Source organism: uncultured Cloacibacillus sp. (genome assembly GCF_963926575.1).
In the GTDB taxonomy this organism is placed as follows: Bacteria; Synergistota; Synergistia; order Synergistales; family Synergistaceae; genus Caccocola; species Caccocola faecigallinarum.
On the sequence record NZ_CAWUXW010000003.1, the window covers coordinates 1 to 57671 of the forward strand.

55 protein-coding genes and 2 pseudogenes (1 of these 57 running past the window's edge) are annotated in these 57671 nt (G+C 60.7%); 49 read left to right on the top strand and 8 right to left on the bottom strand.

Annotated features, from left to right (window positions below; all coding sequences use genetic code 11):
- Positions 1–164: 164 nt before the first annotated feature.
- The 14 genes from ABGT66_RS05020 (at position 165) to ABGT66_RS05085 (ending at position 11457) form a co-directional block, all read left to right on the top strand.
- Positions 165–1367 (top strand): acetate kinase, encoded by a 1203-nt coding sequence (locus tag ABGT66_RS05020; RefSeq protein WP_303148860.1) that lies wholly within the window; start codon positions 165–167, stop codon positions 1365–1367.
- Positions 1368–1370: 3 nt separating this feature from the next.
- Positions 1371–1949, top strand: coding sequence for a DUF177 domain-containing protein (locus ABGT66_RS05025; protein WP_346688833.1), 579 nt, complete (start codon positions 1371–1373; stop codon positions 1947–1949).
- 87 nt (positions 1950–2036) lie between these two features.
- Positions 2037–2237, top strand: coding sequence for a 50S ribosomal protein L32 (gene rpmF, locus ABGT66_RS05030; RefSeq protein WP_087362859.1), 201 nt, complete (start codon positions 2037–2039; stop codon positions 2235–2237).
- A 206-nt stretch (positions 2238–2443) separates the two neighbouring features.
- On the top strand, positions 2444–3034 hold the full coding sequence (gene fapR, locus ABGT66_RS05035) for a transcription factor FapR (protein WP_346688835.1): 591 nt from the start codon (positions 2444–2446) through the stop codon (positions 3032–3034).
- Entirely contained in the window at positions 3028–4041 is a 1014-nt protein-coding gene (gene plsX, locus ABGT66_RS05040; protein WP_346688837.1) for a phosphate acyltransferase PlsX, read from the top strand. The genes fapR and plsX overlap by 7 nt, the downstream gene beginning before the upstream one ends.
- Positions 4034–4996, top strand: a complete 963-nt coding sequence (locus ABGT66_RS05045) for a beta-ketoacyl-ACP synthase III (RefSeq protein WP_346688838.1) — start codon at positions 4034–4036, stop codon at positions 4994–4996. Before plsX ends, ABGT66_RS05045 begins: the two co-directional genes overlap by 8 nt.
- Positions 4997–5011: 15 nt before the next feature.
- Complete coding sequence (fabK, locus tag ABGT66_RS05050; RefSeq protein ID WP_294195141.1) at positions 5012–5959, top strand: enoyl-[acyl-carrier-protein] reductase FabK; 948 nt, start codon at positions 5012–5014, stop codon at positions 5957–5959.
- Positions 5956–6912, top strand: coding sequence for an ACP S-malonyltransferase (gene fabD, locus ABGT66_RS05055; RefSeq protein ID WP_346689266.1), 957 nt, complete (start codon positions 5956–5958; stop codon positions 6910–6912). The genes fabK and fabD overlap by 4 nt, the downstream gene beginning before the upstream one ends.
- Positions 6902–7645, top strand: coding sequence for a 3-oxoacyl-[acyl-carrier-protein] reductase (gene fabG / locus ABGT66_RS05060; protein ID WP_303148870.1), 744 nt, complete (start codon positions 6902–6904; stop codon positions 7643–7645). Before fabD ends, fabG begins: the two co-directional genes overlap by 11 nt.
- 71 nt (positions 7646–7716) lie before the next feature.
- Complete coding sequence (gene acpP / locus ABGT66_RS05065; protein WP_294195148.1) at positions 7717–7968, top strand: acyl carrier protein; 252 nt, start codon at positions 7717–7719, stop codon at positions 7966–7968.
- A 61-nt stretch (positions 7969–8029) separates the two neighbouring features.
- Positions 8030–9280: a beta-ketoacyl-ACP synthase II gene (gene fabF / locus ABGT66_RS05070; protein ID WP_346689268.1), complete on the top strand. Its 1251-nt coding sequence runs from the start codon at positions 8030–8032 to the stop codon at positions 9278–9280.
- A gap of 7 nt (positions 9281–9287) precedes the next feature.
- Positions 9288–9977 (top strand): ribonuclease III, encoded by a 690-nt coding sequence (rnc, locus tag ABGT66_RS05075; RefSeq protein ID WP_346689270.1) that lies wholly within the window; start codon positions 9288–9290, stop codon positions 9975–9977.
- Between the two features lie 55 nt (positions 9978–10032).
- A complete protein-coding gene (locus ABGT66_RS05080; RefSeq protein ID WP_346689272.1) occupies positions 10033–10569 on the top strand; it encodes a hypothetical protein in 537 nt (178 codons plus the stop codon).
- A gap of 93 nt (positions 10570–10662) precedes the next feature.
- Positions 10663–11457: a nitrilase-related carbon-nitrogen hydrolase gene (locus ABGT66_RS05085; RefSeq protein WP_346689274.1), complete on the top strand. Its 795-nt coding sequence runs from the start codon at positions 10663–10665 to the stop codon at positions 11455–11457.
- Between the two features lie 205 nt (positions 11458–11662).
- Here the strand turns inward: ABGT66_RS05085 and ABGT66_RS05090 are convergent, their stop codons facing one another.
- On the bottom strand, positions 11663–12796 hold the full coding sequence (locus ABGT66_RS05090) for an AAA family ATPase (protein WP_346689276.1): 1134 nt from the start codon (positions 12794–12796) through the stop codon (positions 11663–11665).
- Positions 12797–13493: 697 nt separating this feature from the next.
- Here ABGT66_RS05090 and ABGT66_RS05095 point away from each other — a divergent pair.
- The 25 genes and pseudogenes from ABGT66_RS05095 (at position 13494) to ABGT66_RS05215 (ending at position 43037) form a co-directional block, all read left to right on the top strand.
- On the top strand, positions 13494–13811 hold the full coding sequence (locus ABGT66_RS05095) for a MarR family transcriptional regulator (protein WP_294194728.1): 318 nt from the start codon (positions 13494–13496) through the stop codon (positions 13809–13811).
- Positions 13812–14007: 196 nt separating this feature from the next.
- The gene (locus ABGT66_RS05100) at positions 14008–15720 is read left to right on the top strand and encodes an AMP-binding protein (protein ID WP_346689278.1); all 1713 of its coding nucleotides are present in this window, start codon (positions 14008–14010) and stop codon (positions 15718–15720) included.
- 81 nt (positions 15721–15801) lie between these two features.
- Positions 15802–16914, top strand: a complete 1113-nt coding sequence (locus ABGT66_RS05105) for an NADH:flavin oxidoreductase (protein ID WP_294194732.1) — start codon at positions 15802–15804, stop codon at positions 16912–16914.
- A 103-nt stretch (positions 16915–17017) separates the two neighbouring features.
- Positions 17018–17983 carry a 2-keto-3-deoxygluconate permease gene (locus tag ABGT66_RS05110; protein ID WP_346689280.1) on the top strand — a complete coding sequence of 322 codons (966 nt, stop codon included), beginning with the start codon at positions 17018–17020 and terminating at the stop codon, positions 17981–17983.
- A 92-nt stretch (positions 17984–18075) separates the two neighbouring features.
- Positions 18076–19650 (top strand): CoA-transferase, encoded by a 1575-nt coding sequence (locus ABGT66_RS05115; RefSeq protein ID WP_346689281.1) that lies wholly within the window; start codon positions 18076–18078, stop codon positions 19648–19650.
- A gap of 41 nt (positions 19651–19691) precedes the next feature.
- Positions 19692–21289, top strand: a pseudogene (locus tag ABGT66_RS05120) (methylmalonyl-CoA mutase family protein).
- 16 nt (positions 21290–21305) lie between these two features.
- Positions 21306–21758 (top strand): cobalamin B12-binding domain-containing protein, encoded by a 453-nt coding sequence (locus ABGT66_RS05125; protein WP_300263318.1) that lies wholly within the window; start codon positions 21306–21308, stop codon positions 21756–21758.
- A gap of 39 nt (positions 21759–21797) precedes the next feature.
- Positions 21798–23006 carry a CoA transferase gene (locus tag ABGT66_RS05130; protein ID WP_346689283.1) on the top strand — a complete coding sequence of 403 codons (1209 nt, stop codon included), beginning with the start codon at positions 21798–21800 and terminating at the stop codon, positions 23004–23006.
- Positions 23007–23038: 32 nt separating this feature from the next.
- Positions 23039–24223 carry a thiolase family protein gene (locus ABGT66_RS05135; protein WP_346689284.1) on the top strand — a complete coding sequence of 395 codons (1185 nt, stop codon included), beginning with the start codon at positions 23039–23041 and terminating at the stop codon, positions 24221–24223.
- A 73-nt stretch (positions 24224–24296) separates the two neighbouring features.
- Complete coding sequence (locus tag ABGT66_RS05140) at positions 24297–25082, top strand: enoyl-CoA hydratase-related protein (RefSeq protein WP_346689286.1); 786 nt, start codon at positions 24297–24299, stop codon at positions 25080–25082.
- A 44-nt stretch (positions 25083–25126) separates the two neighbouring features.
- The gene (locus ABGT66_RS05145; protein ID WP_294194747.1) at positions 25127–26119 is read left to right on the top strand and encodes an amidohydrolase family protein; all 993 of its coding nucleotides are present in this window, start codon (positions 25127–25129) and stop codon (positions 26117–26119) included.
- 198 nt (positions 26120–26317) lie between these two features.
- Positions 26318–27838: an acyl-CoA carboxylase subunit beta gene (locus ABGT66_RS05150; protein ID WP_346689287.1), complete on the top strand. Its 1521-nt coding sequence runs from the start codon at positions 26318–26320 to the stop codon at positions 27836–27838.
- 137 nt (positions 27839–27975) lie between these two features.
- Complete coding sequence (locus tag ABGT66_RS05155) at positions 27976–29934, top strand: sodium-translocating pyrophosphatase (protein WP_346689289.1); 1959 nt, start codon at positions 27976–27978, stop codon at positions 29932–29934.
- A gap of 221 nt (positions 29935–30155) precedes the next feature.
- Positions 30156–30815: a translation initiation factor IF-3 gene (gene infC, locus ABGT66_RS05160; RefSeq protein WP_294194874.1), complete on the top strand. Its 660-nt coding sequence runs from the start codon at positions 30156–30158 to the stop codon at positions 30813–30815.
- A 43-nt stretch (positions 30816–30858) separates the two neighbouring features.
- Positions 30859–31056, top strand: a complete 198-nt coding sequence (gene rpmI / locus ABGT66_RS05165) for a 50S ribosomal protein L35 (RefSeq protein ID WP_294194851.1) — start codon at positions 30859–30861, stop codon at positions 31054–31056.
- Between the two features lie 52 nt (positions 31057–31108).
- Positions 31109–31459 carry a 50S ribosomal protein L20 gene (gene rplT, locus ABGT66_RS05170; protein ID WP_346689291.1) on the top strand — a complete coding sequence of 117 codons (351 nt, stop codon included), beginning with the start codon at positions 31109–31111 and terminating at the stop codon, positions 31457–31459.
- 97 nt (positions 31460–31556) lie between these two features.
- Positions 31557–32822 carry a potassium transporter TrkG gene (locus tag ABGT66_RS05175; RefSeq protein ID WP_346689293.1) on the top strand — a complete coding sequence of 422 codons (1266 nt, stop codon included), beginning with the start codon at positions 31557–31559 and terminating at the stop codon, positions 32820–32822.
- A gap of 16 nt (positions 32823–32838) precedes the next feature.
- Positions 32839–33504, top strand: a complete 666-nt coding sequence (locus tag ABGT66_RS05180) for a TrkA family potassium uptake protein (protein ID WP_294194857.1) — start codon at positions 32839–32841, stop codon at positions 33502–33504.
- A 74-nt stretch (positions 33505–33578) separates the two neighbouring features.
- On the top strand, positions 33579–34664 hold the full coding sequence (locus ABGT66_RS05185) for a phenylalanine--tRNA ligase subunit alpha (RefSeq protein ID WP_294194859.1): 1086 nt from the start codon (positions 33579–33581) through the stop codon (positions 34662–34664).
- Between the two features lie 12 nt (positions 34665–34676).
- On the top strand, positions 34677–37109 hold the full coding sequence (pheT, locus tag ABGT66_RS05190; RefSeq protein ID WP_346689295.1) for a phenylalanine--tRNA ligase subunit beta: 2433 nt from the start codon (positions 34677–34679) through the stop codon (positions 37107–37109).
- A gap of 78 nt (positions 37110–37187) precedes the next feature.
- Complete coding sequence (locus ABGT66_RS05195; protein ID WP_346689297.1) at positions 37188–37466, top strand: hypothetical protein; 279 nt, start codon at positions 37188–37190, stop codon at positions 37464–37466.
- Positions 37467–37498: 32 nt separating this feature from the next.
- Positions 37499–37774 carry a hypothetical protein gene (locus ABGT66_RS05200; protein ID WP_303147590.1) on the top strand — a complete coding sequence of 92 codons (276 nt, stop codon included), beginning with the start codon at positions 37499–37501 and terminating at the stop codon, positions 37772–37774.
- Positions 37771–38454 carry a CvpA family protein gene (locus tag ABGT66_RS05205; RefSeq protein ID WP_346689299.1) on the top strand — a complete coding sequence of 228 codons (684 nt, stop codon included), beginning with the start codon at positions 37771–37773 and terminating at the stop codon, positions 38452–38454. Before ABGT66_RS05200 ends, ABGT66_RS05205 begins: the two co-directional genes overlap by 4 nt.
- Positions 38455–38497: 43 nt before the next feature.
- The gene (locus ABGT66_RS05210; protein WP_346689301.1) at positions 38498–40852 is read left to right on the top strand and encodes a Smr/MutS family protein; all 2355 of its coding nucleotides are present in this window, start codon (positions 38498–38500) and stop codon (positions 40850–40852) included.
- A 286-nt stretch (positions 40853–41138) separates the two neighbouring features.
- Positions 41139–43037 carry an AAA family ATPase gene (locus ABGT66_RS05215; protein WP_346689303.1) on the top strand — a complete coding sequence of 633 codons (1899 nt, stop codon included), beginning with the start codon at positions 41139–41141 and terminating at the stop codon, positions 43035–43037.
- Between the two features lie 2 nt (positions 43038–43039).
- Here the strand turns inward: ABGT66_RS05215 and ABGT66_RS05220 are convergent, their stop codons facing one another.
- Both ABGT66_RS05220 and ABGT66_RS05225 read right to left on the bottom strand, forming a co-directional pair.
- Positions 43040–44422, bottom strand: coding sequence for an MATE family efflux transporter (locus ABGT66_RS05220; protein ID WP_346689305.1), 1383 nt, complete (start codon positions 44420–44422; stop codon positions 43040–43042).
- Positions 44423–44431: 9 nt separating this feature from the next.
- Positions 44432–45598 (bottom strand): MFS transporter, encoded by a 1167-nt coding sequence (locus ABGT66_RS05225; RefSeq protein ID WP_346689306.1) that lies wholly within the window; start codon positions 45596–45598, stop codon positions 44432–44434.
- A 231-nt stretch (positions 45599–45829) separates the two neighbouring features.
- Between ABGT66_RS05225 and ABGT66_RS05230 the strand changes: the two genes are divergently transcribed.
- Positions 45830–46312, top strand: coding sequence for a YbjN domain-containing protein (locus ABGT66_RS05230; RefSeq protein WP_346689308.1), 483 nt, complete (start codon positions 45830–45832; stop codon positions 46310–46312).
- A gap of 131 nt (positions 46313–46443) precedes the next feature.
- Here the strand turns inward: ABGT66_RS05230 and thiW are convergent, their stop codons facing one another.
- The 4 genes from thiW to thiD are packed head-to-tail and all read right to left on the bottom strand — an operon-like array spanning position 46444 to position 49194.
- On the bottom strand, positions 46444–46968 hold the full coding sequence (gene thiW, locus ABGT66_RS05235; protein WP_346689309.1) for an energy coupling factor transporter S component ThiW: 525 nt from the start codon (positions 46966–46968) through the stop codon (positions 46444–46446).
- A 16-nt stretch (positions 46969–46984) separates the two neighbouring features.
- Positions 46985–47629 (bottom strand): thiamine phosphate synthase, encoded by a 645-nt coding sequence (thiE, locus tag ABGT66_RS05240; protein WP_346689311.1) that lies wholly within the window; start codon positions 47627–47629, stop codon positions 46985–46987.
- Positions 47619–48371 (bottom strand): hydroxyethylthiazole kinase, encoded by a 753-nt coding sequence (locus ABGT66_RS05245; protein ID WP_346689312.1) that lies wholly within the window; start codon positions 48369–48371, stop codon positions 47619–47621. Before ABGT66_RS05245 ends, thiE begins: the two co-directional genes overlap by 11 nt.
- Positions 48364–49194, bottom strand: coding sequence for a bifunctional hydroxymethylpyrimidine kinase/phosphomethylpyrimidine kinase (thiD, locus tag ABGT66_RS05250; RefSeq protein ID WP_346689314.1), 831 nt, complete (start codon positions 49192–49194; stop codon positions 48364–48366). The genes ABGT66_RS05245 and thiD overlap by 8 nt, the downstream gene beginning before the upstream one ends.
- A gap of 200 nt (positions 49195–49394) precedes the next feature.
- Here thiD and ABGT66_RS05255 point away from each other — a divergent pair, with 200 nt between their 5' ends.
- The 6 genes and pseudogenes from ABGT66_RS05255 (at position 49395) to ABGT66_RS05280 (ending at position 53290) form a co-directional block, all read left to right on the top strand.
- Positions 49395–50099 carry a thiamine diphosphokinase gene (locus ABGT66_RS05255; protein ID WP_346689316.1) on the top strand — a complete coding sequence of 235 codons (705 nt, stop codon included), beginning with the start codon at positions 49395–49397 and terminating at the stop codon, positions 50097–50099.
- Positions 50100–50185: 86 nt separating this feature from the next.
- A complete protein-coding gene (locus tag ABGT66_RS05260; protein WP_346689318.1) occupies positions 50186–50581 on the top strand; it encodes a site-2 protease family protein in 396 nt (131 codons plus the stop codon).
- A complete protein-coding gene (locus ABGT66_RS05265; protein ID WP_346689320.1) occupies positions 50578–50802 on the top strand; it encodes a site-2 protease family protein in 225 nt (74 codons plus the stop codon). The genes ABGT66_RS05260 and ABGT66_RS05265 overlap by 4 nt, the downstream gene beginning before the upstream one ends.
- A gap of 10 nt (positions 50803–50812) precedes the next feature.
- Positions 50813–51352, top strand: coding sequence for a 5'/3'-nucleotidase SurE (gene surE, locus ABGT66_RS05270; protein WP_346689321.1), 540 nt, complete (start codon positions 50813–50815; stop codon positions 51350–51352).
- Positions 51274–51606, top strand: coding sequence for a hypothetical protein (locus tag ABGT66_RS05275; RefSeq protein ID WP_346689323.1), 333 nt, complete (start codon positions 51274–51276; stop codon positions 51604–51606). Before surE ends, ABGT66_RS05275 begins: the two co-directional genes overlap by 79 nt.
- A 420-nt stretch (positions 51607–52026) precedes the next feature.
- Positions 52027–53290 (top strand): annotated as a pseudogene (locus tag ABGT66_RS05280) (argininosuccinate synthase).
- A gap of 401 nt (positions 53291–53691) precedes the next feature.
- Here the strand turns inward: ABGT66_RS05280 and ABGT66_RS05285 are convergent.
- The gene (locus ABGT66_RS05285; RefSeq protein WP_346689324.1) at positions 53692–54372 is read right to left on the bottom strand and encodes a GntR family transcriptional regulator; all 681 of its coding nucleotides are present in this window, start codon (positions 54370–54372) and stop codon (positions 53692–53694) included.
- A gap of 347 nt (positions 54373–54719) precedes the next feature.
- On the opposite strand from ABGT66_RS05285, the gene ABGT66_RS05290 reads away from it, so the two are divergent.
- The 3 genes in view from ABGT66_RS05290 to gcvPB are tightly spaced (at most 13 nt apart) and all read left to right on the top strand, a layout consistent with a single transcriptional unit that may run on beyond the window.
- Positions 54720–55502, top strand: a complete 783-nt coding sequence (locus ABGT66_RS05290) for an SDR family NAD(P)-dependent oxidoreductase (protein ID WP_346689326.1) — start codon at positions 54720–54722, stop codon at positions 55500–55502.
- A 12-nt stretch (positions 55503–55514) separates the two neighbouring features.
- Positions 55515–56900: an aminomethyl-transferring glycine dehydrogenase subunit GcvPA gene (gene gcvPA, locus ABGT66_RS05295; RefSeq protein ID WP_294193916.1), complete on the top strand. Its 1386-nt coding sequence runs from the start codon at positions 55515–55517 to the stop codon at positions 56898–56900.
- Between the two features lie 13 nt (positions 56901–56913).
- On the top strand, positions 56914–57671 hold the start of the coding sequence (gcvPB, locus tag ABGT66_RS05300) for an aminomethyl-transferring glycine dehydrogenase subunit GcvPB (protein ID WP_346689328.1). Its footprint extends 814 nt past the window's final position; 758 of the gene's 1572 nt are visible here — the first part of the coding sequence; it begins with the start codon at positions 56914–56916; its stop codon lies beyond the right edge, outside the window.

Below are 57671 nucleotides of genomic sequence, written 5' to 3' on the forward strand. Positions count from 1 at the left end.
AGCTCGCGGGCTCTGCGTATGTGGAGCAGGTGGCCCTTATGGAACGGGTTATATTCGGCGACAATCCCGACGACGGGATATAGCATAAAGTTTTCACCGTCCTTTCCTTTCATAAGGATAACACAGCGGCGGTACGATAATTTAAGGGAGGCAATCCAGTTCTAATGAAAATTCTTGTTCTCAACTGCGGAAGCTCATCGCTGAAGTATCAGCTCATCGACATGGAAGGCGAGAAGGTCCTCGCGAAGGGCCTCGTCGAGCGCATCGGCATCGAAGGCTCGCGCATCAAGCACACGAAGACCGGCCTCGACGCGGTGACGCGCGAAGTTCCCTTCCCCGACCACTCGGCGGCTATCAAGTACGTCCTCGACATCCTCGTCGATCCCGAGCTCGGCGTCCTCAAGAGCCTCGACGAGCTCGGCGCGACCGGCCACCGCATAGTCCACGGCGGAGAGAAGTTCACGCAGTCCGTCCTCGTCACGCCCGAAGTCGTCAAGGGCATCGAGGAAGTCATTCCTCTCGCGCCGCTCCACAACCCCGCGAACCTCATGGGCCTCAAGGCCGTCATGGACGTGCTCCCCGGCAAGCCGAACGTCGTCGTCTTCGACACGGCCTTCCATCAGACCATGCCGCCCAAGGCCTTCATCTACGGAATCCCCTACGAGTACTATGAGAAAGACCGCATCCGCCGCTACGGCTTCCACGGTACGAGCCACGGCTACGTCGCGAACCGCGCCGCGGAGATACTCGGCAAGGATATAAAGGACCTCAAGATAGTCACCTGCCACCTCGGCAACGGCAGCTCCATCACAGCGGTCGACGGCGGCAAGTGCGTCGACACCTCCATGGGACTCGGCACCGCCGAAGGCCTCCTTATGGGCACGCGCAGCGGCAACGTCGACCCGCTCGTCGTCATCAACCTCATGGAGAAGCTCGGCGACGCGCAGAAGGTCAGCGACATCATCCACAAGAAATCCGGACTCCTCGGCGTTTCCGGCGTTTCGAGCGACCTCCGCGACGTTGAAGAAGCCGCGGCGAAGGGCTGCGAGCGCTCCAAGATAGCCCAGGACATCCTCATCACCGGCGTCAAGAAGTACATCGCCTCCTACGCCGCCGAGATGGGCGGAGTGGACGTCGTGGTATTCACGGCCGGCATCGGCGAGAACGGCATCACCTTCCGCGAGGCCGTCTGCAAGGATATGGAATTCATGGGCATCAAGTTCGACGCTGAGAAGAACAACTGCCGCGGCAAAGAGGTTGTCATCAGCACGCCCGACTCGAAGGTCACCGTCATGGTAGTCCCGACCGACGAAGAGATGGCTATCGCGCGCGACACGAAGAGATGCGTGGAGGAAGCCGGCAAGTAAGAAATGCCCGAATATCTTGAATCTGCTCCCAAAAGCTGGAAATGCAGGCTCGTCCTGGCCGCCGTCCCGCGCGACGGCGCGCCTTACGAGGACGAGTTCACGCTGCCCTTCGACAGGGCCGTCAGCTACTGGGACCAGATATACCAGCCGCTCTCTGATTTGAATGTCAGGGTGACGGCCTTCCGCTCAGAGGGGCGCGTCGTCGCCGAGGTCTCCGTCGAGACGGAGGTCGAAGCGCCGTGCGCGCGCTGCCTCGAGCCCGCGAGAAGCCGCATAAAGGGAGAGCTCCGCTACATATTCTCGCTGCGCCGCGACGAGCAGCTGCGCGAGAAGAACGAGGGCGAGCAGGACGGCGACGAGGAGATAATACTTCTCGACTCGTGGGAGGACGAGATAGACCTGGCGCAGATGGTGTGGGAGACGCTGATAACGGCGCTCCCCGCCGCGCTTCTCTGTTCGCCCGACTGCCGCGGCCTCTGCCCGCAGTGCGGAGCGAACCTCAACAAGGGGCCGTGCTCGTGCAGAAGCGAGAGCGGGGACCCGCGTTTTGAAGTCCTGTGGAAATTTATGGAGAATCAATAAAAATAAATACTGCAAAAAACTGGAATCAGTGATACAATTACCCAGTTGGCAATATGTACCGGTGAAGATCTAAGGGGGGAAAAGACAATGGCAACTCCAAAGAGGCGAGTATCCCACTCCCGCACGCACAACCGCAAAGCTCACTGGCTTGGTTCACTCGAGGCTCCCAGCCTCACGACGTGCAAGCACTGCGGCGAGGTCATCGAGACCTACCGCGCCTGCCCGGCCTGCGGCTTCTACAAGGGCCGTCAGGTCCTCAAAATCACAGAAGAGAAGACCGCTGAATAAAATTTTTCAGACAGACTTTCGCCTCGCGGCTCCGGTTTACGCTTGGGCCGCGATTCTTTTATGCGCATCGTTTTCCCCGCCGCGCGAATTTTATAAAAATTCCCGATGAAATTGCGCCGAATGCTATTGACAACGGCGCGCGCTTATAATATCTTGTCTGCTGTTAAGACCAGCTCATAATATGAGCTTGTTTTTAGGAGAAGAAGATGCGTTCCGAAAGCAGAAAGCGGCGTCACAGCCAACTCTTACAACTGATAGAGACGAACCCGCTGCTCACCGACGAGGAGATATCAACAAAGCTCGGCGTGAGCCTCAGCACCGTAAGGCTCGACCGCGGCCTGCTCGCGATACCGGAGCTTCGCGAAAGGACGCGCGCGATGGCCGAGCACGCGGCGAGCCGTCTGAAATCGCTGCGCGACGACGAGGTCGTCGGCGAGCTTCTCGGCCTCGAGCCGAACAGCTGGGCGCTTTCGACGCTTCAGATAAATCCCGACATGGCCTTCCGCAGGACGGATATGGTGGGCGACTACTACATCTACGCGCAGGCCGCTTCGCTCGCGATAGCGACGATAGACGCGGAGATGGTCGTCTCCGCTGCGGCGCGCCTCAAGTACTGCCAGCCGGCATATATCGGAGAAAAGATAGTCGCGCGTTCGAAGGTCGGCACGCACAAAGGCAACAAATACGTGGTGAGCGTTCATTCAAAAATCGGCGAGCGTGAGATATTCGTAGGGCGTTTCGTCGTCGCCGCGATAGACAGCCACAATACCGAAAAATTGGGGGACGAGAAATGCTGATTGCACTTGACGCCATGGGCGGGGACCACGCCCCCGAGGAGCCCTGCAAGGCGGCGATACAGGCCTGCCAGCACGATCCGGAGCTTTCCGTCGCGCTGGTCGGCGACAGTGAAAGGATAAAGCCGATAATAGAGAAGGCGGACGCCTCGGTCCGCTCGCGGCTCAGCATCGTCCACACGGACGAAGTCATAACGGGCAGCGACTCCCCGTCGCTCTCGATACGCCGGAAGAAGAACTCGAGCCTCGTCGTCTGCTTCAACATGGTGCGCTCGCACGAAGCCGACGGCATCGTCTCCGCGGGCAACACCGGAGCGATAGCCGCGGGCGCGGTGCTCCTTCTCGGACGCATCCCCGGCATCGACCGCCCGGGCCTCGGCGCGGTGCTCCCCGTGCTCAACCGCTGCACGCTGCTGATGGACGTCGGCGGCACGGTGCGCTGCAAGCCGGTCAACCTTCTGCAGTTCGCCCAGATGGGCTCTATATATATGAAGCTTTTCAGAAACGTCGAAAATCCGTCGGTCCGCCTGCTCAGCAACGGCGAGGAGGCGACGAAGGGCGACGAGGTCATCTCCGCGGCGCGCGTGCTCATCGAGCAGACGAAGCTCAACTTCCAGGGCTACGCGGAGGGCAAGGACATCCCTAACGGCATATCGGACGTCGTCGTCTGCGACGGCTTCACGGGCAACGTCGTCATCAAATTCGGAGAGGGGCTCGGCGAGCTCATCCAGAGCCAGCTCAAAGAAGAATATAAACACCACATGCTTCCGAAAATCGGATGCTTCTTTATGCTTCCCGCGATGAAGCGCATAATGGGGCGCTTCGACTGGGAGAGGTACGGCGGTTCGCCGGTGCTCGGCGTCTGCGGCAGCGTCGTGAAGGTACACGGCCGTTCGCGCGCTAACGCAATCGCCAACGCGATAACGAGCGGCGCGAATTTCATACGGCGCAACGGCGTTGAGAGAATTCAGAACGAAATAGCGAAAGGCGCGGAGGATAACAATGATTAGCGGATACCCCGTCAGAATCGCGGGAACGGGGAGATATATCCCCGAGAAGGTAATGACGAATTTCGACTTCGAGAAAATTCTCGACACGAGCGACGAATGGATAGTGACGCGCACCGGCATCAGAAAGCGCCACTTCGCCGCCGAGGACGAGAAGTGCAGCGACCTCGCCTATAAGGCCGGCCTCGCGGCGCTCGAGGACGCGGGAATCGCGGCCTCGGAGCTCGACCTTATAATCGTTGCGACGGACACGCCTGACACCGTATGCCCCTGCACGGCGTCGAAGGTGCAGGGAATGCTCGGCGCGGCGAACGCAGGCACCTACGACGTGCTTGCGGGCTGCACCGGAAGCCTCACCGCGATGACGACCGCCATCGGCGGCATCGCGAGCGGCATCTGGAAGAACGTCCTCGTGATAGGCTCCGAGGATTTCGCCGGAGTGCTCGACTGGACGGACCGTTCGTCGTGCATACTCTTCGGCGACGGCGCGGGCGCCGCGGTGCTCTCGCGTTCTGAGGAGGGCAAGGGGCATTTCATCGCCGCGGAGCTCAAGGCCGACGGCGCGAAGCACGCCCTCATAACGATAGACAAGGAAGAGGGCCGCGAGGATCCCGTCCTGCGCATGCACGGCGCGGAGGTCTTCAAGTTCGTCAACGTGCATCTTCCTCCCTTCATAAAGAATTTCTGCGAAGAGTCCGGCGTCGAGCCATCTGAGATAGGCTTCTGGGTGCTCCACCAGGCGAACACGAGAATCATCGACAGCCTCTTCAAGCGCCTCGGCGTGCCGACCGAGCGCACTCTTATGAATCTCGAAAATTACGGAAACACGTCCGCGGCCTCGCTGATGGTGACGCTGGACGAAGCGATGAAATCCGGCTGTATCAAAAGCGGCGAAAAGGTGCTCTTTATGGCTTTCGGCGCGGGTATGACGCTGGGCGCGATGTTATACGAAGCATAAGGAGCGGATTGATAGATGTTTGAAAATAACGCGATAACCAAACTGCTTAAAATCAAATACCCGATAATCCAGGGCGGCATGGCCTGGGTCGCCGACGCGGACCTCGCGGCGGCGGTCAGCAACGGCGGCGGCCTCGGAATTATCGCGGCGGCGAACATGCCGCCGGAGCTTCTCGAGCGTCAGATACAGAAGATAAAGACGCTCACCGACAAGCCCTTCGGCCTCAACATCATGCTCATGTCGCCGACGGCGGGCGACGCCCTCGAGCTTGCCGCCAAGTACCGCGTCCCCGTAGTCACGACGGGAGCGGGGCAGCCCGGCAAGGTCATCGAGCGCCTCAAACCGCTCGGAACAATAGTCATCCCCGTCGTCGCGGCGGTCGCGCTCGCGGAGCGCGTCGAGAAGCAGGGCGCCGACGCGGTCGTCGCAGAGGGCATGGAGTCCGGCGGACACATCGGCGAGACGACGACGATGAACCTCGTCCCGCAGGTCGTCGACGCGGTGAAAATCCCCGTCATCGCTGCGGGCGGCATAGCCGACGGACGCGGCATGGCCGCGGCCTTCATGCTCGGCGCGAGCGGCGTGCAGATGGGCACGCGCTTCGTCTGCGCCTCGGAGTGCAACGCGCACGTCAATTACAAAGAAAAAATAGTCAAGGCCAACGACAGGGCGACCGTCGTGACGGGCCGCAGCCTCGGCCATCCGGTGCGCGCCCTCAAAAATAAATTCACGAAGCAGTTTGAGGAGCTTGAGGGCAGAAACGCCCCGGCCGCGGAGCTCGAGGCTCTCGGCGCGGGCAAGCTGCGCCTCGCCGTCGTCGAAGGCGATTCGGACATGGGCTCCTTCATGTCGGGCCAGTCGGCCGGGCTCGTCCATGCGATAGAGCCTGCGGCTTCTATTATAGAAAGCGTTGTAACACAAATGGAATCTATCCTTTCAGGATCGGAGAGATACGTCAGATGAAGTACGCGATGATATTCCCCGGACAGGGCGCGCAGCGCCCGGGAATGGGGAAGGACGTCTGCGATAAATATATCGCGGCGAAGAGGATTTTCGACGAGGCGGACGAGGCGCTCGGCTTCTCGCTGAGCGACATAATATTCAACGGCACGCCGGAGCAGCTCGCCCACACCGAGATAACGCAGCCCGCGATACTCACGGTCAGCGTTGCGATGTTCCGCGCGCTCGAGCAGGAGCTCGGCACGGCCGTTGAGCCGGTCTGCATGGCGGGCCACAGCCTCGGAGAATACACGGCGCTCGTAGCCTCGGGCGCTCTCTCGGTGAGAGACGGCGTCAGGCTCGTCCACAAGCGCGGCGGCCTCATGCAGAGCGCCGTCCCGCTCGGAGTCGGCTCGATGGCCGCGATTATCGGCCTCGAGCTGCCGACAGTCGCCGAGGTCTGCGCCGAGGCGGCGCAGGGCGAGGTCTGCGAAGCGGCCAACATCAACTCGCCGAAGCAGATAGTCATCTCGGGCCACGCGACCGCGGTCGAGCGCGCCGTCGCGCTGATCGAGCAGAAATACACCGCGAAGGTCGTCCCGCTGCGCGTGAGCGCCCCCTTCCACTGCGCCCTCATGCGCCCCGTCGCGGACGAGCTCAAAGAAGCCTTCGCGCAGATTGAGTGGCACGACCCGAAGTTCCCGATAATCGCGAACGCGACGGCGCTGCCCGTGCAGAAGGCGCAGGCGGTGCGCGAGGCGCTCTACGCGCAGACTTACTCGCCCGTCCTCTGGTCGCAGTCCGTCCTCGAGATGGAGAAGAACGGCGTCGACGGCTACATAGAGCTCGGCCCCGGCAGCGTTCTTTCGGGACTCGTCAGAAAGATATGCAACGGCAAGCGCCCCTACGCGGTTTCGAACTCGCAGGAGCTTCTCGCCGCGGCGGACTATCTGAGGAGCGGCGGAAATGCCAGATAAAAAAGTAGCGCTCGTAACGGGAGCAGGACGCGGCATCGGGCGCGCGATAGCGCTCGAGCTTGCGAAGCGCGGCTGCGCTGTCGCCGTCAACTACAGCCGTTCCGAAGGCCCCGCGAACGAAGTCGTCGAAGAGATAACGGCGGCGGGCGGCGAAGCCTTCGCCGTGAAGGCCGACGTCTCGAACGCCGAAGAGGTCAAGGCGATGTTCAAGGCCGCCGCCGAAAAGCTCGGCCCCGTCAACATCCTCGTCTGCAACGCCGGCGTGACGCGCGACAACCTTCTCATGCGCATGAAGGACGCGGACTGGGACGACGTTATAAAGACGGACCTCAGCTCGCTCTACTACTGCGCTAAGGAGGCCGTTCGCCCGATGCTCAAGGGCCGCTGGGGCCGCATCGTCGCGGTCTCGTCGATAAACGGGCTGCGCGGCAGCGCCGGACAGTGCAACTACGCTGCGGCGAAGGCCGGAGTCATCGGCTTCGTCAAGAGCCTCGCGCGCGAGGTCGCCTCGCGCGGCGTGACTGTAAACGCGATAGCGCCGGGCTTCATAGAGACGGACATGACCGCCGTCCTGCCCGAGGACGTGAAGTCGCAGTTCATCGCCTCGATTCCCGCCGGACGCGCGGGAACGCCGCAGGACGTAGCGGGCGTCGTCGCCTTCCTCGTGTCGGACGATGCTGCGTATCTTCAGGGACAGGTCATCGCCGTCGACGGCGGCGTGACGATGCAGTAAAAAGGGAAAAAGTTCCTACGGGACTTTTTGTATAAACAAGAGACATAAATACCGCAAAGGAGAGATTTGCAATGAAAATGGAAGAAGTACAGCAGAAACTTAAGGAAATCGTAATGGACCGCCTCAACGCCGAAGAGGACCAGATCAAGCCGGAAGCTTCGTTCGTAGAGGACCTCGGCGCCGACTCGCTCGACATCGTCGAGCTCATCATGGGCATCGAGGAAGAGTTCGACATCGAAATCCCCGACGAGGACGCCGAGAAGCTCACCACCGTCGGCGAGGCCATGGCCTACGTCAAGACGAAGCTCGGAGTCGAGGACTAATTAACGACTGAGACAATTGGGGGACTGCACGCCAGTCCCCCCTCTTCCAGGGAGGGAACCTATGACGCCGATGAATAACAGAAGAGTGGTAATCACAGGTTGCGGTGCCGTCACCCCAATCGGAATCGGAAAAGAAGAGTTCTGGAGCGCTCTTGAGCGCGGGGAGAACGGCGTAGACTACATCACGCTCTTCGACACGGAAAAACACACCACGAAGATAGCCGCAGAAGTAAAAAATTTCAATCCTGAAAACTGGCTCGACAAAAAAGAGGTCCGCCGCACAGACCGCGTGCTGCACTTCGCGGCGGCGGGAGCCGACCTCGCGGTACAGGACGCCGGCCTCGACCTCGAAAAGCTCGACAGAGATATGTTCGGCGTATATGTCGGAAGCGGGGAAGGCGGCATCCACACAATAGAAGAAAACTTCCGTCTGCTCTATGAAAAAGGGCCGAGCCGCGTCAGCCCCTTCATGGTCCCGATGATGATCACAAATATGCCGGCCGGATACATAGCGATACGCCTCGGCGCAAAAGGGCCGAACATGGCGGTCGTCACGGCCTGCGCGAGCTCTACCCACAGCATGGGCGAAGCCTACAACTGCATCGTGCGCGGCGACGCTGACGTCATGATCACCGGCGGAGTCGAAGCCGCAATATCGCCGCTTGCAACGGCCGGCTTCAGCTCTCTGAAGGCTCTTTCGGGACGCAACGACGACCCGAAACACGCTTCGCGCCCCTTCGACGCGGACCGCGACGGCTTTGTAATCGGCGAAGGCGCGGGAATCCTCGTCTTTGAAGAATACGAGCACGCGAAGGCCCGCGGCGCGCACATCTACGCCGAAGTCAAGGGCTACGGCCTCTCATGCGACGCGCATCACATCACCGCGCCCGCGCCGGACGGCGACGGAGCCTACCGAGCGATGGCCATGGCGGTACGCAAGGCTGGCTGGAAGCCCGAGGAGATAGACCTCATCAACGCGCACGGAACCTCGACGCCGCTCAACGAAAAGATGGAAACGGCGGCGATAAAGCGCCTCATGGGCGACGCCGCGGACAAAGTAATGGTTCAGGCGACGAAGTCGATGATCGGACACGCGCTCGGCGCCGCCGGCGCGATCGGCACGATAGCCGCCCTGCTCGCCTTCGAGCGCGGAATAGTACATCCGACGATAAACTTCCAGACGCCGGATCCCGAGTGCGCCGTCAACGTAGTGCCGAACAAAGCCGTGAACGCGAAGGTCGAAAGAGCCCTCGTCAACAGCTTCGGCTTCGGCGGACACAACGGAGTCATCGCCATCGAGAGCTGCAAATAACCAATCAATGAAAGACGACAAAAGGCGCGAAGAACAGCTTCGCGCCTTTCAATTAAAATTAGGCTATGAATTCAGAAACGCGGCGCTTCTCACCGAAGCGCTGACGCATTCGTCATACGCAAATGAAAACGGCACGACGTATAACGAGCGTCTCGAATTCCTCGGCGACGCCGTGCTCGAGCTCGTCACCTCAGCGCGCCTCTTCGCCGCATATCCGGGCTTCAGCGAAGGCGAGCTCACGCGGCTGCGCGCGCGCCTCGTCTGCAAAAACAGCCTCAGCGACTGGGCCTCTGAGAACGGCCTGAAGCCGCTCATACGCCTCGGCAAAAGCATAAAAAACCCGACCGACTCGATGGCCGCCGACTGCGTCGAGGCGGTGTTCGGCGCGGTCTTCAGCGACGGCGGCTACGAAGCCGCGCGCGGCGTGATATCGCGCTTCCTCGACACGAAGGGCGAAGCCGCCGTGCCGGTCATGGAAAAAGACCCTAAGACAGAGCTTCAGGAGCTATTGCAGGGCGAAGGCAAAACCGCGCCCCTCTACAAGCTTATAGAACGCCGCGGCCCCGAGCACGCGAGCAGCTTCAAGGTCGCGCTCACCGCCGAGGGCGGACTTTCCGCCGAAGCGTGGGGGCCGTCCATAAAAGAGGCGGAATTCAAAGCCGCTAAGGCCGCGCTTGAAAAGCTGCGCCGGAGCTGACGCCGCGCCGGAACGGAGGCAAAACCGCGCCGCGCCGGCACGACGCCGCGGTTTCGTGCTCATATACGTGCTTGCCGTATCGGCTGCGCTCGTCTCCCTGCTCGCGCTCGCTCTGAACAGCGCGCAGAAAACGGCGGAGGAAGATCTCGCCGCCGCGCGCCGCCTCCGCATAGAAAACATAGCAGCGCAGGCCTCCGCCGCGGCAGAGGCGTGGTTTTACGACAGCGCCGCCGCGATAGCGGAGGAGGCGGGCTTCGAGGCCGGTGCCGCACCCGAGAGCGACCCGACGCCGGACGTGCCGGAGGGCATATTCGCCGCACTGCGCGGACAGTTCCCGGACTACGTCATAAAGTGCGTCTGCTACGACCTTCATTATCCAGATTCATTTTCCGAAAACGCCTACGCCGCGCGCATCCCGCGCATACCGCCGCGCGCGGCCGACGAGGGCGGCGCAGTCCGCGCCTATTACATAAGGACGACGGTGAGCGAAGCCGGGGACGAAAAATATAAAACGACCGTCACGCTCGGCATGCGCGTGGAAAAATCGCCCTCCGGCGTGATCTCCGTCCGCACCGCGGGCGTCACTGAATAAAAATTTTCCGCCGCGCCGCGCGCGCACGGCTCTTGCAATCGCGGCTGAAACGATATAGGATAGTAAAAGTTTTGTATAAAACGGGGGATAGTCATGAAAATATCTCTTATCCAGCTCCAGATACTGCCGGGGGAGGAAAACGGCGGCGAGCCGCTCACCGAGCGCGTCATGGGGCTGATAGATTCATGCGCCGGCTCCGACCTCATCGTGCTGCCGGAGCTCTGGCACGTCGGCCTGCTCAGCTACCGGACGATATGGAACTTCGCCGAGGAAAAGGACGGACCGCTCATGCGCCGCATCTCCGAAAAGGCGAAGCAGCTGAACGCCTTCATCCACTGCGGCAGCTTCGCCGAAAAATGCGGCGACAAGCTCTACAACTCCTGCATACTCTTCGACCGCAAGGGCACCGACCTCGCGGTATATCATAAAATACACCTCTTCTCCTGCTACGGACACGAAGCCGACACCTTCACGCACGGAGACAAGGCCGTCGTAGTCGACACGGAGGAATTCGGCAGGGTCGGCCTCTCGATATGCTACGACATACGCTTCCCGGAGCTCTTCCGCCGCATGACCGCGGGCCTCGGCGCGGAGGTATTCATAGCGCCGACCGCGTGGCCCTACCCGCGCAAGGACGCCTTCACGATGTGCGCCCGCGTGCGCGCGCTCGAAAACTCCGCGCACTTCTTCGTCTGCAACCTCGCGGGACAGTACAAGCACCTGCGCATGCTCGGCAACAGCGCGATGATAGACACCTGGGGCGACCCCGTCTACCAGCTCGGCGAAGAGCCCTGCATACTCCGCTGCGAGTTCGACATAGAGACGACGAGACGCCAGCGCCGCGACTTCCCGACGCTCAACGACCTGCGCCTCGGCATGTTCGACTAGCGCCGCGCCGGACTGAGGCCCACCGCGAAAAATATGCGGCCGGCTATACACCGTCGCCGCAGCCGCAAATTATGCCCGCGCGCGCAAATTCAGCGCCGCGGCATGAAATTACGAAAATTCCGCAGAATATACGAAAAGCGCGCCGCCTCGAGGGCGGCGCGCTGCGTTTACCCTTCCGGCGCAAAATCGCCGGACATTTCCCAAATTATTCCGCGAGCGCCCACTTGAGCAGCTCTTCCGAAATTTTGTCCTTCACGGCGTGCTCTATGCCGCGCGCGCCGTTTTCGCCGTCGAGCGTCCCCGCGAGCGAAGCCGCGACGGCCTCCTCGTCGACGTGCTTTCTCTCCTCCTCGGACAAAGCCGCGGCTGCCTCCCTTATCCGCTTCCGCAGTATCTCCCTCTGCGTCTCGTCCGAAAGCGGCTTGAACTCTATCACGGAGTCGAAGCGCGCGAAAATCGGAGCGCCGAGCCTCTCGCGCGCCTCCTCCGCCGAAGCGTAGTTCGACGTGCAGATTATCAGCGCGCGGCGCGCATCTGCGCGGTAGTTCCTGTCCTCGTATATCCCCTCGTCGAAAACCTGATAGAAGGCGCTGTGAAAGACCGGGTTCGGCTTGTCGAACTCGTCGAAGAGTATCACGTTCGACTCGCGCTCCATGAGGTCCTTCGCGAGGCAGTTGCCCGTGTGCCGTCCGCCGAAGAGGTACGACGAGAACTCGTTGCTGTGGAACATCGAAAACTGCCTGCGCAGCAGAGTCTGTCCCATAACGTCGCTTAGATACTTCGCCGTCTCCGACTTGCCGACGCCCGTTGGCCCGTAGAAGAGAAGCACGGCGGGCTTCTCCGACGAGCCCGAGGCGAGCGGATATAGCGCCTTCAGCAGCTTCTCCTTGACCTCCGGTTGTCCGATGATGACGCCGTCATACTCGCGGTTGATTCTGCGCAGGCAGTCGAAGTCGAGCGTACGGTAGTCGTAGCGTATCGTCTTGACGCGGCTGTGGAGGCTCTCGAACTGCGAGACGACATGCATCGGCGGGTTCTGCAGATATATCGAGCCGACGTCGAACTGTCCGATAAAGCTGAGGAAGGAGTTTATCGCGCTCTCGCTGATGGAGGCGTACTGCTCCGAAAAGGCGACTAGGCACGGCACCTGCAGCCGCTCGGCCTCCCTCTCGGGATTTTCCGCGCCCCTGCGCGCGCTCTGTATCTTGAAGGTGTGCTCGCGCATCTTCCTGTCGCTGTATATCGCGAGCTCGCTTATCGTCGTGATGGGCAGGCGCTTGGGAAGGTGGCGTCTGAAACCGGACTTCGGGCCGTAGTAGAAAACTATCTTCTGAGTCATAACAGCATAACACTCCAAATATAAAATTTACATTTTTAAAATAGGGAATAGAAAGAGCCCCCGTCTCGCGGTAGCCCATCTTCCTGTAAAAATGCTGCGCGGCGTCGTCTGTCGGGATGGAGCAGAGCGCCGCGTCGAAGCCCGCCGCGGCCATCTTTTCCTCCCACAGCCGCAGCGCCTCCGCCGCGTATCCGCGCCCGCGGAGCTCCGGCCTGACGTGCATAAAATAAAGATAAGGTATGTAATCCCAGAGATACCCCCAGCGCAGGACGCCCGCAGTGCAGTCTCCGTCCTTTATCAGAAGCACCTCCTCCGGGCTTCGTTTCAGCTTTTCGCGCAGCCTCTCCGCCGGTATGTAGGAGTCGAACTCTTTTATCATATCCGCGTCGCAAGGTTCAGATATCTGCAAAGTCACCATAATATTTCTTCCCGCCCGTAAAATAAGGATTTTTTCAGTGCTGGCGCGGATTTCCGCCATTTTACCCTTACTGATTTGTCAGAAAATTGCATTGATATTATCACTAATTAGTGTTATTCTACAGCCAACAGGGCATAAGTCAATCTGTCGCAAGTTAAATGGGTAAGGGACTTTGAAATGAATTCTAGGGATCGTTTGAATGGGAAGCTAATTATAGCTTTAGGACGAACCTATAGAAACGCCCATCGCAAATCAAGTGAATTGTTTCGCGAGAAAGGATTGACGCTGGCCCAGTTCACCGTATTAGAACTTCTCTACAACAGGGGAGAGCAGACGGTGCAGAGCATAATCGACAAGGTGCTTTCGAGCAGCGGCAACATTACCGTCGTCGTAAGGAACCTTGAACAGATGGGGCTGGTCGGCCGGCGCGACAATCCTGAAGATGGTCGTTCCTATCTGATCGGTATAACGCCTAAAGGCAAAGCATTGATGGATGAGACCTTCGCCGCTCATATGGCGAATCTGGAGGAGGCTTTTTCAAAGCTGACGACGGAGGAAAAAGAAACGGTCGTCGCTCTTCTGAAAAAGCTGAAATAACAGAAAAAAGGAATTTCGTCCACTTTATATTTTTTAGAGAGATATCACTAATTAGCGATATCTTTACTGTTGTGTTGTTGTCTCGAAAAACTAACTGGAGAGTGATGCGTCGTCGGTGAAGTGTCAGTTTAGTGTTTAACGCCATCAACGGCTAAAACAAATTCCAAACTCACATAAAACTGAAAGGAATGATCTTATGCTGGAACATTGGACGACTTATCGCCCGGAGCTCGCGAAGGAGTATGAGGAAAAGGGATACTGGAAGAAAGAGAACTTCTCTCAGGTATTCGACAACATAGCCGAACGCTTCTGGGAGCGCGAAGCCTTGGTCGGAGGCGATCAGAGGTACACTTACGGCGAACTGAAGAAGGGGACGGACCGCCTCGCGCTTCATTTCGTGAAGATGGGGCTGAAACACCAAGATCGGGTTGTGGTGCAGCTCATAAACATTCCGGAGTTTGTCTTCATCTACATCGCGCTTCAGAAAATCGGAGTTATCCCGGTAATGTGCCTGCCGCAGCACAGATACACGGAGATATCCCAGATCGCAGCCAAAGCGGAGGCGGTCGGGTACATTATACCAGGTTTTGCCAAGAAGTATAATTATGTCGAGCTCGTCGAGCAGGTTGCCGCAGACCTTCCCTCGATGAAGCTCAAGATGATCGCCGGCGTGAACCAGGAAGTTCCCGAGGGCTACTACTACATCAACGAACTTCTCAACACGCCCATCGAAGGCGAGGACGACGCGGAGCTTCTCAGAAGCTACCTGCCCGACCCGCACGACGTCTGCATCATCCTTCTCTCCGGCGGTACGACCGGAATTCCGAAGCTCATTGCGCGCGAATACAACGCCTACCGCTACGTTGCGGAGGAGTCGAGCCGTGAGCTCGGGTACAACATGTACACCGTCCAGCTCGCAGTCGCCCCCGTCGCGCACAACATGGTGCTCGCGGCCCCCGGAATCCAGGGCGCGTTCTCGTTCGGCGGCAAGGTCGTAATGTCGACCTCCCCGAAGACCGAGGATATCTGCAAGCTCATCGAAAAAGAGCACATCACGCACGTCCCGATGGTCCCCGCTATGATTATCAACATGCTGAACTTCGAAGACCGTCAGAAGTACGACCTCTCCTCCTGGGAGATCGTCATCAACGGCGGTTCGAAGATCGAGCCGGTCGTCGCGGCCCGCGTCTATCCTGAGCTCGGCTGCCGCCTCATCTCGCAGTTCGGTATGTCCGAAGGCACCATCACCCAGACGAGCCTCTTCGACAGCGAAGAAGTCACCTACAACACGATAGGCCTGCCGGTCTCGCCGGCCGACGAGTGGAAGATCGTCGACAAGGACGACGGCCACGTCATCGCCGAAAGCGTACACGACGGCACAGCGCGCTGGAAGGGCGAAGCCGAGAAGCCCGGAGAGATAATCTTCCGCGGCCCGTACACGATTCGCGGCTACTACAACGCCCCCGACCACAACAAGAAGGCCTTCACGGAAGACGGATACTATCGTTCGGGCGACCTCGCGGCCATGCACGAAAGCGGGAAGGGCTTCGTAATCATGGGACGCATCAAGGACGCCATCAACCGCGGCGGCGAGAAGTTCAGCTGCGAAGAGGTCGAGAACCTCGTCCTCAAGAACGAGAAGGTCCACGATGCGGCGCTCGTCCCGATGCCCGATCCGGTTCTCGGCGAGAAGGCCTGCCTCTTCGTCTCCCTCAGAGACCCGAACGAGACGATCACGCTCGAAGAGATAATCACCTTCCTCGACGGCAAGCTCGCGAAGTTCAAGCTCCCCGAGCGTCTTGAGGTCCGCCCCGACCTGCCGCACACGAACATAGGCAAGGTCAAGAAAGAGGAGCTCCGCCAGGAAATCTACGCGATTATGGCGGAAGAGGAGAAGAACAAGAAGTAAACAACAGTCGTTCGACTGTACGGCCACGGTGCGGAGACTGGGTGTTCTCCGCACCGATTATACAAATTGGAGGTAGCTTTTATGCAGATATTAGAGCCTGTAAAATTTAGGAATCTCGAACTCAGAAACCGTCTCGTGTGGCTCCCGGCAGTCACCTGCATGGCGGACGAAATCGGCTTCGTCACCGACGAGCTCATCGAGCGCCACGTTGCGCGCGCGAAGGGCGGCTTCGGACTCATCGACGTCGAAGCCTGCGGCGTCCTCGACAGAAAGAGCCCGCATCTTCTCCGTATATGCGACGACAAGTTCATTCCCGGACTGAAAGAGATGACCGACGCGGTACACGCCGAAGGCTGCAAGATGACGCTCCAGCTCATCCACTACGTCAAGCAGTCCGTCCGCACAGGCTGGAAGCAGGCTATCGAAGATCTCAGCTATGAAGAAATCGACGAGATAAAGAAGCAGTTCGTCGACAGCACGATCAGAGCCCGCAAGGCCGGCTTCGACGGCGTCGAACTCCATGTCGCGCACGGCTACACGCTCTCCTCGTTCATCTCGCTCCTCAACAAGCGCACCGACAAGTACGGACGCAACACCGAGGGCCGCTGCCGCATCGTCACCGAGATAATGGACGACATCCGCAAGGAAGTCGGCTACGACTACTGCGTCGGCTGCCGCATCTCCGGCGAAGAGTTCGTTATGGGCGGCAACACGCTGAAGCAGACGACCGAAATCGCGAAGATATTCGCGCAGGCCAGCATGGACTTCATCAGCGTATCGGCCGGCGGCAAGACCGAGGACGGCCCGTGGTACACTGGCTACAGCGGAAGCCGCTGCATGGCGACCGCGAACCTGCCCTACGGCTGCCACGTCTATCTCTCGAGAGGCATTAAGAACGCCCTCCGCGAGATCAACTCCGACATCCCCGTCATCGTCTCCGGCAAGGTCAAAGACCTCCAGCACGGCGAAGAAATCTTCCAGGCCGGCGACGCGGACCTCATCGGCGTCTGCCGTCCGGCGCTCGCCGACCCCGACTGGATCAAGAAGCAGGTCGAGGGCCGCGAGAAAGAAATGATCAAGTGCGTCTACTGCAACGGCTGCCTCGAGCGCGACCAGAGACACGAAAAGGTCAACTGCGTTATCGCCGACAAAATAGCCGAGCGCAAGGCCGCGCAGCAGGCTCAGCAGAACTAGTTGAAATTATCCGTCCGCGCGGGGGCGCGCAAGCGCCTCCCCGCGCAGCGACGTACAGCGAACAGTTGGGCGTCCCCGCGGCGCCAGACTGGGAGGTATGCCAATGGATATTCTGGGTAAGGTAAACAAAGTCCCGGGCGGCATTATGGTCGTTCCGATGCTCATCACGGCGGTCATAAACACCTTCGCGCCCGGCGCGCTCAAGATAGGCGGCCCCGTGACCGGAGCTTTCAGCGGCTACGGCGCTATGGCCTTCATCGGAGCGCTGCTCTTTACTGCGGGAAGCCAGGCGAAATACAGCGACCTTCGCCTGATTTGCTCGCGCGGCGGCGTGCTCGTAGTCGTCCGCCTTCTCGTCGCCTACATCGGCTCGTGGCTCACGATTAAGTTCTTCGGCCTCGACGGCTTCTGCGGAGTCTCCGCGATGGCGATAACGATCCTCCTCGCGAACTGCAACCCCGGCGTCTACATGGGGCTTATGCAGTCATACGGCGACAACGTCGACAAGGCCGCGATGGGCATCATCAACCTCATAGCGGTTCCCGCGACGCCGCTCGTCATCCTCGGCATAGCCGACGGCACGGGCTTCGACTATATGAGCGCGATATCCACGCTCGTTCCGTTCACGCTCGGCCTGGTGCTCGCCAACGCCGATGAAAAAATTCGCAAGATGTTCTCGACCGCCACGCCCGTCGTGCTTATGTTCGTCGGCGCGTGCCTCGGCGCGAGCATCAACATGAAAGCGATAGCCAACGTCGGCGTCGCCGAAGTTATCCTGATAGCGATACACATCTTCATCTTCCTGCCTATCATGATAGCCGCCGACAAGATTATACTGAGACGCCCCGGCTACGCCGCAGTCGCTGCGACATGCCTCGGCGGCTTCGCCGTCGTAGCTCCGCGCTTCATCGGCGAGAGCCTGCCGCAGTACGCGCCCTATGTCGAAACGGTCACCGCTCAGATGGCGGTCGTCCTCGTCGTTTCGATAATAGTCTACCCGTACATCACGAAGTGGATCGTCTCGAAGTTCGGAAGCGGCGCGCAGCCTGCGCAGCCCGCTGCGAAATAACCTCCGGCGCGCAGCTCGGCCGGACAAGCCAGTTTTATCTTCCCGCCGTTTCTCGCTGAACGGCGGGAAGCTTGGGGAACAGGGGGAGCGTTATGAGCAAAGTCATATCTTCATCGTCGGCAATATCACTAATTAGAGATAATTCTGTGGTAGGCATCGGCGGGTTCGGAGGCTGCTCCGCGCCTGACGACATTCTGCGCGAGATGGCGAAGTCGTACTCTGCTCACGGAACTCCGAAAAACCTCTGCGCCGTATGCGGCGTATCCCCGGGCGACCTCACTGAGGACGGCTGGGGCCTCAGCATAATAAAAGCCCCCGGCCTCGTCACGTCGATATACGCCGCGCACGTCGGCATGCCGCCCGCAATCGGCCGCGCCGTCAGCGCGAACCAAATCGCGGGCTACACCGTGCCGCTCGGCGTCTACGGACACCTTCTCCGCGCGATTGCGTCGCGCAAGCCGGGCGTTATAACAAAAATATGGCTTCATACATTCTGCGACCCGCGCCTCGAAGGCTGCAAGGTCAACGAGCTCGCGCGGGAATCCGGGCGCGAGGTCGTGTCGCTCATCAACATAGACGGGACGGAGTATCTGCATTACAAGCCGTTCCGTCTCGACGCGTGCATAATCCGCGGCAGCTACGCGGACGAATACGGCAACATCTCTCTGGAAGAGGAAGCAATCTACAGCGAGCAGGCCGCGATGGCGGCCGCCGTCCACAACAACGGCGGCACGGTCATCGTGCAGGTCAAGGGCATATTCAGACGCGGCGTCCTCGACCCGCGCCACGTCGCGATACCGGGCGCACTCGTCGACTACGTCGTCGTCGCGAAGCCCGAGAACCACTTGCAGTGCTACGACGGCGCGCCGTTCCGTCCCGAGCTTATCGGCGACGTGCGCGCGAGGCTCGACTCTATCAAGCCGATGGCGCTTACGCCGCGCAAGATATGCGGACGGCACGCGGCCTTTGAGATAAAGGGCGGCTCCGTAGTCAACCTCGGCATCGGCATGCCCGACAGCGTCGCGAGCGTCGCGAACGAAGAGGGCATAAGCCATCAGGTTACATTCTCGCTCGAGACGGGCGTTTTCGGCGGCGTTCCGATACTCGGCGTCGCCTTCGGCGCGGCGGTCAACCCCGAGGCGCTGCTCTCGATAACGGACAACCTCGACATGTACCAGGGCGGGATGCTCGACGCCGCCATCCTCGGCCTCGGCGAGGTCGACGAAGAAGGCAACGTGAACGTCTCGAAGTTCGGCTCGCGCTGCACCGGCCCCGGCGGCTTCATCGACATCACTCAAAGCACGAAAAAAATCTGCTTCATAGGAACCTTCCTCGCGGGGCAGATGGAATATAAAACGGGCGACGGAAAGCTCACGATAGTCAAAGACGCGGAAAAGAAGAAGTTCCGCAAAAAAGTCCAGCAGGTGACCTTCTCGGCGCAGTTCGCCTGCGAGACGGGGCAGGAAATACTTTACATAACGGAGCGCGCCGTCTTCCGCCTCGAGCCGGAGGGCGTGACGCTCATAGAAAAGGCGCCGGGCGTCGACGTCGAGCGCGACATCATAGCGAAGATGGACTTTGTCCCGAAGATATCTCCGAACCTCAAGCTCATGGACGAGCGGATATTCACCGACAAAAAAATGCGAATCAGCTTCATCGACGAATGAGGCACGAATATACAACAAAGCGCAGAAAGGGGAAAATTTCAATGGCGGAAGAAAGAAAACATACGACGCTGTCGGGCTACGAGCTGAAGCGCGTATACACCGAAGAAGACATAAAGGGTGAGGACCTCAAGGCCCAACTCGGCGAACCGGGCCACTATCCGTTCACGCGCGGCATCCGCGAGAACATGTACCGCGACGGCAAGCTCTGGACGATGGGGCAGTACGCGGGCTTCGCCTCCGCTGAAGAAGCCAACAGACGCTTCCGTTACATCATTGAGCAGGGCGGCACGGGCTTCTCCGTCGCGCTCGACCTGCCGACGCAGATGGGTTACGACTCCGACGACCCGATGTCCGAAGGCGAAGTCGGAAAGGTCGGCGTCGCGATAGACTCCCTCGCCGACATCGAAGCGCTCTTCAAGGGCATACCCTTCGAGAAGGTGCGCCAGATACGCACGACTGCGAACGCGAACTCCATCATCATGCTCGCCTTCTATGTCGCCTTCGCGAAGAAGAACAACATAGACCCGAACTCGATAGGCTTCTTCCTCCAGAACGACATCCTTAAAGAATACATGTGCCGCGGCACCTACATCTTCCCGCCGGCGGCCGGCGTCAAGCTCTCCGTCGACGTGCTCGAATACTGCGGCAAGCACCTGCCGCACTGGACGCCGATAGCGGTCTCCGGCTACCACATCCGCGAGGCCGGCGCTACCGCGGCGATGGAGCTCGCCTTCACGCTCGCCGACATGATCGAGTACTACGACGCGGCCGTGAAGCGCGGCGTCGACATCGTGGCCGCGACTTCGAACAGCTACTTCTTCCTCGGCGCGCAGCTCGACTTCCTTGAGGAAGTCGCGAAGTACCGCGCGGCGCGCCGCCTCTACGCGCGCATCATGAAGGAGCGCTACCACGTCACCGACGAAGAGGCGCAGCGCCTCAAGATATTCGCCTTCACGAGCGGCTCGGCCCTCACCGCGGAGCAGCCCATCAACAACGCCGTCCGCGTCACGATGCAGACGATGGCGGCCGCCGCTGGCGGAATCCAGACCTTCCAGCCTCCTCCTACGACGAAGCCATCTCGCTCCCGACGCAGGAGGCCGTCACCCTCTCGCTGCGCACGCAGCAGATAGTCGGCTACGAGTCCGGCCTCACCGAGACCGTAGACCCGCTCGGCGGTTCCTACGCGGTCGAAGCGCTCACCAACGCTATTGAGAAGGACGTCCTCGCGCTCCTCGACACCATCGAGAAGAAGGGCGGAGCGATGAAGTGCATCGAAGAGGGCTTCCAGCAGAGAATGCTCGCCGACAACGCCTACAAGTATCAGAAGGCCGTCGACAACAAGGAGCGCATCGTCGTCGGCGTCAACGAGTTCAAGGACGGCAAGCCCATCGAGCCCGCGCAGTTCACCGTCTCCGAGGACGTCGCGATCAAGCAGACCGAGAAGCTCAACAAGCTCAAGGCGACGCGCGACAACGAGCGCGTAGCGAGAGCCCTCGCCGCCGTCAAGGAAGCCGCGCAGAAGGACGAGAACCTCGGCGACTACATGATCGAGGCCGTCGAAGCCTACGCGACCATCGGCGAAATCTGCGGCGTGCTCAAGGAAGTTTACGGCAAATACACGCCGATGAAGATTTACTAAAGGAGGAACCGTCACTATGGTAAAAGTTTTGATAGCAAAACCCGGACTTGACGGCCACGACCGCGGAGCGAAGGTAGTAGCCCGCGCATTCGAAGAGGCCGGAGCCGAAGTCATCTACACCGGCCTTCAGGCGACGCCCGACGAGATAGCCGACATCGCGGCCAAAGAGCACGTCGACGCGGTAGGCGTCAGCCTTCTCTCCGGCGCGCACAACACGCTCATGCCGAAGGTCATCGACAAGGTGAAGGCCAAAGAGGGAATGGACAAGACCGTATTCATCCTCGGCGGCATCATCCCGCAGCAGGACATCCCGGCGCTCATGGAAAAGGGCGTCAGCGGAGTCTTCGGCCCCGGCACGCCGCTCGACGAAGTCGTCGACTTCACCTTCGAGCAGATAGCGATGGCGAAGGCCGAGGAGCTCGCGGAGAACGCCGCGCAGGATATGACGAACAGGGCTTCCAACATCTAACCAAGCACATAGACGAGTTGTAAAAAGGGAGGAACCTACATGAAAGGAATACTTGACGGAGTAAAAGTTCTCGGTCTCGAGCAGCAGGTCGCAGGCCCCACCTGCACCATGATGCTCGCCGACCAGGGCGCCGAGGTGCTCAAGGTCGAGCGCCCCGGAACGGGAGACACGGCGCGCGAAATGGCGCCGCTTCTCAAGAGCGAAGACGGCGGAGTGCAGAGCGGATACTTCGCGCGCTTCAACCGCGGCAAGAAGAGCATCACCATCGACATGCAGTCCGCGGACGGACAGGCCGTCCTCTGGGACCTCATCAAAGAGGCCGACATCGTAATCGAAAACCTGAAGCCCGGACTCATGGACAAGCTCGGCTTCACCTATGAGAAAATCAAAGAGGTCAACCCCGGCCTCATCTACGTCGCGATAAGCGGCTTCGGACGCTCCAAGAAATACGAAGGCCCCTACGCGAAGCGCCTCGCCTACGACATCATCGCGCAGGCTATGGCGGGCCTCATGTACACCTGCGGAAGCGACCCGCAGGGCCCGCCGACATGGCTCGGCTTCGCGCTCGGCGACTCCGGCACCGGCGTCTACGCCGCCTACGCCGCCATGCTCGGCTACGTCAACAAGCTCCGCACCGGTAAGGGCGAATACTTCGACGTATCGATGTACGACTGCATGGTCGCGCTCGCCGAGCGTTCGCACAACGTCTACGCCTTCACCGGCAACGTCGTCACGAGAGGCCCGGACAAGCTCATCGCTCCGTGGGGACCGTTCAAGTGCAAAGACGGCTACGTCGCCATCATCGTCCCGACCGAATCCATGTGGAAGAAATTCCTCACCGCCATCGGCCACCTCGAGCTGCTTGAGAACCCCGAAATCCAGTCCGGCCCCGGACGCGGCAAATACATGGAGACGCTCATTCGTCCGATAATCAACGAATGGCTCGCCGACAAGACGAAGGTCGAGGCCTGCGAGATATTCATGGCGCAGGGACTCCCGTGCGGCCCCGTCCAGAACTCCGAGGACGTCGCGCACGACGAGCACACCAAGAAGCGCGAGATGATAGTCACGCTTCCCGACCCGATCATCGGCAAGATTTCGATGGTAGGCTGCCCGATCAAGATGGAAGAGCACGAGCCGACCTACAAGCCGCTGCCGAACCTCGGCGCCGACACAGACGCGGTCCTCAAGAGCCTCGGCTACAGCGACGAAAAGATAAAAGAGCTCCACGACAAGAAAGCCATATAACGCAGCTTTTTATATAAAAGGGGATATTAAAAATGGAAAACGTAGTAATCGTATCCGCAGTCCGCACCCCGTTCGACAAATTCGGCGGAGTTATGAAAAATGAAAACACCGTAGCCCTCGGCTCCTTCGTCGTCAAAGAGGCTATGGAGCGCGCCGCGGTAGACCCCGCGGAGGTCGAGGAGACCTACATAGGCATCAACATGCCGACGGCGAACCGCTCGATAGCGCGCCAGATTTCGCTCGCGTCGGGCATGCCGCCCGAGGCCAACTCGACCACCGTCGACCGCGCCTGCTGCTCCTCGATGGTAGCCATCGCGATGGCGAAGCGCGCCATCGAGCTCGGCGACGCGAAGATAACCGTCGGCGGCGGCTCCGAGAACATGAGCAACGTCCCCTACTTCCTCGAAGACCTCCGCTGGGGCAAGCGCATGGGCGACGTCGTCCTCAAGGACATCATGGTCGTCTCCTGCCCCTACACCGGCGAACCGCGTGCGAAGCAGGCCGGCGACGTTGCGCTCGAACTCGGCATTTCGAGAGAGATGCAGGACGAGTGGGCCTACCGCAGCCAGATGTACTACCAGGAAGCCTTCAAGGCCGGCAAATTCAAGGATGAGATAAAGCCTTACACCGTCCACACGAAGAAGGGCGACATCGTCATCACGGACGACCAGCAGCCGCGCCCCGACACGACGCTCGAAGGCCTCGCGAAGCTCAAGACCGTCAACCAGAGCCCGACCGTCACTGCGGGCAACGCGCCGGGACTCAACACAGGAGCCAGCGCGCTCGTCCTTATGGCTGAGAGCGAAGCCAAGCGCCGCGGCATCACGCCGCTCGCGACGATAGTCGCCCACGCACAGGCCTCCGGACATCCGAAGTACATAGCGACCATCCCCGCTTTCGCGGCGAAGAAGGCGCTTGACAAGGCCGGAATGACCATCGATCAGATGGATGTCATAGAAATCAACGAAGCCTTCGCCGTCATGCCGCTCGCCTCGACGATATACCTCGGCGACAACGACCCCGCGAAGGTCGAAGCCATCCGCGCGAAGACCAACATCAACGGCGGAGCGATAGCGATAGGACACCCGACCGGAGCCACCGGCGGCCGCCTCGTCATGACGATGGCCTACGAGCTCCAGCGCCGCGGCGGCGGCTACGGCCTCTGCACGATATGCGGCGGAGTCGGCGAAAGCGAAGCGTTCATAATCAGAGTGTAGTTTCTGCACCATCTCCACACATCCTGTGCGCCGGCCTACCTCCCGGCGCACAGCTTAACAGGAGGGGATTGAAATGGAATTCAAAGATATAATCTACGAGAAGTACAACGGCAGAGCCAGAATCACCATCAACCGTCCCGACGCGATGAACATGTTCACCCAGCGCACGCTGGTCGAGATGATAACGGCCCTCCAGAGCGCGTGGAGCGACAAGGAAGTCGGCGCGGTGATACTCACCGGAGCCGGAAACCGCGCCTTCACGATAGGCGGCACGCCCGCCGAGGTCGCTGAGGACGCCGCGCCCGTCGAGAAACTGCCGATGGTCAGCCTCTTCGCCCAGCTTCTCACCACCGTGCGCAACATACCGAAGCCTGTAATCGCCGCCGTCAACGGCTACGCGATAGGCGGAGGCCACGTGCTCCAGGTCGTCTGCGACCTCACGATAGCTTCCTCGACCGCGAAGTTCGGCCAGGTCGGGCCGAAGGTCGGCACCTTCGACGCGGGCTACGGCAGCGCCTACCTCGCGCGCATAGTCGGCGAGAAGAAGGCGCGCGAGATGTGGTACCTCTGCCGCAAGTACAGCGCCGACGACTGCCTCAAAATGGGGCTCGTCAACGCGGTCGTAGAGCCCGACAAGCTGCTCGAAGAGACCGACAAATGGGTCGACGAGATAGTCAACAACAGCCCGACGGCGCTCGCGGCGCTCAAGGCCTCCTTCAACGCCGACAGCGACGCGCTCTGGGGCGTGCAGTCGATGGCGGGCGTCGCGCTCGGCGTCTACTACGGCACCGAAGAGGCCAGGGAAGTCGGCGCGGCCTTCCGCGAGAAGAGAACGCCCGACGTGGCGAAATACCGCTAGAATTTATACGGCACAGATAAAATTTTGAAAGGGGAGCATAATTCATGGCTATAGCAGCTGGAGACAGAACTCCTAAAACTCCTGAAGAAAGAGGATTCCAGATAATAGACATACACGCGCATCCGTTCATCCGCGGAGGATATCCGCCGGCAATGAAGGCGATGCTCGCTTCGAGAAAATACACCCAGCCCAACTGGCGCGGCAAGTCCGGCAACGCGACGCTCGAAGACCTCAAGGCCGAGTTCGACGAGACAGGGCCGGAGGTAATGGCGAACGACGCCAAGAGCCACGGCGTCAAGATGCAGCCCGTCGCGTGGGACGCGACGAGCGGAATGGGCGAGCCGCCGACGAGCAACGAGTTCGTCTACAACCTCTGGCAGCAGTACCCCGATTCGTTCTTCGGAGCCTGGGGCTCGGTCGACCCGTGGCAGGGGCAGCAGGCCCTTCACGCGGCGGAGCACGCGCTCGTAGACCTCAAGCTCATAGGCCTTAAGTTCCAGCAGTGCACGCAGAAGTTCCGCGTCAACGACCGCCGCTTCTTCCCGCTCTGGGACCTCTGCCAGCAGCTCGGCGCGCCTGTGCAGTTCCACATCGGCTACACCGGAATGGGCAGCGGAGCCCCCGGCGGCGACGGCCTCTACAGCATGACCTACTGCCAGCCGCTCGACGTCGACGAGGTCGCCGCGGAGTTCCCGCGCCTCAAGATAATCGCGCTCCACGTCGGCGAGCCGTGGCCCGAAGTCATCAACCACGTCGCGATGCACAAGACGAACGTCATGCGCGAGACCTCCGGCATGTGGCCGAAGTACTTCCCGCAGTGCATGCTCTACGAGATGAACCGCCGTCTCCAGGACAAATTCATATTCGGCTCCGAGTGGGGCGTCTTCAAGCTCAGCGAGATACTCAAGGAGTGGGAAGAGCTCGACCTCAGACCGGGAATCATGGAGAAGGTCATGTACAAGAACGCGCTCAACTTCCTCGGCGAGCGCTTCGAGCAGTGCGGACTCGACCTCAGCCCCTGGAAAGGGTTAATGTAACGGACAAAGCGAAAGCTTTCCGCGCCGCGCGCAGCCGTAACGCGCGCGGCGCGTTTTGACAGTACGGCGAAGCTTTTCGGCGTTTTTTCTTTTTTATAAAATTTATTCAAATCTTTGCGGCGCGGAGCGCGGAACCTCTCTTCCCGTTCGCGTCCCGCCTATAGGGAGAATGGTCAAATGAATCAAAGTCTTCAGACTATGCTTGATCTGAAAGCGCACATCATGCTTCAGGGCGGGCAGGAGAGGATCAACAAGCAGCACGCCAAAGGCAAGCTGACCGCGAGAGAGCGCGTCGATCTGCTCTTCGACCCCGGCACCTTCGTCGAGTACAACATGTTCGTCAAGCCGCGCGCGACGCGCTTCGGCATGGACAAGGTGGACGCGCCCGCCGACGGCATCGTCACGGGCCACGGCCTCATCAACGGACGCCGCGCCTTCGTCTACTCGCAGGACGCGACCGTGCTCGGCGGCTCGATGGGCGAGATGCACGGCCTGAAGCTCGCGAGGATGCAGGAGCTCGCGCTCGAGGCGGGAGTCCCCATCATCGGCCTAAACGACTCGGGCGGCGGACGCCTCCAGGAAGGCCCCGGCGCGTCGGTCTACGGCACGGTCTTCTACAACAACGTCAACGCCTCGGGCGTCATCCCGCAGATTTCCGCGATAATGGGAAGCTGCGCTGGCGGCGCCTGTTATTCGCCCGCGCTCACAGACTTCGTCATAATGGTCGACAAGTCGAGCAAGGCCTTCATAACGGGGCCGAAGGTTATCCAGCAGGTGACGGGCGAGGTCGTAGACCTCGAGACGCTCGGCGGAGCCGCGACGCACAGCACGAAGTCCGGCCTTTGCCAGCTCGTCGCGCGCGACGACTACGACTGCATCGCACAGATCAAGTGCCTGCTCAGCTTCTTCCCCGACAACTGCACGCAGATGCCGCCGGTCTACCAGTGCGGCGACGACGAGAACCGCAGGATAGAGGAGCTCAACGACATCATCCCGGACAATAAGCGCAAGTCCTACGACATGAAGAGCATCATCACGAAGATCGCCGACGACAACTTCTTCTTCGAGATTTCGCCGATGTACGCGCGCAACATAATAATAGGCTTCGTGCGCATGGGCGGAATGCCCGTCGGCGTCGTCGCGAACCAGCCCGGCTGCATGGCCGGCTGCCTCGACATCAACGCCTCGTGCAAGGCCGCGCGCTTCATCCGCACCTGCGACGCCTTCAACATTCCGCTGCTCTCGATAGTCGACGTCCCGGGCTACCTGCCCGGCGTGCAGCAGGAGCACGACGGCATCATCCGCCACGGTGCGAAGATGCTCTACGCGTGGGCCGAGGCGACGGTGCCTAAGATAATCATGCCGATACGCAAATCCTACGGCGGAGCTACGCCCGCGATGTGCAGCATAGACATGCACGCCGACTTCGTAATGGCGTGGCCGACCTGCGAGCGCGCCGTCGTCGGAGCGGACGCTGCCGTCGCCGTGCTCTACAAGAACGAGATAGAGCAGGCTGCCGACCCCGCGGCTGCGAGGGAGATGTACAAAAAAATGTACGAGGACGAGTTCCTCAACCCATACCGCTCGGCGGAGCTCGGCAAGTTCGAGGACGTTATAGAGCCCGCGGAGTCGCGCAAAAAGATAATCCAGACTCTGCGCATGTTCTGGGGCAGGAAAAAGCAGCGTCCGGCGCGCAAGCACGGCAACATTCCGCTCTAAGCGGAGCGCGCACGGAACGCCGGCAACATAGAATAACTTCTTCACCAACCCCACCCATACTGTGCACCGGCCTCGCCGCCGGTGCACAGATTCATATGAAAATTTTTTGACGACCCTTTAAGGAGGTTCTTTCAGCGATGAATATGCTGTTGTTAACGGGAGTAGTCGGAGCGCTGGCGCTTGGATACGCGGCGGTGGCATCCGGCAAGATAGGCGCGTTTAAGGTAGACCACGCGCGAGTGAACGAGCTGTCCGGAATCATCCAGGGAGGGGCCATGGCCTTCCTTTACAGAGAATACAAAGCCCTGGTCCCATTCGTAATCGTAGTCGGCGCACTCCTCGCATGGAAAATAAACCCGCAGAGCGCCGTCTGCTTCGTCTGCGGAGCCGTATGCAGCGCCCTCACCGGCTACGTCGGAATGAGAGTCGCCACCAAATCCAACGGTAAAACCGCCTTCGCCGCAACCCACGGCATGAACGACGCGCTCAAAATAGCCTTCACCGGCGGCAGCGTCATGGGAATGACAGTCGTAGGCGTAGGCCTCCTCGGCGTAGTAGTCATGTACTTCATCTTCAACGACGCCAACATAGTCACAGCCTTCGGCTTCGGAGCCAGCTCCATAGCCCTCTTCGCCCGAGTCGGCGGAGGCATCTACACCAAAGCCGCCGACGTGGGAGCCGACCTCGTCGGCAAAGTAGAAGCCGGAATCCCCGAAGACGACCCGCGCAACCCCGCAGTCATAGCCGACAACGTCGGAGACAACGTCGGAGACATAGCGGGAATGGGAGCCGACCTCTTCGAATCCTACGTCAACTCCATAATAGCCGCAATGGCCATAGGAGCCCTCGTCATGGACCAGGGCGGAGTAATCTACCCGCTCCTCCTCTCCGCCATAGGCATAATAGCCTCCATACTCGGCACCTTCTTCGTCAGAGTCAAAGAAGGAGGAGACCCCGCCAAAGCCCTCAGAATAGGCCTCGGCTCCACCGGCCTCTTCATGATAATAGGCGCCTACTTCCTCACCAACTGGATGTTCGGTGACCTCACCCTCTTCTTCGCGGTCATCTCCGGAGTAATCTGCGGCCTCCTCATAGGAGCAGCCACAGAATACTACACCTCAGGCGACTACGGCAGCGTCAAAGAAATAGCCGCCGCCTCCGAAACCGGAGCCGCCACCAACATCCTCGCCGGCCTCGGAGTCGGAATGAAATCCACAGCCATCCCCGTAATCCTCGTCTGCATAGCGACCCTCGCCGGCTACCAGTTCGGCGGCCTCTACGGCATAGCCTGCTCCGCAGTCGGAATGCTCGCCATCACGGGCATGGCCCTCTCCGTAGACGCCTACGGCCCCATCGCCGACAACGCCGGCGGCATAGCCGAAATGGCCGAACTGCCGCACGAAGTACGCAACATCACAGACAACCTCGACGCCGTAGGCAACACCACAGCCGCCGTCGGCAAAGGCCTCGCCATAGGCTCCGCGGCCCTCACCGCCCTCGCCCTCTTCGTCGCCTACGCCGAAGCCACCAACCTCACCACCATAGACCTCAAAGACCCCAAAGTCATGGTAGGCCTCTTCATCGGAGGACTCCTCCCCTTCCTCTTCAGCGCCCTCTCCATCCAGGCAGTAAGCCGCGCGGCTGAGAAAATGATAGAAGAAGTCCGCCGCCAGTTCAGAGAAATCCCCGGCATAATGGAAGGCACCGGCCGTCCCGAATACGAACGCTGCGTAGACATCTCCACCGCCGCGGCCCTCAGAGAAATGATAGTCCCCGGCCTCATGGCCGTCCTCGTACCCGTCATCGTCGGACTTGCGCTCGGCGCTCCCGCGCTCGGCGGACTCCTCGGCGGCTCCATAGTCACCGGAGTAATGATGGCCATATTCATGTCCAACTCCGGCGGCGCGTGGGACAACGGCAAAAAATACATAGAAAGCGGCAACTTCGGCGGCAAGGGAACCCCTGCTCACGCGGCCGCGGTAGTCGGCGACACCGTAGGCGACCCCTTCAAAGACACGGCGGGTCCGAGCCTCAACATCCTCATCAAGCTCATGTCCGTCGTCGCCACTGTCCTCGCTCCGCTCTTCGCGTTATAAAGAGGCGCGGAACGCGTGCGCGCTGTTGCGGCGCGCGCCGAAATGTGCTAATATCTCTCAGTTGACTAAGGTCAATGGGTTCAAGCAGAGGAATGCGCCTCTCGCCCGTCGGTTCAGCTTGCTGCCGGGCTTGCCCCTGAAGATATGATTTCAGGTCCGAGTGCATTCTTATGCGCTCGGACTTTTTTATTTGGAGAATTTTACTCAGGAGGTGTAATGCCATAGCAAACACAAAAGAGGACGAACCGCGCGTAAATTCCGAGATCAGATGCCCGGAGGTTCTTCTCATAGACGAGTCGAACGTGAAGCGCGGAGTAGTCGGCATTCAGGAAGCGCTTAAAATGGCCGAGGCGGCGGAGCTCGACCTCGTGGAGGTCGCCCCGCAGGCGAAACCGCCGGTCTGCCGCATAATGAACTACGGAAAGTACCGTTTCCAGCAGCAGAAGCGCGACAAGGACGCCCGCAAGAAGCAGAAGAATCAGGTCGTCAAGGAAATCAAGATGCGTCCGAAGATAGACCTGCACGACTACGAGTTCAAGGTCAAGGCGATCAAGGCCTTCCTTGAGGACGGACACAGGGTCAAGGTTTCGATATTCTTCCGCGGACGCGAGATGGCCTTCCTCGACAGGGGACGCGACGTGCTGAACAAGGTGCTCGACGCCGTCTCCGACTACGGCAAGATTGAGATGGAGCCGCGCATGGAGGGCGCTTATATGCGCATCATGATAGCGCCGGCCGCGGATTCGCCGGCGAAGAAGCAGGCGCAGAAAAAGCAGCAGAAGCCCGCTGAGGAAGCGCAGGCCGCGGCTCCGGCGCAGCCCGCTCCCGCGAAGCCGCAGAAGGTCAAGAAGAACGTCCTGCCTGATGCAGACCAGATATAAGAATATGCCGCAAACTGGCAGAAATTAGAGGAGGAACCTAGCAATGCCTAAACTGAAAACACATTCCGCAACGAAAAAACGTTTTAAGATAACGGGCACCGGTAAGGTCAGCTTTAAGAAGAGCGGACGCGGACACCTTCTTTCGTCGAAGAACTCGAAGCGCCTCCGCACGCTGAGAAAGAAGGGCATCCTTCTTCCGGGCATCGAGGCCCACGTCAAGAAGATGCTCCCCTACGCGTAAGCGCGGGGCCGGACGTTTCATCTTAAAACAAAATCTCAAGGAGTGACTTATAATGCGAGTAAAGGGTTCAAGCGCCAGCCGCAATAAACATAGGAAGCTGTACAGCATTACGAAAGGATTCTGGGGACGCAAGAAAAACGTCTACCGCCGCGCGCGCGAAGCTTACCTGCACGCGCTGACGAGCGCCTTCGCGGGCCGCAAGAACAGAAAACGCGACTTCCGCAAGATGTGGATCATCCGTATCAATGCGGCAGCCCGTGCCAACGGCATCGCATACAGCGCGCTCATCAACGGTCTCAAGAAGGCCAACATCACCATCAACCGCAAGATGCTCGCCGACCTCGCGGTAAACGACGCTCCCGCGTTCGCCCAGCTCGTGGAGAAGGCGCGCGCGGCTCTGTAAGACAGCCGGGCCTTCGGGCCGAAGCCGTGCGAAATTGCAAATACACACCTCTTACAAAGTAGAGAGAGTTATCGTCCTAGGCTTCCTGCTGGTAATATTGGCAGGAGCCTTTCTCTTATGGCTCTCCAATAATTTCGTCCACGACATACCGATGACGCCCGTAGACGCGCTCTTCATAGCGACTTCGGCGGTGTGCGTCACCGGGCTCAGCGTCATAGACGTTTCCAAGGAGACGGGCGTCGTCTCGCAGCTCGTGCTTCTGTCGCTGATTCAGATCGGCGGCCTCGGCATCATGACGGGCATGATGTTCATGTCGCTCGTCGTGAGCCGCAGGGTCGGCATCAAGGGCAGGATATTCTTCCTCGGAGGCTTCGGCGTCGACGGCATACAGGGCGCTGTGAAGCTTTTCTTCACCGTCATAAAGTTCACCTTCGGCCTCGAAGCGATAGGCGCGCTGATTTTTATAGCGGGCTTCCTGCTCGACGGCGAGAGCTTTGGGCGGGCGGCGTATCTTGCGATATTCCACTCGATAAGCTCGTTCTGCAACGCGGGCTTCTCTCCGTGCCCGGGCGGCCTTCAGGGCTACGCGACGACGCTTATAGTCCCGGGCGCGGCGATGGCGCTCATCATACTCGGCGGCATCGGCTTCCCCGTCTTCGCCGAGTGCGCGGCGCGCTGGAAGGACAGAACCTTCCGCCTCTCCGCCTACGCCAAGCTCGTCGTCGGCATGACGGCGGGGCTCGTCTTCGGCGGCGCGCTGCTCCTGCTGCTTTCGGACTGGAACGGCGCTCTGCGCGACTATCCTGTGTGGGCGAAGGTATGGAACGCGCTCTTCATGAGCGTGACCACGAGAACCGCCGGTTACGACACGGTCGCGCCCGGCACGTTCTCGGGGCTCGGACAGGCCGTCATGGTCGTGCTGATGCTAATAGGCGCGTCGCCCGCCTCGACCGGCGGCGGCGTAAAGACGACGACCTTCGGCGTCCTCGCGGTCGCGGTGTGGAGCGAGCTCCACGGACGCGGCGGCTCGACCTTCATGGGGCGCAGCATATCCCCGTCGACGGAGCGGCGCGCGCTCTCGGTAGTAGCTGTCTATCTCATGACGATGCTCGCCGGCACCGTGCTGCTGACCTTCACGGAGAAGATGCCCTATTCGGCGCTCATCTTCGAGGCCGCCTCCGCGCTTGCCACGACGGGGCTCTCCGTCGGCATCACGCCGGAGCTCTCCACGCCCGGCAAGCTCATCATAACGACGCTGATGTTCTGGGGACGCGTCGGCCTCTACACATTCCTCTCCACTCTCATAGCTCCCGACGGCGGCTCCGAGATACGCTACCCGGAGACGCACGTCCCGATAGGATAACGAAGGGGATTCAACCATGAACGGCAAAGAACAGAAGACATATCTCATTGTCGGCCTCGGACGCTTCGGAACGGCGCTCTGCGAGAAGCTCGCCTCTCTCGGGCAGAACGTCATCGGCGTCGACAGCTCCGCAGCGCCCGTCGCGGAAATCGCCGATAAAATCTCGGTCGCGGCGCAGATGGACGTGACCGACGAAGCGTCGCTGATAAAGATCGGCGCGAAGGAGGCCGACGTCGCGATAGTGACGATAGGCGAGGCCGTCGAGCCGAGCGTGCTGTCCACGTCGCTGCTCGTCGAGCTCGGAGTGCCGCTCGTCATAGCGCGCGCATGCAGCAAAATCCACGCGCGTGTGCTCGAGCGCGTCGGCGCGCACCGCGTCATCTTCCCGGAGTGGGACATGGGCGCGCGCATAGGCGAAGCGCTCGTCTATCCGTGGTATTCGTCCTTCACTAGGATAGACGGCGGAAATTTCGTCATAGGCAAAATTTCGCCGCTTCCCGAAATGATAGGGCACACAATGGCCGAGCTGAAATTTTCGCAAAAATACAAGGTTATTGTTATACTTATGGAATATGGCGGAAAGCAGTACAGCCCCAACCCGATGCGTCCCATCGAGGAAGGGGACAAGCTGTGGATACAGGGCACGATAGACGACATCCAGGCCCTCGTCGGCGCGGAATAGCCGCCGCGCTGCGCTCCGCCAGAAGATGAAATTTACCCGGCGCATGTAAAAGCGCCGCGGCAGGAGGCATAAAGATGCAGGAGAACGACGGTTCGAAGGCCCCGCAGGCAGCGGACGGCGGCCTTCTCGAAAGATTGGAAAAGATAAAGGAGTCGGGGCTTCAGAAGATAGCGGAGAGCACGCTGCCCGACCAGCTCCAGCTTGTCAGGGCGAACCTTCTCGGACGCAAGGGCGAGCTCACCGACATCCTGAAAAGCGTCGGACAGGCCGCGCCGGAGCTGCGCAAGGCGCTCGGACAGGCGGCGAACGAAGTCAAGCAGATTCTCTCCGACGCGGTGGAAAAGCGCGGCGAAGAGCTTCTCAATTCGCTCTCGGCCTTCGAGGGCGAGGCCGACATAACGGTTCCCGGCACGGTTCCGTTCCGCGGCGGGCTGCACCCCGTCACTCAGATGTGCTACGACCTCAACGACGCCTTCCGCTCGCTCGGCTTCGAGATATTCTCCGAGCCGGAGATTACGAGCGAGAAATACGCGTTCGACAACCTCAACTTCGCGCCGGAGCACCCCGCGCGCGAGAGCATGGACACCTACTGGCTCAAGGGCCACGACGAGGAGCGCGGGGCGAAGCGCCTCTGCCTGCGCCCGCACCTTACGGGGGCTTCCGTGCGCTACCTCATGGAGCACGGCGCGCCCGCGCGCTTCGTGTATCCGGGGCGCGTCTACCGCAACGAGACGACCGACGCGCGCCACGAGAGGGCCTTCTTCCAGTACGAGGCGCTCATCGTAGACAAGGACTTCTCCTTCGCATCCGGCATGGTGCTCATCAAGACGATTCTCGAAAAGGTATTCGGCCACGAGGTGGACGTGCGCATGCGCGTCGGCTTCTTCCCGTTCGTCGAGCCGGGCTTCGAGATAGACATGAAGTGCCAGGTCTGCGGCGGAGCGGGCTGCAAGGTCTGCAAGCACGTCGGCTGGATTGAAGTCATGCCCGGCGGCACGCCGCACCCGAACGTCCTGCGCGCGGCGGGCCTCGACCCGTCGGTGTGGTCGGGCTTCTATATCAACATCGGCCTCGACCGCCTTGTCATGATGCGCTACGGCGTCGACGACGTGCGCCTCTTCCACAGCGCCGACCTTCGCTTCCTTCAGCAGTTCAAGTAGGAGGATGAAATTATGAAGCTTTCGTTAAACTGGATAAAACGCTACGTCGACCTTCCCGCGGACCTCACGATGGACAAGCTCGCCTACGACCTCACGATGTGCACCGTCGAGGTCGAGGACGCGACGAACATCGGCGAGAGCCTCGCCGGCCTCGTCGTCGGAAAGATTCTGACGGTCGACAAACATCCCGACGCGGACAAGCTGCGCGTCTGCACCGTAGACGTCGGCGACCCCGAGCCGTCCGTGATAGTCTGCGGCGGAATCAACCTCGCGCCGCAGCAGCTCGTCGCCGTCGCGAAGCCCGGCGCGTGGGTCAAATGGCACGGCGAGGGCGACCCCGTCGAGATAAAGCCCGCGAAGCTGCGCGGCGTCATGAGCTACGGAATGATCTGCGCCTCCGGCGAAATCGGCCTCGCGGAGCTCTTCCCGACGACGCAGCCCGCCGAGATAATGGACATCACTGAGTTCGGCTCGGCCCCCGGAACGCCGCTGGCTGACGCGCTCGGCCTCAACGACGTGATTCTCGAAATAGACAACAAGTCGATGACGAACCGCCCCGACCTCTGGGGACACTACGGCATGGCGCGCGAGCTCTCGGCCATCTATAAATGCCCGCTGAAGCCAATCGAGCCCGTCGAGCTTCCCGAAATGAGCGAGGAGCTCAAGGTCGAGATACAGGACGACGCGCGCTGCACGCGCTACACGGGCTACATAATCAAGGGAATAAAGAACGTCCCGTCGCCCTTCTCGCTCAAGAGCATGCTCTGGCGCGTCGGGCAGCGCCCGATAAACCTTCCCGTCGACATCACGAACTACATAATGTTCGCGACTGGGCAGCCGACGCACGGCTTCGACCGCAAGCACATCACGGGCGGCATCGTCGTGCGCCGCGCCTATGAAGGCGAGCAGCTTGTGTTGCTTGACGGCGAGACTCTGAACCTAACCGCCGAGGACCTCGTCATAGCCGACGAGAAAACGCCCGTCGGCCTCGCGGGAGTTATGGGCGGCAAGCTCGACTCGATACTCGAGGATACGAACGAGCTCATCCTCGAAATCGCGAACTTCAGCCCGCTCGGCATACGCCGCACCTCGCAGCGCTTCGAGCTGCGCACCGACGCTTCGTCGCGCTATGAGAAGGGCATCGACCCGCAGCGCGTTGACGACGCGGCCGCCGTCGCGCTCGCGGCCTTCAAGGAATATTTCCCCGAGTCGCAGGTCACGGCGCACACCGACGTATATCCGCGTCCGCTTGACTGTGCCGTCGTCGAAGTGAGCCTCGACTTCCTGCGCAAGCGCCTCGGCCGCGATTTGTCCGCCGCCGACGTCGAAGAGATTCTCGACCGCCTCGGCTTCAAGACCGAGGAATGCGGCGGCACCCTTCGCATCACGGCCCCGTCGTGGCGTTCGACGGGCGACATATCGCTGCCCGACGACATACTCGAAGAGGTCGCGCGCCTCATGGGTTACGTGAACTTCCCGTTCATCGCCCCGACGGTGACGCTCGACCACGCGATAAACCAGCGCGGCCCGCAGCTTGAGCGCGCGGTGCGCGAGTACCTCGCCTTCCGCTGCAACATGCAGGAGATCTTCACATATCCGTGGATCGACGACCTCTACATCGAGGCCTCCGGCGTAGATACCTCCGACATGCTTGAGCTTTCGACGCCGCCCGCGCCCGAGGAGAGACGGCTTCGCTCGACGCTCGTCCCGGGACTGCTCGGCGCGGTCGTGACGAACCTGCGCTACTTCTCCGACTTCCGCATCTTCGAGCTGACGCAGGTCTTCCTCGACAGGAACTACCACAGCGTCAACTCCGAGGACGAGCTTCTGCCCGAGATGGCGCGCCACCTCGGAGCGGCCTTCGTCGGAAGCGACGCGCGCGCGCTGTTCCGCGAGGCGAAGGGCGTGCTCGAATACATGCACCGCGCGGTGCAGATGGAGCCGCTCGGCTTCGTCCAGAATGACAAGCCGTCGTGGGCCGACGACAAGCTCTGGGTCAACGTCACGCGCGGCGGCGAAGTGATAGGCTCGCTCGGCCTCGTATCTCCGAAGTGCGCGAAGGCCGCGGGCATCAAGCGCAGCCTTGTCATGCTCTTCGAGATAGACGTGGAGAAGCTCGTGCCGCTCGCGTCGCGCCAGAACGAGTTCGCCCACCTGCCGGAGTACCCGCTCTCGGACTTCGACCTTTCGATAGTCTTCGACGAGAGCGTCGCGTGGCGCGACATCGAGGCGATAGCGCGCAAGGCCGACCTCGTGAAGGACGTGCGCTTCATCGACGAATACCGCGGCAAGCAGGTCGGCGCGGGCAAGAAGTCCGTCTCGTTCAGAATATGGGTCGGCTCGGACAAGGGAACGCTGACCTCGGAGCAGATAGAGAACGTCGCCAAGCAGGTGACTAAAAAGATAAACAAAAAATTCGGCGGAGACGTGCGCGGAGCGCAATAGTCTGCTAGACTTATGCGGGGAGGGCTTCTGCCTTCCCCGCGCGCCGTACCGGCGAAAAGAACACGGAGGTGTCTTGCAATGATGGAGCAGTTTGAAAAATTCAACGAGGCGCTCGACCGCCTCGAGGCGATACTTACAGAGATGAAGAACGACAACGAGACGCTGCGCCGCGAGAACGCCGAGCTCAAGGGCGTAATCGAGGACAGGGACCTCGAAATCCTCCAGCTCCAGGAAGACGCGGAGAAGGCCGCCGCCGCCGCGAAGGCCGAGAAGGACGAGATAGGCAACACGCTCGACAGCCTGCTCGGACGCATGGGACGCCTCGCCGCGCAGCCGAAAGAGACTCCCGCGGAGTAGCCCGGCCCCGGTAGGCCGCGGGCCGCGCCAAGATGGACGAACTTAACGAAATAAAATCGCTCGGCGACGGAAGGTACTCCTTCTGGGTCGGGCGGCAGAAATATACGCTCGCCACGAAGCTCGAGCCGGCGCGCTTCTGCCGTATAGCGGAAGGCGTCAGCTCGCTCGTCGCGGGCTTTCCGCCTAATCTGAGCCAGGACGAACGCCTCGTGCTGGCGCTGATGTCGCTCGCCTTCCGCCTCGAGGATATGGGCGAGCGCGTCGGCGGCCTCTGCGCCGAATTCGGCGGGGAGGAGAAGAACGCGTGAGCATCGCCGGTTTCAGCTGCTGGGATATATTCTTCGTCGTCCTCGGAGCATATTTCATCCTCCGCGGGCTCTGCCGCGGCTTCGTCGGCGAAGTCATAGCGCTCGTAGGCTTCCTCGCGTCGTTCTACTGCGCCTTCCAGTTCTCGGGCGCTTTCGGGCGCTTCATCGCGGGGACGATGGGGATAAACCCATACGCCGCGCAGGCGATCGCGGGCGTCGTGATATGGCTCACGATAGCAATGGCCGCCTCCGTCGTGCGCATGGTGCTGAGGGGCATAATAAGGGCGATCAGCCTCGGCGGGATAGATAAGCTGCTCGGCCTCTTCTCCGGCGTCGTCAAAACCTTCATCGCGATATACGCGATAATGACGGCTGGCATACTTCTCGCGCCCGTCGCGAACCCGACGTGGATGTCCGACAGCGACGTGCTGCGCTACGCGGGACGCAGCTGGCCGCAGTTCCGCTCGGCGCTGATAGGTCTCGGCCTCGTGCCGCAGGACACATCTCTGCCCGACGGCACGCTCGAGGAGATACTGCGCCCCTACCGCGACGGCGGCGAATGGCCCGACGGCTACGATTACTACAACGATGAAAATTACGGCGGCGGCGGAGAATCGAACGCGCTTCCGCCCGCCGGCGAAGAGCTCCCGCCGCACGATGGCGGGGCGAGCGGCGTCTGAAGCCGCATAGATTTACGCGAAAATCCCTTTTCCCACCAACGACATGTACATCGAACAATCTGCATACAACAGCCTTGAAATATCGAAAATTACCGCGCTGATCTCGCGCCGCTGCCGCAGCGAGCTCGGCGCGCTCGTCGCCGAAAACATCGCGCCCGCCGCGGATTTGAGCGAGCTGACGAAGCGCCGCGAGCTCTTCGAGGATGTGGAGAAGTACCGCGGGCGCAAGGGCGAGCTGCCGTGGACCGACGGCCTCGTATCGGTCGCCTTCATGCTCGAATTCGCGGAAGAGAACGGCCTTCTGTCGGGCGAGGAGCTCGTCAAGATACGGCTCATGCTCACGCTCGCGGGCCGCATGCGCGAGACGCTGACCGAAGCGCGCGACGAATATCCGGCCTTTTCCATCCTTCTGCGCAGTATGCGCGACTTCGCCGAAGAGACGGAGATGCTCTCGGTCATAGACGACGAGGGCCATCTCTACGACTACGCCTCGGAGAAGCTCGCCGCGGTGCGCCGCGAGATGCGCGGCCTGAAGGATACGCTGCGCCGCAAGGGCCACGCGCTGCTGAGCGACCCGCGCATCGCCTCGATGCTCCAGGAGCGCGTTCTGACGCTGCGCAACGGACGCCACGCCTTCCTTGTGCGGCAGGACGCCATATCGCAGTTTCCCGGCGCGGTCATAGAACGCTCCGGCTCCGGCAGCAGCGTCTACATGGAGCCGCACTCGCTGATGAGCCTCAACAACGAATACAGCAAACTCTACGGCGAAGAGATGCTCGAAGAGACGCGCATTTTCCGCGAATTCACGGCGCGGCTCATAAAACGTAAAAAAGGCATACTCGACACCGAAAACGTCCTCGGCACCGTGGACCTCTTCTACGCGCTCTCCGAGACGGCGCGCCTCGACAAATGGCATATGCCCGACCTCTCTAAGCGCACGGAGTTCTCATTCGTCCGCGCGCGCCATCCTCTGCTCGGCGCGAAGTCCGTGCCTATAGACATCAAATGCGGCGATAAATTCCGCATCCTCGTCATAACGGGGCCGAACACCGGCGGCAAGACGGTCGCGCTCAAAACCGCGGGCGTCTGCATATACTTCGGCTGGCTCGGCTTCCCGGTGCCCGCCGGCGAAGGCTCCGTGCTCGGCGACATAGGCGAGCTCTTCGCCGACATCGGCGACGAGCAGAGCATAGAGCAGAGCCTTTCGACCTTCAGCGCGCACATCACGCACGTCACGCAGATACTCGACAGGGTCACGCCGCGCTCCTTCGTCATGCTTGACGAGCTCGGCGCGGGCACGGACCCCGAGGAGGGCGCGGCGCTCGGCATCGCGCTGCTCGACTGGCTGCGCGAGCGCGGGTCGCTGGTGCTCGCGACGACGCACCACAATCCGATAAAGCGCTACGCGCTCGCCGCTGACGGCGTGGAGACCGCGAGCGTGGAATTCGACAGCTCGACGCTCTCGCCGACCTACAGAATACTGATAGGCATACCGGGGCGCAGCAACGCGCTGCTCATCGCCGGCAAGCTCGGCATGAAGAAGCAGATAATCCGCCGCGCCGAAGAGGCGATAAACGGCCGCGAGGTCTCGATGGAGGACCTCATCGGCGAGCTGCACGAAAAGCGCGCGGCGCTCGAACGCGAAGCGCGCGAGGTAGAGCGCTCGCGCCAGAAGCTCGCCGCGCTCGAAAAGGACTACGAGGCGAAGATAAAGGCCATCGAGGAAAAGCGCGACGCGCTCATAGCGAAGGCCGACAAAAAGGCGCTCTCGATAGTGCGCAACGCCGAGGACTCGGCGCGCGCGCTCATCAAGAACATGGAGAACGCCGAGGCAGAGTCGCAGGCCCGCCGCGAGCTTGAGAAAAAGCGCAGCCACTTCCAGAAAATCGAAAAGTCCGCGATAAAGCGCGAAGAAAAGAAAGAGACCGCGGAATCGGTCGTCGCGACGGGGCAGGAGCTCAAGGCCGGCGACACGGTGCAGCTCATAGGCACGAGCAAGAGCGCGACCGTCATCGAGGTAAGCGGCAAAAAGGCGCGCATCCGCGCCGGAATAGCCGAAATGGAAGTGCCGCTGACGAAGCTCAAGGTCATCTCACGCAAGGCCGCGCCGCCGCAGCCGACGGTGCAGATAAAGGTCAGCCGCCCCGTCGGCGTGCCGTCGTCGATAATGGTGCGCGGCATGACGATAGACGAGGCGATGCCGATGGTCGAGCAGTACCTCGACCAGGCCTACTGCGCCGGATACGACGTCGTGACGGTAATCCACGGCCGCGGCCAGGGCATACTGCGCCGCGAGGTGCAGGAGCTCTGCAAGCGTCTGCCGTACGTTGCGGAACACAACCTCGGCGGCCCCGGCGAAGGCGGCTACGGCGTCACGGTCGTGAAGTTCCGACGCTGACGGCACGCCGCGCGGATTTCCATAATTTAGTTTTCTTACAGTAACAACGGCGGACGGTGTCATACTGTCCGCCTATCTTGCTATACCGCATTCCTCTGCTATAATACGCTGTGCAGAAGTCGATTACGGCTTTTATCAACTGGCGCAAGATGCTGAGACGCATACGCCGCTTTTTATTGACGTTAGAAACGTTGTCGTAACTTTGTCTGATTTCCGTAAAACAACATAATCCCGCAGGAGCGTTCGCGCGCTCCCGCTGACGCCGTTTGCTTTGGAGGTGCTGCCCATGAACGGTGAAGGCTCTTATTTTCTCGTAAAATTCTGCCGGCTCGACGATTCCGGCGTGAAGGTTCTCGAAGATATGCTCGGCGAACGAGTCGTATGCCGCCTGAAAATCGACTGGGGCGGATTTTCGTCGCGCGTGATGCTTTACGAAGCGAATCGCGAGGACTCGTCGATAACGCTTATACTTTTCGGCCTGTCGGACAGGATGCGCCACTGCTCGGAAGCCAAGCTGCTGGAAGCCGTTTCGGAAAGTCTCGGCGGTCTGTTCGAGCTGGAGGTCTCGAAGATTTCCGCCGAAGCACTTGCCTCGGAGCGTCCGGACGTCGAAAAAAATATTTTCCCATCCCTTGCGATGCGCGGCATGAGATACGGGCGTCTTGACGCGGCGCTGACGCTGAAGAGCGGCGAGCGGCTGATGGAGGAGGCCGCGGCGGTCTGCGGCTGGGGCGGCTTCTGCACCGCGCTGAAGCGCATCGCGCGGCGCATGGACAACGACGCGAGCGGGAAAGCGAACCTCAACGTCGCCTTTGTCGTCGAGTCGGACAACCCGGCGGGAGATTACGTCCGCGTTCTCTATGATTTTTATTTCTCGCGCGGCGTCATATCCTCTCCGTTCATCTGCCGCGGCGACATGGACGACGCTGCTTCGTCCTCGGACGGCGGCTTCATGTACGTCGTGAAGGACTGCGGCATAGACGACGATGACGTAGTCGTCATGGGACGCCGCGGCGTCGAAAGCTGTCTGCGCCGCCTGCGTTCCAGGAAATGCGTCTATGCGGCGCTGCTGACGAAGGAGGAATACGAGGCGCTCGCCTCCAATCCGCTCTTCGAATGCGTCTTTCCTACCGTCGTCCGCATCGCGGAGCCGAGTGCGGAGGAGAAGCTCGCCTTTATCAGAAAGGAGGCGGCCGGTTATAATTTCGAGCTCGCCGGCGACGTTACGAAGGAGACGCTTGACGGCGTCGATTTCAACAATATGCTGGCCAAGCTCGTAAAAGCCGTATCGTCGCGGCTCGAAGAGGAGGAGTGCAGCTACACGCTTTCCGCCGCGGATTTCGCCGCCGAGGAAAAGGCGCGGGAAGAGCGCCCGCCCTTCGAAGAGCTTGACGCGCTCATCGGCCTCGACGGCGTAAAGCGCACCGTGCGCGAGATAGCGGCCTTCGTCGAGCGCCGCGGAAAGGACGCCGGGCTCTGCCTGCACATGGTTTTCCGCGGACGTCCCGGCACTGGCAAGACGACCGTCGCGCGGATAATCGGCAAAATCTTCGGCGCGGCCGGAGTGATAAAGAACCCGGACAAATTCATAGAGGCGGACCGCGCCGCGCTCGTATCGAAATATCTGGGCGGCACAGCGCCGCGCGTCAGGGACGTCGTGACGGCCGCGCTCGGCGGCGTGCTCTTCATCGACGAGGCGTACTCGCTCTGCGAGGACGGCGGGCGCGGCTACGGGCACGAGGCCGTCGCGACGCTTGTCAAGCTCATGGAGGACCACAGAAAAGAATTCGTCTGCATACTCGCCGGCTATCCCGACGAGATGGACGAAATGCTCGACATGAACCCGGGAATGCGCGGGCGCGTGCAGTTCTACATAGATTTCCCGGACTACAGCGCCGCGGAGATGCTCGAGATATTCGACTCGATGTGCCGCGCCGAAGGCTACGCCGCGAGCGAAGGAGCGCGTGCCGCGCTTGAGGAATTTTTCGAAAAGCTGACGCGCGAGGGGGACTTCGCGAACGGCAGAACGGTGCGCCGCGTATTCGAGCAGATACGCATCAAGCAGGCCGTCCGCAGCGAGCGGATGGACATCGAGGAAGAGGATGTGCGCGCCGTAATGGGGGCGATGCCGCTCCGGGGCGCTTCGCATCGCGCGAGGGCGATAGGCTTCCTCGACGTGGCGTAGCGCTAAAGCCCCGCCCCGGCCCTCCTGCGGTCGCGCTTCTGCATCACCTTGTACGTCGCGACGCAGACGGAGGCGACCGCTATGTCCATCATAGGCTGCACGGACATGATGCCGTACATCGGCCAGACGATGTTCATAAACGCCATCAGCGGAATGTCTATCGGCCCCTTGCGCAGGAACGAGAGGACGAGCGCGGGCTTTCCGCGCCCCGTCGCCTGGAAGAAGGCTATTATCAGCGAGATTATAGAGAGGAACGGAATGGATACGCAGTGCAGCCGCAGGAACACAGAGCCCGCGGAGACCGCGGAGGCGTCCTCCATGAAGATGCGGATGAGCGCGGCGGGGATGGTCTCGCACATCGCGAGATATGAGAGCGTGACGGCGAGCGAGCAGAGCCCCGCGAAGTATGTGCAGCGCCAGAGGCGTTTGTAGTCGCCCGAAGCGTAGTTGTATGCGAGCAGCGGAATAACGCCGCTGCATATCCCCTGCACGATGTAGGTCGGCACCTGGTCGATCTTCTTGACGATGCCGACGGCGGAGAGCGCGCCCGCCGTGTAGGCCGACATCAGGTAATTCAGCGTGATGTTCGAAAGCGCGTTCATGACGAGCTGAACCGTCGCGGGCAGTCCGACGAAGAAAATTTCGCCCGCGGTGTTCCTCGCGAGGCTGACGTATCGCGGCGAGAGCGAGACGACGTTGTCCTCGCGCGGCTTCAGCAGATAGTACAAAAGATAGAGCGTCGCTATCGCGTTCGACAGCGCCGTAGCGATCGCCGCCCCTTCCATAGCGAGGCCGAAGCCCCAGTCGTAGATGAATATCGGGTCGAGCGCGACGTTGAGCACGCCGCCTAGGCTCATGCCGAAGCTCGCGCGCTTCGACTGTCCTTCGGCGCGAATCAGGTGCGCCAGCACCATGTTCATCGAGGTAGGCAGGCCGCCGACCGTCACAGTCCAGAAAAGATAGGCGCTCGCATGCGGCAGCGAATTTTCGTCGGCTCCGAGCGCGGAGAGCAGCGGCTCGCGCCAGACGAAGACCGCGAACGAATAGACGAGCGTCACAGCGGCGGCGAGCCACGCGGCGGAGGCCCCCGCGCGCCGCACCATCTCGTAGTCGCGCCGCCCGAGCGAACGCGACAGCAAACTCGCGCCGCCTATGCCGAAAAGGTTCGCGACCGCCGAGAGCATGAGGAACGCGGGAAAGACGAGCGTCACCGCCGCCATCATGCCCGTGTCGTTGAGTTGGCCGATGTACCACGTGTCGGCGATGTTGTAGACCATCGCTATTATCTGGCTGATGACCGTCGGCACGGCGAGCGCCGCGACGGCCCTCGGCACGGGCATCGTTTCGAAAATCTCTATCTCTTTTTCGCTGAGCTTGTTTTTCACCGCGCGCCTCTAAAACATGCCGCGCTGCGCAGAAATTATGTAGACCGCGGCAGCGGCGGGGACCGCGAGGGAAAGCGCGGGGTAGAAAATTTCAAGCGGCGCGTGGCCGAAGAGCAGCCCGCCGCAGACCGGGCCGAGCATCATGCCGAGGTCGAAGCCGATGTAATAGGTGCTGTTCGCTAGGCCGCGGTGCTCCGGCCCCGCGACGAGCATCGCCGTAGACTGGCAGACGGAGCTCATTATGCCGTAGCTGCCCGCCATGAAGGCCGCGGCGAGGAACAGCAGCGTATTGTCGCGCATCAGCGTCAGGCAGATTATCGCGGCGAGCGTGCAGACCGACGCGCCGGACTGGAACACCCTGAACGGCAGCTTGTCGAAGAGGCTCTTGAGGCAGAGGCGCAGCACGAGAAGCACCGCCGCATAAAGCGGGAAGAAAAGGCCGACCGAGACGTGCAGGCCGCGCGCCTCCGTGTAGCCGACTATGAAAGACTGCGTTGCGCAGTAGGGGATTGCGAAAAGCATGATGATGAGCGCCGCGGGCACGACCTTGCCGTAAATAAAGCTGAAACCGCCGCCGCGCCGCGCCTCCGCGGATTTTTCGCGCTTCTCCGGAGCTCCGCCCTTTTTTATAAACATGATGATGAACGAGCTGACGAGAGCGAAGAGCATCGCGACGCCGAAAGCCGCGCGGTAGCCGAAAAGTTTGTAGGTGAAGATGCCGGCGGCGGGGGCGAGCGCCATAGCCAGCGCGTTCATCGCTCCGTAAAGCCCCATGCCGGAGCCTATCTTGTCGCGCGGCAGCAGATTCGACATCCACGTCGCCATGCAGACCGAGCAGCAGGCGAAGCCGACGCCGTGGAGGACGCGCGCCGCCGTCACCACGCGCGCGTCGAGGGCGAGCATATAGCCGAGGCAGGCCGCGGCCATCATCCACGTTCCGGCGATTGAAAGGCGGCTCTTGTTGATTTTGTCGGCGAGGTTTCCGGCGAAGGGGCGGCAGAAGAGCGAGCAAAGATTCATCATGCCGCCGATGAGTCCCATAAGCGCGGCCGAAGCGCCGAGCGAGCCGGAAAATCCCGTAATTATCGGCGTGACGAGCATCGGGCAGGAAAAGTAGAAAAAGCTAGCCCCGAGAATAAGAAGAATATCCCGTGAATAAAGCCTTTCCTCCGCCATCCGCTCCGTCCCCTTCAGCCGTCGATTACGCGATTTGCCAGTGTGCGCGCCGCGTTCGTTATGTTATATTATTATTTCATGGCTTTGTCAAAGAACGTCCCTGCCGCCGCGCGTCCGGCGCGGCGTTGACTCCGCTCCCAATAAATAGTATAACGTTCGCGTAAGTTTCGCGGCCAAAGGCGGCGAAGGCGCGCGGCGCTCCGCAAATCGGATTTAAGGAGAGAGCTGTTCATGGAAGAAGAAAGAAAATACTCCGCAGATATCGCGGCGGCGGTCAATAAATTCCTCGTCGACGACGACTGGCGTTTCGACTTCAACGAAAGCGAAGGGTGCTTCCGCTTTACTCTGACGCTCGACGGCAAGCTTAAAGAGGCGAGATACTGGATATTGATCAACGAGGACGACTACACTGTCTACGCATACTCGCCGATAGGCGCGGACAAGGGCGACGAGCGCATGATGTCGGCGATGGCCGATTTTATATGCCGCGCCAACTACGGCATGAAGAACGGGAATTTCGAGCTGGACATGATGGACGGCGAAATCCGCTACAAATGCTACGTCGACTGCGACGGCGCGCTGCCGTGCGATGATGTTATCAGGAACAGCATCTATTGCCCCGCGCAGATGCTCGAACGCTACGGCGCGGGCATCGTCGACATCGTCTGTCTCGACGGCTCGGCGGCGGACGCTATAGCGAAGTGTGAAAATTAAAGAGAGGGCGCGCGGCGTTAAGCGGCCTCTGACGTACAACGACGAAAGCCCCTGACGGAAACGTTCAGGGGCGCGTCGGTTTCGTTATAAATTAAAATATCGTCTTAGTTCTTTTTGCTTCTCAATACCGCCTACATCAGCGTCCCGAAGGTGCGCGTTACGTTCAGCCGCTTGTTGAGCGCCCAGACGAGTGCCGCGCCGATGACGGCTCCGGGGACGGAGCTGACGAGGAACGAGCCCGAGAAGAAGAGAAAGCCGACGCTCTTGCCTATCGCGGGGCCCAGCAGCTTCGCGCCCACCCACGCGCCGACGATTCCCGTGCCTATGGGCTCGGCGCAAGCGGCGGCGATTTTGTATTTGTCAGGCAGAGCGCGCGCCGCGAGGCCGACGAAGAGCGCGCCGAACATGCTGCCCGGGAAGGCGAAGAGGCTGCCCGTGCCGAGCAGATTGCGGATGACGCTCGTCGTGAAGGCCGCGCCGACGGCCCACCACGGGCCGAGGACGATTCCCGCGACGACGTTGATTGTGTGCTGGAATGGGAAGCATTTCGTCGGCCCCATCGGTATGGAGACGACGGAGAGCGCGACGCCCGCCGCGGCGAGCACGCCCGCGAGCACCGCTTTTCTGAAAATCAGGCTGTGTTTGTCGTTCGTCATTTTTTATCTCTCTTCTTTATCCGAAATATTTGTTTATCTCGTTTATCAGCGCGCGGGCCGCTTTTTCGGGGTCGCCGGCGCGCACTATCGCGCCCGAGAGCGATATGCCGCTCGCGCCGCAGCCCGCGAGCTCGCGCACGTTGGCAAGCTCGATGCCGCCTATCGCGACGGAGGGAATTTCTATCGCCGAGAGCGTTTTTTTGATTCCCGCGGGGCCTATGACGACCGCGTCGCCCTTCGTCGCCGTGCCGAAGGCCGCGCCGCAGCCTACGTAGTCCGCGCCGAGCCGCTGCGCCTCGCGCGCGAGCTCCGGCGTGCGCGCCGTGCCGCCGATTATGAAACCCGGCCCTGCTATCGCGCGCGCCGCGTCCACGGGCAAATCCTTCTGCCCGAGGTGGACGCCGTCGGCTTTCGCCGCGAGCGCTATGTCGAGCCTGTCGTTTACGAAGAAGAGCGCTCCGCGCTCCGCGCAGAGCTCTTTCAGCTTCAGCGCCGTTTCGTAGGTTTCGCGCCCCGTCCATGTTTTTACGCGCAGCTGCACAGCCGTGACGCCGCCCGCGAGCGCCGCGCGCGTCTTTTCGATCACGGCCCCGGGCGCGTCGCCCTCGCCGCATATAAGATAGAGGCGAAGCCTATCCGCGAGTTTTGCTCTATCGTACATTTTTCTCTTCCTCCGAATTGAGCTCTGTCAGCCAGTCCATGAAGGCGGTGCGGAACGAGTAGGGACCGGCCGATGCACTGTCCTTCTCCGCGAGCGCGGCGGCGCGGCGGAAAAGTTTCAGCGCGCGGCGCGAGGCCTCGAAGGGCTCGTACTCCGCGCAGAAGAGCGCAGTCGCGCTGCCGAGCGCGCAGCCTATGCCGCTCGTCATCGCAAGCAGCCGAGAGCCGCCCTCTATCACCTCGCGGCGCGCGCCCGAGGCGTCGGACAGAAAATCGCGCTCGCCGGTGCAGTAGACCGCCGCGCCGAATTTCCTCGCACATTCGGCCGTTATCTCCGCCGCTCCCTCTTCCGCGCATTCGCTCGAAACGCCGCGCGGGGCCGTGCCTTCGCCGCAGAGCGCGGCGATTTCGGAAAAGTTGCCTTTTATTACGGAAAATTTTATCTCAGAAAGCAGGGCGTCCGCCGCCTCGGTGCGGAAGCGCGAGAAGCCGTAGCCGACAGCGTCCATCACTATCGGGCGCTTCGCCGCCGCAGCCGCGCGCGCAGCCGTCAGGTAAAGCTCGCGCGCGTCATCCGGCGGCGTGCCAATGTTGATGAGCAGCGCGTCGCAGGATGATGCTGTCTCCGCGGCTTCGCGCACTTGAGGCGACATTATCGACGCGCCGCCGAGCAGGGCTACGCAGTCGGCCTGTAGCTGCGCTGAGACGGTGTTCGTTATCTGATAGACGAGAGGTTTAGCCATTGATTATCTCTGTCCACGGCATCGTCACGGCATGTCCGAGGCAGCCCGCGCCGTGTCCCGCCGTGACGCCGTAGTGCAGCCCAGCGCGCAGGTAGAGGCGCGCGCGCGTCACGGCCTCCTCAAGCCCGCAGCCCGAGGCGAGCTCCGCCGCTATCGCCGAGCTCAGAGTGCAGCCCGTGCCGTGGTTCGCCGTCGTGTCTATGCGTTCGTCCTCGAAGAGCGTCATTTTGCCGCCCGCGTAGAGCACGTCTGTTATCACATTCGGCTCGCCGCCGAGATGTCCGCCCTTGACGAGCACCGCGCCGCAGCCGAGCTTCGCTATCTCCTCCGCCGCGGCCTTCATCTCTTCGACGGTGCGCACGGACATGCCGGTCAGCTTTTCGGCCTCGGGCAGGTTCGGCGTCACGATCATAGCCATAGGGACGATTATGCTCTTCACCGCGTCGACCGCGTCGGCCTCGAGCAGCGAGTCGCCGCTCTGCGCGACCATCACGGGGTCGACGACGAGCTTTTTTATTCCGAGCTCCGAAAGCCCCTCCGCGACCGCGCTTATCGCGCCGCGATTGCCGAGCATCCCGGTCTTGACCGCGTCGAGCGGGAAGTCGCGCCCGACGGCGAGAATCTGCGCCTTTATAATCTCGGGCGGAACGGGGTGGATTCCCGTCACGCCGACGGAGTTCTGCACCGTCACCGCCGTTATCGCCGACGTGCCGAAGACCTTGAGCGCGGCGAAGGTCTTCAAATCCGCCTGAATCCCCGCGCCGCCGCCAGAGTCGCTGCCCGCGACGGTCATAGCCAAGCCTCTGTATATGCCGTGTCTCATATTTGAGTCCTCCTTGATACGAACGTCCTGCGCGCGACAAAAGCGCCGCCGCGCAGTTATTGCGCGTTGCGCGGCCCGCGCGCGGAAGTCTCTCGCGCGTAAAATTATCGTTCCGCGCGCGCGCCGTGTCAACTTGACAAACGCGGCGGCGCTTGCTACAAATTGCGCGGAAAGGCGGTGCGCCGTTGAATTTGTTGGAATTGCCGTATATTACGATAGAGGGCGGGGCGCGCGCGGAATCCGCGACGCTCGTCATGGTGCTCGGAGGGCGCGCGCCGTCGCCGAAATTTCTCACCTCTCTCGCGCGCGGCTGCGAGCTCTGGGCCGTCGACAGGGGAGTGGAGGCATGCCGCGCGGCGGGAATCGCGCCCGCGGTGCTCGTCGGCGACCGCGACAGCGGCAGCGCGGAGGGCTGGCGCTGGGCCGCGGAGCGCGGCGCTGCGACGCGCGAGTATCAGAGCGACAAGGACCTCACGGACTTTCAGCTCGCGCTCGAAATTTTTGCGGACGAGCGCAAAAACAGCGAAAAAAATATAATTTTGACGGGCGCGCTCGGCGGCAGGTTTGACCATCTGTGGAGCCTGACGCTCTCTTTTCTGAACATGACGCGCGCCGGAGTTCCGTTCGGCATGATGGACGACCGAGAGGGCATGATATTCGTCCGCGGCGGCGAAGCTTACGCGCTTGCCTTCGCGCGCAGGCCGAAGGCGCTCTCTCTGCTTGCATTCTCGCCCGTCTGCTCCGGCGTGAATTTGAGCGGCGTACACTGGCCGCTGGCCGGCGCGGAGCTGCGCCGCGACGTCCCATACGCGGTGAGCAACCGCGTGGAAGGGGAGGGGCGCGTCGAAGCTTCGTGCGCCTCAGGCACGCTCGGCCTCTACTGGACGTGGGGCGACGCCTTTTAACGGGCCGCCGCGTTCTTTACTAATGCCGCGCAGCCCCCGCTCATGGTAGAATAGGCCGGTAACTGGAAATATAAGGATGTGAGTCGATGTTTGGACATATTTTCTCGCCCGGCGGACTGGCGAATCTGCTGCTCAGCGTTCCTGCCGTTCTTTGGGCGATCACCTTTCACGAATTCTGCCACGGCTTCGCGGCGAAGATGCTCGGCGACCCGACCGCCGAGCGCGAGGGGCGGCTCTCGCTGAATCCGCTCGACCACCTCGACCCGGTCGGCGCGCTCTGCCTCCTGCTCTTCCGCTTCGGCTGGGCGAAGCCCGTGCCTATCGACACGCGCTACTTCAAGCACCCGAAGCGCGACATAATCATCGTGAGCCTTGCGGGCGTCGTCGGCAACCTGCTGACCGCCTTCGTCTGCGCGCGGTTCGTGAGCTTCTTCCCGGCCTCTTTTCGAGCTGGGGCGCGCAGCAGTTCATCCTGCTCATGATATACATCAACCTCGGCCTCGCGGCCTTCAACATCATCCCGATACCGCCGCTCGACGGCTCGCGCATACTCTACGTGCTGCTGCCCTACCAGTGCATGAAATACTACTACTGGCTCGAGCGCTACGGGATGTTCGTCGTCGTCGGCCTGCTCGTGCTCGGCATATTCCCGTACATCATGTACCCGATAATGACCGTGCTCTTCCACATCGTCATGTTCTAGGAGAAAAGCCGTGAAAAAAATACTTGTGACCAACGACGACGGCGTTTACGCCGAAGGCATAGGGACGCTCGCGCGCGCGCTGCGCGAGGCGGGCTGTGAGGTCCTCGTCTGCGCGCCGGACAGGGAGCGCAGCGCCTCGGGACACTCGATGACGATGGACCGCCCGCTGCAAATCAAGCGCGCGGACGCGGCGCGCACAGGCGGCGCGGAGGCGTGGTGCTGCGACGGCACGCCGACCGACTCCGTCATAATGGGGCTCGAGGTGCTGAAATTCCCCGCCGAGTTCGTAATATCGGGCATCAACTGCGGCCCGAACCTCGGCGACGACATCACCTACTCCGGCACGGCCTGCGCCGCGATGGAGGGCGTTATCGCGGGCCTTCCCGCGATGGCCGTCTCGCTCGTTTGCAGCTCGCGCGACAACGTCCTGCATTACGAGACGGCGGCGCGCGCCGCGGTTGAAATCCTCGAGTGGACACGCGCTATCTCAGAGTGCTCTTCTACAACGTCAACGTGCCGAACGTCCCGACGGGCGAGCTGCGCGGCGTGAAGCTCGCGCGCAAGGGCAAACGCCGCTACCACGACAAAATCACGGTAATCAAAACGCCCTTCGGCGGCGAGGCCTACTGGGTCGGCGGCCGCATAGAGGACGACATGGCGGAGGACACCGACGTATTCGCCGTAGCGCACGGCTTCGCCTCGCTCACGCCCGTTCATCTTGAAATGACCTCATTCGCCGCGCTCGAGAAAATCTCCGCGCTCGACATGGAGCGCGAAGTGAACGCGGCCCTCGGCAAAAATTAAACGCGGACGGCGCGCCGGTTCATTTTGAACACTGGCGCGCAGACGGTTGACAGAATCTCGTTATCTGTTAAAATGTTCCACAAGTTTTAAGAAAGGAGGGGCGGCTGTGAGGCTTTTATCTGTTGGACGAATAAGACGTATACGACGAATCGACCGTACCGGGCATAACGGGTTATGCAGTGACGGGGACATGAGTTCGATCATTCGGCGACAGAGATGAGGAGCCACCGGCTGAAAGCGCCTCTCGCAAAGAAAATCAAAACTTCGCACCCCTGAGCATAACGAAACGAAGCGGACGCTAAAAAGCGTCAACCAGGGTGGCACCGCGGGTAATAAGGCCCGTCCCTATCTTAAAAGGATAGGGACGGGCTTTTTTATATTTTAGAAAAAACATAAAAAATTTCTAAGGAGGAAATTCAAATGGCAGCAGAGAAAAAAGGAAAGGTAATACTGGCTTACAGCGGAGGACTCGACACATCGGTCGCCATTCCGTGGCTCCACGAACAAGGATACGAGGTCGTCACGCTCACGATGCACGTCGGACAGCAGGCTGACAACCTTGAAGAGATAAAGGAAAAGGCCTACGTCGCCGGAGCCTCGAAGGCCTACGTCGTCGACCTGCGCGAAGCTTTCATCGACACCTTTGTGTGGCCCGCGCTCAAGGCCAACGCGACATATCAGGGCGTATATCCGCTCAACTCCGCGCTCTCGCGCCCGATGATAGCCCAGGCGCTCATCTGGTGCGCCGAAAAGGAAGGCGCCGTCGCCGTCGCCCACGGCTGCACCGGCAAGGGACAGGACCAGGTCCGCATAGAAGTCGCCTGCAACGCGCTCAACCCCGACATAGAAGTCCTCGCGCCCGTCCGCGACTGGGGCTTCACGCGTGAAGAGGAGATGGACTACGCCGCGGCGCACAACGTCCCCGTACCCACGACCAGAAAGAGCCCCTACAGCATCGACGACAACCTCTGGGGCCGCTCCATCGAGTGCGGAATCCTCGAAGATCCGTGGAACGAGCCGCCGAAGGACGCCTATAAGCTCACCGTCGACCCCGTCGACGCGCCCGACGAGGAAATCACGCTCGAAATAACCTTCGAGGCCGGCGTCCCCGTCGCTATCAACGGCGAAAAAAATGGGCTCCATCGAACTCATCGACTACATGAACAAGGCCGCGGGCAAAGCCGGCTTCGGCAGAATAGACATGATTGAAGACCGCCTCGTCGGCTTCAAGAGCCGCGAAGTCTACGAGTGCCCCGGCGCGCTCGCGCTCATCGCCGCGCACAAAAAGCTCGAGACGCTGACCCTATCGAAGGACGTCCTCAAGACGAAGAGAGAGCTCGAGACCAAATTCGGCGAGCTCACCTACGAGGGCTACTGGTTCTCGCCGCTCATGGAAGCGATACAGGCCTTCGTCGAAACGACGCAGAAATCCGTCAACGGCACAGTCCGCATGAAGCTCTACAAAGGCAACTGCATCATCGACGGCATGAAGTCCGACACCTCCGTCTACAGCAAGTCGCTCGCGACCTACTCCGCCGGAGACATCTTCGACCAGTCCGCCTCCGTCGGCTTCATCAAAATCTGGGGAATGCCGATAAAAACCTGGCGCCAGGTCCACAAGGAGAAGAACATCAACCCCATCGACAAGCTCGTAATGGAAAAAGGCAAAGACGCGACGAAGTAACAGCCGCGCAAAGCAGTAAGATAGCCCGGTCCCGCAAAGCCAGCGGGGCCGGATTTTTTTGTATTGTTGCCAAAACCAAGAAAATATTATAATTATATAATTATCGGTGACGGACTTTCGAGCGAAGGGAACTCGAAGTGGAAGTTTCTCCCTAGACGGGAGGTGAAGCCGTGTCGAACGACGGGGAAAGAACCTCTCGAAGAAGACGCTCAAAAAAGTGGAAACATTTGAAAAGGCGAGAGGGACGTAACTTCGCGAGCCAGATACTCCGATACGTCCCTCTGTTAAGCCTGTTGCTGAAGGTGCTCGAATTCGCCCTCAAGCACCTAAGGTAGCGGATTAACCGCTCCGAGAGTATTGTAGCACGCCGCGCCCTCTACCGTCAAAAGAGAGCGCGGTTCTTATCTGTTAAATGTAGCGTGCCGCCGCGTCATTCGGCCTTCAGGCCCCTCCATAGACAGCCGCAGATGCTCGCTGATGAGCTCCGCGCACTTTTCTTCGTCGTGTGCTTTGAGCGCTTCGAGTATCGTGATGTGCTCTTCGAGGCTCGGGTTCGTGTCGAAGTCGAAGAATGACTCGAAGAAAATCATCTGGACGAATGTGCGCGAGAGGATGTTGCGCACATAGCCCGCGAGCGTGCTGTTGCCGGAGGACTCGGCTATGATTATATGGAAGTCGTCGTTGACCTTGAGGTAGGACTCAAGGTCTTTTTTTATGAAAATCTCGCGCTCGGCGTTTATCTGCTCCTGGAGCATGCATATCTGCAGCGGCGTGATGCGGCGCGCGGCCTTGCGTATCGCCATTATTTCGAGAGTTTCGCGCACCTCGTAGGTGTCTATAATTTCCTGCTTCGTCGGAGAGGCGAGGCACGCGCCCCAGCCCGGCACAATCTGCACGAGCCCCTCGCTTTCAAGGCGGCGCAGAGCCTCGCGCACCGGAGTGCGGCTCACGTTCATCTCTTTCGCAATCGCGACCTCCGGCAGACGCTGTCCGCTTGTCAGCGATTTTTCAAAAATTTTCCTTCTAAGCTGTTCGTAGACGAATTCCGAGGCCGTGTGGCCAGCTCCAGCAGGCTTTGACATGTCTATCACTCCCGTAAATCTCACTTTTTATATTACAACAAACAAATGGCGACGAAAAGTACGTCATTCTTGTGGTTTTGTATTTCTTATCTCGTATATGGTGAGTTTTATTTTATGGCGATTTGTCTGGTGTAATAAAAAAAGTAACACAAGGCGCGCTGTTTTCTGCAAATTTTATGCGTGTGCTGCGGTTTTATAGACTTTCGCTCGGTTTGGGGCTTTGGGCTTATGTTCTGTGTGCCATTAAGCTATTGACTAACTGTCGCCTTTGTTATATAAAATATTCATAATATATCGTGTATACAATGAATACGTAAACAAATCTTAATAGCTTGGGAGAGATTTAAATGCTGGACCTAAACAAACTCTGCGGCATGAACGGAAAGACGGCTATCGTAACCGGCGCGGCTTCGGGGATCGGCGCGGGCATCGCGCGCTTTTTCGCTGACGCGGGCGTCTCTGTTGTCATCGCGGACATCAACGAAGAGCTGGCGCGCAAGGTTGAGAAGGAGATCAACGACGCGGGCGGACATGCCGAGTTCATGCGCTGCGACGTTACGAAGGAGGCCGACTGCAAGGCCGTCGCCGACGCGGTCGCGGCGAAGTATCCGCGGATAGACATCCTCGTGAACTGCGCGGGCGTCGCACGCCGCCGCACCGTCGAGACGCTCGAGGAGAAGGATTGGGATCTCGCGCTCAACGTGACGCTCAAGAGCGTCTTCCTCATGAGCAAGCACGTCGTCCCGTATATGAAGAAGGCAGCCGGCGGAAAGATAGTCAACATCGGCTCTGGCTGGGCGCTCAAGGGCGGAGACCACGCCGTCTCGTACTGCGCGGCGAAGGGCGGCGTCTGGAACATGACGCGCGCGATGGCTATCGACCACGGCCCGGACAATATCAACGTGAACTGCGTCTGCCCAGGCGACATCGACACTCCGATGCTTAAGAGCGAGTGCGAGCAGCTGGGCGGCGTCTACAACGATAAATATAAGGAAGAATGCGCGCAGCGTCCGATGGCGCGTCTCGGCACGCCGCAGGACGTGGCGATGTGCGTCTTCTTCCTCTGCAGCGGAATGGCCCCGTGGGTCACAGGTTCGTCGCTCGTCGTCGACGGCGGCGGAATTGCGTAAGGAGGCGCGATTATGTCAAAGAAGATGTTCCCCTATATCCCGAACTCCGAGGAGAAGGTCCAGCAGGAGATGCTGGATTATATCGGAGTTAAGTCAATCGAGGATTTGATTTCCGACATTCCCGAAGATATGCGCATGAAGCACAAGATGGAGCTTCCCGAGCCTTTCTGCGACGAAGCGGGGCTCGCGCGCCACGTCAACGGAATCCTCGGCAAGAACAGGACCGCGAAGGAGCTTATCTGCTTCCTCGGCGCGGGCTGCTACAACCGCTACGTCCCGGCGCTCGTCGACGAGGTCGTGAACCGCTCTGAGTTCCTCACGGCCTACGCGGGCGAGCCGTATGAGGACCACGGGCGCTTCCACGCGATGTTCGAGTATCAGTCGATGATGGCGGAGCTGCTCGACATGGACGTCTGCAACGTCCCGAACTACGACGGAAGCCAGGCTGTCGGCACGGCGCTGCGCATGGCCTGCCGCATAACTCACCGCGACGAGGTCGTCATCCCCGGCAACATCAACCCGGACACGCTGCGCGCCGTCAAGACCTACCTCCAGCCAGACGTTAAAATCACCTTCACCGACTACAATCCGAAGACGGGCCGCATATGCCTCGACTGCCTCAAGAAGAATCTGACCGATAAGGCCGCGGCGGTGCTCGTGATGAATCCGAACTTCTTCGGAATAATCGAAGAGCGCGCGCAGGATATAGCGGACATGGCGCACGAGAAGGGCGCGCTGCTCGTCGCCTATGTCGAGCCCTCGACGCTCGGCGTGCTGACGCCTCCGTCGCAGTACGGCGCGGATATCGCCTGCGGCGACATCCAGGCGCTCGGCCTTCACATGAACTACGGAGGCGGCGTCGCGGGCTTCATCGCGACGAAGGACGAGCCGAAGTTCGTCGACGAATATCCGTCGCGTCTCTTCGGCATCGCGCCGACCGACGAAAAGGAATGGGGCTTCGGCGACGTCCTCTGGGAGCGCACCTCGTTCGCAAACCGCGACCACGCGAAGGAATTCGTCGGCACGCACGCGGCGCTCTGGGGCATCGCGGCGGGCGTCTACCTCGCTTCTATGGGGCCGCAGGGCATGAAGGAGCTCGGCGAGGCGGTGCTTCAGCGCCAGGTCTGCCTGCGCAAGAACCTCGCTGGTGTCAAAGGCGTATCGCTCGACAGGTTCTCCGGCACGCCGTTCCAGGAGTTCGTCGTAGATTTCTCGGCGAGCGGAAAATCCGTGAAGGAAATCAACAAGGCGCTGCTCGAGCGCGGAATCCTCGGCGGCTACGACCTCGGCGCGGCATTCCCCGAGCTTGAGGGATGCGCGCTGCTCGCGGTGACGGAGCAGACTTCCGCGGACGACATAAAGGCCCTCGCCGCCGCCCTCGGCGAAATTCTGGCGTAAAGGAGGCCCACTGATGAACAATCTTGAAAGAATGAAGAAATTCCATCAGGCTAAGTGGAACGAACCGATAATATACGAACTCAGCGAGCCAGGCGAACGCGCGGTGCTCGTCCCCGGCCCGTGCTGCGGCTGCGTGAGCACCGACGAGGCGCTCGCGACGCTGCCCGCGGGCATGGTGCGCAAAGAACGCGCCAACCTTCCAGAAATAGCGCAGCTCCAGCTTGTGCGCCACTACAACCACCTCTCGCAGGAAAACATAGGCGTAGACGGAAACATAGACATCGGGCAGGGAACCTGCACGATGAAGTACAACCCGAAAATCAACGACCGCCTCGCGGGACAGCCGAAGGTCGCCGACATGCACCCGCTGCAGCCCGACGAGACGGCGCAGGGCATCCTCGAGGTCTTCTACAAGACCGGCGAACTCTTCAAGGAAATCTCCGGCCTCGACGTATTCTCGATGCAGCCCGGCGGCGGCTCGCACGGCGTCCTCGCGCTCGCCTCGATAGTCCGCGCCTACTGGCGCGACAAGGGCGAGGAGGAGAAGCGCGACGAGATAATCACGACGCTCTTCTCGCACCCCGCGGACTGCGCCGTTCCCATCGTCAAGGGCTACAAGGTTACGATAATCCAGCCCGACGAAGAGGGCTATCCGGATCTCGAAGCCTTCAAGGCGGCCCTCTCCGACCGCACAGCGGCGATATTCTTCACGAACCCCGAGGACACGGGCATCTTCAACGTCCGCATCAAAGAGTTCACGCGCCTCGCGCA

Coding starts and splice junctions, on each gene's coding strand:
- ABGT66_RS05020 (WP_303148860.1), top strand. CDS start 165: ATGAAAATTCTTGTTCTCAACTGCGGAAGCTCATCGCTGAAGTATCAG.
- ABGT66_RS05025 (WP_346688833.1), top strand. CDS start 1,371: ATGCCCGAATATCTTGAATCTGCTCCCAAAAGCTGGAAATGCAGGCTC.
- rpmF (WP_087362859.1), top strand. CDS start 2,037: ATGGCAACTCCAAAGAGGCGAGTATCCCACTCCCGCACGCACAACCGC.
- fapR (WP_346688835.1), top strand. CDS start 2,444: ATGCGTTCCGAAAGCAGAAAGCGGCGTCACAGCCAACTCTTACAACTG.
- plsX (WP_346688837.1), top strand. CDS start 3,028: ATGCTGATTGCACTTGACGCCATGGGCGGGGACCACGCCCCCGAGGAG.
- ABGT66_RS05045 (WP_346688838.1), top strand. CDS start 4,034: ATGATTAGCGGATACCCCGTCAGAATCGCGGGAACGGGGAGATATATC.
- fabK (WP_294195141.1), top strand. CDS start 5,012: ATGTTTGAAAATAACGCGATAACCAAACTGCTTAAAATCAAATACCCG.
- fabD (WP_346689266.1), top strand. CDS start 5,956: ATGAAGTACGCGATGATATTCCCCGGACAGGGCGCGCAGCGCCCGGGA.
- fabG (WP_303148870.1), top strand. CDS start 6,902: ATGCCAGATAAAAAAGTAGCGCTCGTAACGGGAGCAGGACGCGGCATC.
- acpP (WP_294195148.1), top strand. CDS start 7,717: ATGAAAATGGAAGAAGTACAGCAGAAACTTAAGGAAATCGTAATGGAC.
- fabF (WP_346689268.1), top strand. CDS start 8,030: ATGACGCCGATGAATAACAGAAGAGTGGTAATCACAGGTTGCGGTGCC.
- rnc (WP_346689270.1), top strand. CDS start 9,288: ATGAAAGACGACAAAAGGCGCGAAGAACAGCTTCGCGCCTTTCAATTA.
- ABGT66_RS05085 (WP_346689274.1), top strand. CDS start 10,663: ATGAAAATATCTCTTATCCAGCTCCAGATACTGCCGGGGGAGGAAAAC.
- ABGT66_RS05090 (WP_346689276.1), bottom strand. CDS start 12,796: ATGACTCAGAAGATAGTTTTCTACTACGGCCCGAAGTCCGGTTTCAGA.
- ABGT66_RS05100 (WP_346689278.1), top strand. CDS start 14,008: ATGCTGGAACATTGGACGACTTATCGCCCGGAGCTCGCGAAGGAGTAT.
- ABGT66_RS05105 (WP_294194732.1), top strand. CDS start 15,802: ATGCAGATATTAGAGCCTGTAAAATTTAGGAATCTCGAACTCAGAAAC.
- ABGT66_RS05110 (WP_346689280.1), top strand. CDS start 17,018: ATGGATATTCTGGGTAAGGTAAACAAAGTCCCGGGCGGCATTATGGTC.
- ABGT66_RS05115 (WP_346689281.1), top strand. CDS start 18,076: ATGAGCAAAGTCATATCTTCATCGTCGGCAATATCACTAATTAGAGAT.
- ABGT66_RS05125 (WP_300263318.1), top strand. CDS start 21,306: ATGGTAAAAGTTTTGATAGCAAAACCCGGACTTGACGGCCACGACCGC.
- ABGT66_RS05130 (WP_346689283.1), top strand. CDS start 21,798: ATGAAAGGAATACTTGACGGAGTAAAAGTTCTCGGTCTCGAGCAGCAG.
- ABGT66_RS05135 (WP_346689284.1), top strand. CDS start 23,039: ATGGAAAACGTAGTAATCGTATCCGCAGTCCGCACCCCGTTCGACAAA.
- ABGT66_RS05140 (WP_346689286.1), top strand. CDS start 24,297: ATGGAATTCAAAGATATAATCTACGAGAAGTACAACGGCAGAGCCAGA.
- ABGT66_RS05145 (WP_294194747.1), top strand. CDS start 25,127: ATGGCTATAGCAGCTGGAGACAGAACTCCTAAAACTCCTGAAGAAAGA.
- ABGT66_RS05150 (WP_346689287.1), top strand. CDS start 26,318: ATGCTTGATCTGAAAGCGCACATCATGCTTCAGGGCGGGCAGGAGAGG.
- ABGT66_RS05155 (WP_346689289.1), top strand. CDS start 27,976: ATGAATATGCTGTTGTTAACGGGAGTAGTCGGAGCGCTGGCGCTTGGA.
- rpmI (WP_294194851.1), top strand. CDS start 30,859: ATGCCTAAACTGAAAACACATTCCGCAACGAAAAAACGTTTTAAGATA.
- rplT (WP_346689291.1), top strand. CDS start 31,109: ATGCGAGTAAAGGGTTCAAGCGCCAGCCGCAATAAACATAGGAAGCTG.
- ABGT66_RS05180 (WP_294194857.1), top strand. CDS start 32,839: ATGAACGGCAAAGAACAGAAGACATATCTCATTGTCGGCCTCGGACGC.
- ABGT66_RS05185 (WP_294194859.1), top strand. CDS start 33,579: ATGCAGGAGAACGACGGTTCGAAGGCCCCGCAGGCAGCGGACGGCGGC.
- pheT (WP_346689295.1), top strand. CDS start 34,677: ATGAAGCTTTCGTTAAACTGGATAAAACGCTACGTCGACCTTCCCGCG.
- ABGT66_RS05195 (WP_346689297.1), top strand. CDS start 37,188: ATGATGGAGCAGTTTGAAAAATTCAACGAGGCGCTCGACCGCCTCGAG.
- ABGT66_RS05200 (WP_303147590.1), top strand. CDS start 37,499: ATGGACGAACTTAACGAAATAAAATCGCTCGGCGACGGAAGGTACTCC.
- ABGT66_RS05210 (WP_346689301.1), top strand. CDS start 38,498: ATGTACATCGAACAATCTGCATACAACAGCCTTGAAATATCGAAAATT.
- ABGT66_RS05215 (WP_346689303.1), top strand. CDS start 41,139: ATGAACGGTGAAGGCTCTTATTTTCTCGTAAAATTCTGCCGGCTCGAC.
- ABGT66_RS05225 (WP_346689306.1), bottom strand. CDS start 45,598: ATGGCGGAGGAAAGGCTTTATTCACGGGATATTCTTCTTATTCTCGGG.
- ABGT66_RS05230 (WP_346689308.1), top strand. CDS start 45,830: ATGGAAGAAGAAAGAAAATACTCCGCAGATATCGCGGCGGCGGTCAAT.
- thiW (WP_346689309.1), bottom strand. CDS start 46,968: ATGACGAACGACAAACACAGCCTGATTTTCAGAAAAGCGGTGCTCGCG.
- thiE (WP_346689311.1), bottom strand. CDS start 47,629: ATGTACGATAGAGCAAAACTCGCGGATAGGCTTCGCCTCTATCTTATA.
- ABGT66_RS05245 (WP_346689312.1), bottom strand. CDS start 48,371: ATGGCTAAACCTCTCGTCTATCAGATAACGAACACCGTCTCAGCGCAG.
- thiD (WP_346689314.1), bottom strand. CDS start 49,194: ATGAGACACGGCATATACAGAGGCTTGGCTATGACCGTCGCGGGCAGC.
- ABGT66_RS05260 (WP_346689318.1), top strand. CDS start 50,186: ATGTTTGGACATATTTTCTCGCCCGGCGGACTGGCGAATCTGCTGCTC.
- ABGT66_RS05265 (WP_346689320.1), top strand. CDS start 50,578: ATGATATACATCAACCTCGGCCTCGCGGCCTTCAACATCATCCCGATA.
- ABGT66_RS05285 (WP_346689324.1), bottom strand. CDS start 54,372: ATGTCAAAGCCTGCTGGAGCTGGCCACACGGCCTCGGAATTCGTCTAC.
- ABGT66_RS05290 (WP_346689326.1), top strand. CDS start 54,720: ATGCTGGACCTAAACAAACTCTGCGGCATGAACGGAAAGACGGCTATC.
- gcvPA (WP_294193916.1), top strand. CDS start 55,515: ATGTCAAAGAAGATGTTCCCCTATATCCCGAACTCCGAGGAGAAGGTC.